At 54.4% G+C, this 56,529-nt stretch carries 57 protein-coding genes and 1 tRNA gene (1 of these 58 only partly in view); 27 read left to right on the top strand and 31 right to left on the bottom strand.

Features of this window, described 5'->3' with window-relative positions; genetic code table 11:
* From FEE96_RS03975 to FEE96_RS03895, 17 genes are all read right to left on the bottom strand, one after another.
* Positions 1-78 carry the start of a DUF2199 domain-containing protein gene (locus FEE96_RS03975; RefSeq protein WP_138162134.1) on the bottom strand. The gene continues 465 nt to the left of window position 1, outside the view, so the window shows 78 of its 543 coding nt (coding positions 1-78); it begins with the start codon at positions 76-78; its stop codon lies beyond the left edge, outside the window.
* 198 nt (positions 79-276) lie between these two features.
* Complete coding sequence (gene purF / locus FEE96_RS03970) at positions 277-1,803, bottom strand: amidophosphoribosyltransferase (protein WP_138161727.1); 1,527 nt, start codon at positions 1,801-1,803, stop codon at positions 277-279.
* A 474-nt stretch (positions 1,804-2,277) separates the two neighbouring features.
* On the bottom strand, positions 2,278-2,952 hold the full coding sequence (locus FEE96_RS03965; protein ID WP_138161726.1) for a Hint domain-containing protein: 675 nt from the start codon (positions 2,950-2,952) through the stop codon (positions 2,278-2,280).
* 371 nt (positions 2,953-3,323) lie between these two features.
* The gene (locus FEE96_RS03960) at positions 3,324-3,878 is read right to left on the bottom strand and encodes a CvpA family protein (RefSeq protein ID WP_138161725.1); all 555 of its coding nucleotides are present in this window, start codon (positions 3,876-3,878) and stop codon (positions 3,324-3,326) included.
* Between the two features lie 41 nt (positions 3,879-3,919).
* A complete protein-coding gene (gene radA, locus FEE96_RS03955; RefSeq protein WP_138161724.1) occupies positions 3,920-5,284 on the bottom strand; it encodes a DNA repair protein RadA in 1,365 nt (454 codons plus the stop codon).
* A 225-nt stretch (positions 5,285-5,509) separates the two neighbouring features.
* Positions 5,510-5,959 (bottom strand): paraquat-inducible protein A, encoded by a 450-nt coding sequence (locus tag FEE96_RS03950; protein WP_138161723.1) that lies wholly within the window; start codon positions 5,957-5,959, stop codon positions 5,510-5,512.
* Between the two features lie 89 nt (positions 5,960-6,048).
* Positions 6,049-6,432, bottom strand: coding sequence for a hypothetical protein (locus tag FEE96_RS03945; protein WP_138161722.1), 384 nt, complete (start codon positions 6,430-6,432; stop codon positions 6,049-6,051).
* Between the two features lie 167 nt (positions 6,433-6,599).
* A complete protein-coding gene (locus FEE96_RS03940; protein WP_138161721.1) occupies positions 6,600-7,565 on the bottom strand; it encodes a DUF2971 domain-containing protein in 966 nt (321 codons plus the stop codon).
* Positions 7,566-7,580: 15 nt separating this feature from the next.
* Positions 7,581-8,327, bottom strand: a complete 747-nt coding sequence (locus FEE96_RS03935) for an ABC transporter ATP-binding protein (protein ID WP_138161720.1) — start codon at positions 8,325-8,327, stop codon at positions 7,581-7,583.
* On the bottom strand, positions 8,324-9,106 hold the full coding sequence (locus tag FEE96_RS03930; RefSeq protein ID WP_138161719.1) for an MlaE family ABC transporter permease: 783 nt from the start codon (positions 9,104-9,106) through the stop codon (positions 8,324-8,326). The genes FEE96_RS03935 and FEE96_RS03930 overlap by 4 nt, the downstream gene beginning before the upstream one ends.
* Entirely contained in the window at positions 9,103-10,137 is a 1,035-nt protein-coding gene (alr, locus tag FEE96_RS03925) for an alanine racemase (RefSeq protein WP_138161718.1), read from the bottom strand. The genes FEE96_RS03930 and alr overlap by 4 nt, the downstream gene beginning before the upstream one ends.
* A gap of 111 nt (positions 10,138-10,248) precedes the next feature.
* Positions 10,249-10,683, bottom strand: a complete 435-nt coding sequence (locus tag FEE96_RS03920; protein ID WP_138161717.1) for a nuclear transport factor 2 family protein — start codon at positions 10,681-10,683, stop codon at positions 10,249-10,251.
* Positions 10,684-10,798: 115 nt separating this feature from the next.
* Positions 10,799-12,325, bottom strand: a complete 1,527-nt coding sequence (locus tag FEE96_RS03915) for a replicative DNA helicase (protein WP_171021604.1) — start codon at positions 12,323-12,325, stop codon at positions 10,799-10,801.
* A 255-nt stretch (positions 12,326-12,580) separates the two neighbouring features.
* Entirely contained in the window at positions 12,581-13,261 is a 681-nt protein-coding gene (locus FEE96_RS03910) for an orotate phosphoribosyltransferase (protein WP_138161716.1), read from the bottom strand.
* Between the two features lie 68 nt (positions 13,262-13,329).
* Positions 13,330-14,373, bottom strand: a complete 1,044-nt coding sequence (pyrC, locus tag FEE96_RS03905; RefSeq protein WP_138161715.1) for a dihydroorotase — start codon at positions 14,371-14,373, stop codon at positions 13,330-13,332.
* A gap of 52 nt (positions 14,374-14,425) precedes the next feature.
* Entirely contained in the window at positions 14,426-15,382 is a 957-nt protein-coding gene (locus tag FEE96_RS03900) for a phosphoadenosine phosphosulfate reductase (RefSeq protein WP_138161714.1), read from the bottom strand.
* Positions 15,383-15,486: 104 nt separating this feature from the next.
* Positions 15,487-16,548, bottom strand: a complete 1,062-nt coding sequence (locus tag FEE96_RS03895) for a glycosyltransferase family 2 protein (protein ID WP_138161713.1) — start codon at positions 16,546-16,548, stop codon at positions 15,487-15,489.
* A gap of 199 nt (positions 16,549-16,747) precedes the next feature.
* On the opposite strand from FEE96_RS03895, the gene FEE96_RS03890 reads away from it, so the two are divergent.
* From FEE96_RS03890 to FEE96_RS03860, 7 genes are all read left to right on the top strand, one after another.
* Entirely contained in the window at positions 16,748-17,656 is a 909-nt protein-coding gene (locus tag FEE96_RS03890; RefSeq protein WP_138161712.1) for an AAA family ATPase, read from the top strand.
* Positions 17,657-17,713: 57 nt separating this feature from the next.
* Complete coding sequence (locus tag FEE96_RS03885) at positions 17,714-18,961, top strand: vWA domain-containing protein (RefSeq protein ID WP_138161711.1); 1,248 nt, start codon at positions 17,714-17,716, stop codon at positions 18,959-18,961.
* Between the two features lie 191 nt (positions 18,962-19,152).
* The gene (locus FEE96_RS03880) at positions 19,153-20,136 is read left to right on the top strand and encodes an XdhC family protein (protein ID WP_138161710.1); all 984 of its coding nucleotides are present in this window, start codon (positions 19,153-19,155) and stop codon (positions 20,134-20,136) included.
* Entirely contained in the window at positions 20,133-21,131 is a 999-nt protein-coding gene (locus FEE96_RS03875) for a molybdopterin-binding protein (RefSeq protein ID WP_138161709.1), read from the top strand. Before FEE96_RS03880 ends, FEE96_RS03875 begins: the two co-directional genes overlap by 4 nt.
* A 197-nt stretch (positions 21,132-21,328) precedes the next feature.
* A complete protein-coding gene (locus FEE96_RS03870) occupies positions 21,329-21,814 on the top strand; it encodes a (2Fe-2S)-binding protein (RefSeq protein WP_138161708.1) in 486 nt (161 codons plus the stop codon).
* Between the two features lie 146 nt (positions 21,815-21,960).
* Positions 21,961-24,327 (top strand): xanthine dehydrogenase family protein molybdopterin-binding subunit, encoded by a 2,367-nt coding sequence (locus FEE96_RS03865; RefSeq protein WP_138161707.1) that lies wholly within the window; start codon positions 21,961-21,963, stop codon positions 24,325-24,327.
* 109 nt (positions 24,328-24,436) lie between these two features.
* A complete protein-coding gene (locus FEE96_RS03860; protein ID WP_138161706.1) occupies positions 24,437-25,222 on the top strand; it encodes an FAD binding domain-containing protein in 786 nt (261 codons plus the stop codon).
* A 69-nt stretch (positions 25,223-25,291) separates the two neighbouring features.
* Here the strand turns inward: FEE96_RS03860 and FEE96_RS03855 are convergent, their stop codons facing one another.
* A complete protein-coding gene (locus FEE96_RS03855; protein WP_138161705.1) occupies positions 25,292-25,825 on the bottom strand; it encodes a hypothetical protein in 534 nt (177 codons plus the stop codon).
* 191 nt (positions 25,826-26,016) lie between these two features.
* On the bottom strand, positions 26,017-26,619 hold the full coding sequence (infC, locus tag FEE96_RS03850; protein ID WP_138161704.1) for a translation initiation factor IF-3: 603 nt from the start codon (positions 26,617-26,619) through the stop codon (positions 26,017-26,019).
* A gap of 262 nt (positions 26,620-26,881) precedes the next feature.
* Here infC and FEE96_RS03845 point away from each other — a divergent pair, with 262 nt between their 5' ends.
* Positions 26,882-27,637: a translation initiation factor 3 gene (locus tag FEE96_RS03845; RefSeq protein WP_138161703.1), complete on the top strand. Its 756-nt coding sequence runs from the start codon at positions 26,882-26,884 to the stop codon at positions 27,635-27,637.
* A gap of 74 nt (positions 27,638-27,711) precedes the next feature.
* On the opposite strand, the gene FEE96_RS03840 is transcribed toward FEE96_RS03845, so the two are convergent.
* From FEE96_RS03840 to cobA, 6 genes are all read right to left on the bottom strand, one after another.
* Positions 27,712-28,575, bottom strand: coding sequence for a ferredoxin--NADP reductase (locus FEE96_RS03840; RefSeq protein ID WP_138161702.1), 864 nt, complete (start codon positions 28,573-28,575; stop codon positions 27,712-27,714).
* Positions 28,576-28,714: 139 nt separating this feature from the next.
* A complete protein-coding gene (locus tag FEE96_RS03835) occupies positions 28,715-29,122 on the bottom strand; it encodes a DUF934 domain-containing protein (protein WP_138161701.1) in 408 nt (135 codons plus the stop codon).
* Positions 29,119-29,910: a phosphoadenylyl-sulfate reductase gene (locus FEE96_RS03830; protein ID WP_138161700.1), complete on the bottom strand. Its 792-nt coding sequence runs from the start codon at positions 29,908-29,910 to the stop codon at positions 29,119-29,121. The genes FEE96_RS03835 and FEE96_RS03830 overlap by 4 nt, the downstream gene beginning before the upstream one ends.
* 4 nt (positions 29,911-29,914) lie before the next feature.
* On the bottom strand, positions 29,915-31,582 hold the full coding sequence (locus FEE96_RS03825) for a nitrite/sulfite reductase (RefSeq protein WP_138161699.1): 1,668 nt from the start codon (positions 31,580-31,582) through the stop codon (positions 29,915-29,917).
* Positions 31,575-31,883 (bottom strand): DUF2849 domain-containing protein, encoded by a 309-nt coding sequence (locus FEE96_RS03820; RefSeq protein ID WP_138161698.1) that lies wholly within the window; start codon positions 31,881-31,883, stop codon positions 31,575-31,577. The genes FEE96_RS03825 and FEE96_RS03820 overlap by 8 nt, the downstream gene beginning before the upstream one ends.
* Complete coding sequence (gene cobA / locus FEE96_RS03815) at positions 31,883-32,689, bottom strand: uroporphyrinogen-III C-methyltransferase (RefSeq protein WP_246079290.1); 807 nt, start codon at positions 32,687-32,689, stop codon at positions 31,883-31,885. The genes FEE96_RS03820 and cobA overlap by 1 nt, the downstream gene beginning before the upstream one ends.
* A gap of 145 nt (positions 32,690-32,834) precedes the next feature.
* On the opposite strand from cobA, the gene FEE96_RS03810 reads away from it, so the two are divergent.
* Positions 32,835-33,302 carry an Lrp/AsnC family transcriptional regulator gene (locus FEE96_RS03810; protein ID WP_138161697.1) on the top strand — a complete coding sequence of 156 codons (468 nt, stop codon included), beginning with the start codon at positions 32,835-32,837 and terminating at the stop codon, positions 33,300-33,302.
* Between the two features lie 243 nt (positions 33,303-33,545).
* Here FEE96_RS03810 and FEE96_RS03805 read toward each other — a convergent pair whose 3' ends face one another.
* Positions 33,546-34,727, bottom strand: a complete 1,182-nt coding sequence (locus FEE96_RS03805) for a cytochrome P450 (RefSeq protein WP_138161696.1) — start codon at positions 34,725-34,727, stop codon at positions 33,546-33,548.
* A gap of 59 nt (positions 34,728-34,786) precedes the next feature.
* Here FEE96_RS03805 and FEE96_RS03800 point away from each other — a divergent pair, with 59 nt between their 5' ends.
* The 8 genes from FEE96_RS03800 to FEE96_RS03765 all read left to right on the top strand — a co-directional run bounded on the left by FEE96_RS03800 (position 34,787) and on the right by FEE96_RS03765 (position 43,163).
* Positions 34,787-36,550, top strand: a complete 1,764-nt coding sequence (locus FEE96_RS03800; protein WP_246079288.1) for a sensor histidine kinase — start codon at positions 34,787-34,789, stop codon at positions 36,548-36,550.
* Entirely contained in the window at positions 36,547-37,800 is a 1,254-nt protein-coding gene (locus tag FEE96_RS03795) for a sigma-54-dependent transcriptional regulator (protein ID WP_138161694.1), read from the top strand. Before FEE96_RS03800 ends, FEE96_RS03795 begins: the two co-directional genes overlap by 4 nt.
* Before the next feature lie 11 nt (positions 37,801-37,811).
* Complete coding sequence (locus FEE96_RS03790) at positions 37,812-38,348, top strand: GNAT family N-acetyltransferase (protein WP_171021603.1); 537 nt, start codon at positions 37,812-37,814, stop codon at positions 38,346-38,348.
* Positions 38,349-38,626: 278 nt separating this feature from the next.
* A complete protein-coding gene (locus FEE96_RS03785; RefSeq protein ID WP_138161692.1) occupies positions 38,627-39,628 on the top strand; it encodes a DctP family TRAP transporter solute-binding subunit in 1,002 nt (333 codons plus the stop codon).
* Between the two features lie 98 nt (positions 39,629-39,726).
* On the top strand, positions 39,727-40,407 hold the full coding sequence (locus tag FEE96_RS03780; RefSeq protein ID WP_138161691.1) for a TRAP transporter small permease: 681 nt from the start codon (positions 39,727-39,729) through the stop codon (positions 40,405-40,407).
* Positions 40,407-41,783, top strand: coding sequence for a TRAP transporter large permease (locus FEE96_RS03775; protein WP_138161690.1), 1,377 nt, complete (start codon positions 40,407-40,409; stop codon positions 41,781-41,783). The genes FEE96_RS03780 and FEE96_RS03775 overlap by 1 nt, the downstream gene beginning before the upstream one ends.
* 190 nt (positions 41,784-41,973) lie before the next feature.
* Complete coding sequence (locus FEE96_RS03770; protein WP_138161689.1) at positions 41,974-42,714, top strand: helix-turn-helix domain-containing protein; 741 nt, start codon at positions 41,974-41,976, stop codon at positions 42,712-42,714.
* 68 nt (positions 42,715-42,782) lie between these two features.
* The gene (locus tag FEE96_RS03765) at positions 42,783-43,163 is read left to right on the top strand and encodes a VOC family protein (RefSeq protein ID WP_138161688.1); all 381 of its coding nucleotides are present in this window, start codon (positions 42,783-42,785) and stop codon (positions 43,161-43,163) included.
* Positions 43,164-43,402: 239 nt separating this feature from the next.
* On the opposite strand, the gene FEE96_RS03760 is transcribed toward FEE96_RS03765, so the two are convergent.
* Both FEE96_RS03760 and FEE96_RS03755 read right to left on the bottom strand, forming a co-directional pair.
* On the bottom strand, positions 43,403-43,648 hold the full coding sequence (locus tag FEE96_RS03760; RefSeq protein WP_138161687.1) for a pentapeptide repeat-containing protein: 246 nt from the start codon (positions 43,646-43,648) through the stop codon (positions 43,403-43,405).
* Between the two features lie 244 nt (positions 43,649-43,892).
* Positions 43,893-44,660 carry a hypothetical protein gene (locus tag FEE96_RS03755; protein ID WP_138161686.1) on the bottom strand — a complete coding sequence of 256 codons (768 nt, stop codon included), beginning with the start codon at positions 44,658-44,660 and terminating at the stop codon, positions 43,893-43,895.
* Positions 44,661-45,019: 359 nt separating this feature from the next.
* On the opposite strand from FEE96_RS03755, the gene FEE96_RS03750 reads away from it, so the two are divergent.
* From FEE96_RS03750 to tpiA, 3 genes are all read left to right on the top strand, one after another.
* A complete protein-coding gene (locus FEE96_RS03750; RefSeq protein ID WP_138161685.1) occupies positions 45,020-45,382 on the top strand; it encodes an SUF system Fe-S cluster assembly protein in 363 nt (120 codons plus the stop codon).
* Between the two features lie 158 nt (positions 45,383-45,540).
* Positions 45,541-45,900, top strand: coding sequence for a HesB/IscA family protein (locus FEE96_RS03745; protein WP_138161684.1), 360 nt, complete (start codon positions 45,541-45,543; stop codon positions 45,898-45,900).
* 148 nt (positions 45,901-46,048) lie between these two features.
* Positions 46,049-46,798 carry a triose-phosphate isomerase gene (gene tpiA, locus FEE96_RS03740; protein WP_138161683.1) on the top strand — a complete coding sequence of 250 codons (750 nt, stop codon included), beginning with the start codon at positions 46,049-46,051 and terminating at the stop codon, positions 46,796-46,798.
* 76 nt (positions 46,799-46,874) lie between these two features.
* On the opposite strand, the gene FEE96_RS03735 is transcribed toward tpiA, so the two are convergent.
* Both FEE96_RS03735 and FEE96_RS03730 read right to left on the bottom strand, forming a co-directional pair.
* Positions 46,875-47,153, bottom strand: coding sequence for an NfeD family protein (locus FEE96_RS03735; RefSeq protein ID WP_138161682.1), 279 nt, complete (start codon positions 47,151-47,153; stop codon positions 46,875-46,877).
* The gene (locus FEE96_RS03730) at positions 47,153-48,043 is read right to left on the bottom strand and encodes an SPFH domain-containing protein (RefSeq protein WP_138161681.1); all 891 of its coding nucleotides are present in this window, start codon (positions 48,041-48,043) and stop codon (positions 47,153-47,155) included. Before FEE96_RS03730 ends, FEE96_RS03735 begins: the two co-directional genes overlap by 1 nt.
* Before the next feature lie 177 nt (positions 48,044-48,220).
* On the opposite strand from FEE96_RS03730, the gene tgt reads away from it, so the two are divergent.
* Both tgt and lon read left to right on the top strand, forming a co-directional pair.
* On the top strand, positions 48,221-49,351 hold the full coding sequence (gene tgt / locus FEE96_RS03725; protein WP_138161680.1) for a tRNA guanosine(34) transglycosylase Tgt: 1,131 nt from the start codon (positions 48,221-48,223) through the stop codon (positions 49,349-49,351).
* 395 nt (positions 49,352-49,746) lie between these two features.
* On the top strand, positions 49,747-52,161 hold the full coding sequence (lon, locus tag FEE96_RS03720) for an endopeptidase La (protein WP_138161679.1): 2,415 nt from the start codon (positions 49,747-49,749) through the stop codon (positions 52,159-52,161).
* Positions 52,162-52,218: 57 nt separating this feature from the next.
* On the opposite strand, the gene FEE96_RS03715 is transcribed toward lon, so the two are convergent.
* Positions 52,219-53,268 (bottom strand): Glu/Leu/Phe/Val family dehydrogenase, encoded by a 1,050-nt coding sequence (locus FEE96_RS03715; RefSeq protein ID WP_138161678.1) that lies wholly within the window; start codon positions 53,266-53,268, stop codon positions 52,219-52,221.
* Between the two features lie 125 nt (positions 53,269-53,393).
* Between FEE96_RS03715 and FEE96_RS03710 the strand changes: the two genes are divergently transcribed.
* The 5 genes from FEE96_RS03710 (at position 53,394) to FEE96_RS03690 (ending at position 56,318) form a co-directional block, all read left to right on the top strand.
* Positions 53,394-53,849, top strand: coding sequence for an Lrp/AsnC family transcriptional regulator (locus FEE96_RS03710; RefSeq protein ID WP_138161677.1), 456 nt, complete (start codon positions 53,394-53,396; stop codon positions 53,847-53,849).
* A gap of 147 nt (positions 53,850-53,996) precedes the next feature.
* Positions 53,997-54,521: an HU family DNA-binding protein gene (locus FEE96_RS23740; protein ID WP_246079286.1), complete on the top strand. Its 525-nt coding sequence runs from the start codon at positions 53,997-53,999 to the stop codon at positions 54,519-54,521.
* A 475-nt stretch (positions 54,522-54,996) separates the two neighbouring features.
* On the top strand, positions 54,997-55,203 hold the full coding sequence (locus tag FEE96_RS03700) for a cold-shock protein (RefSeq protein WP_138161676.1): 207 nt from the start codon (positions 54,997-54,999) through the stop codon (positions 55,201-55,203).
* Between the two features lie 392 nt (positions 55,204-55,595).
* Positions 55,596-56,168, top strand: a complete 573-nt coding sequence (locus tag FEE96_RS03695) for a histidine phosphatase family protein (RefSeq protein WP_138161675.1) — start codon at positions 55,596-55,598, stop codon at positions 56,166-56,168.
* A gap of 74 nt (positions 56,169-56,242) precedes the next feature.
* Positions 56,243-56,318: transfer RNA gene (locus tag FEE96_RS03690), tRNA-Val, on the top strand.
* Positions 56,319-56,529: the final 211 nt, after the last annotated feature.

Here is a 56,529-nt window from a genome sequence, read left to right as displayed (position 1 = left end):
CGGACGATCGCAGGCCAGGCTGAGCAATTGTGCAAAGGTGGCGCCACAGCAGCGACACTGGCGTGACGAAGTCAACATACGGGCGAGGTGCGCGTCCAAAGGGCGGGCCTTTCACATGGGCAAAGTAAAAGGCGCTGACCAAACGGACAGCGCCTCCAATACTGGATGATTCGAGCCTATACTCCGCTGAGGCTCAAATATCAATTTTTGCCGACCTCAGATCCTCAATGTAAGCAGTTAGCCGCTTGCGTTTGAGAAATCTTAGCGATGACCGCACTACCCGTTTGTGGCTAGTTTGGCGCCGTTCCAGGACTCTCCAGCGATCGGTGCGGCACTCATCTTTTCACTGACGCGATTGCTGTTTTCCAGTGATTCCAAATAGCTGTCGCTCACACTGCCGGTTAGATAGTCGCCGTCAAAACAGGAACAATCGAACTGTTGGATATCCTTGTTGCCCTCTTTCGCTGCCCAAATCAGATCTTCTAGTTTCTGATAGATGAGAGCGTCAGTGCCAAGTTCCTGTTGGATCTCTTCAATTGAGCGATTGTCTGCGACCAGTTCGCGCTTGGTCGGCATGTCGATTCCATAGACATTGGGAAACTTCACGGGTGGCGATGCACTGGCCACATAGACTTTTTTGGCTCCGGCGTCGCGGCACATCTGAACGATCTTTTTGATCGTGTTGCCTCGTACGATGGAATCGTCGATCAACAGAATGTTGAGCCCCTTCATTTCCAGCGGGATAGCATTCAGCTTGCGACGGACGGATTTCTGGCGTTCGGCCTGGCCGGGCATGATGAACGTACGTCCAATATAGCGGTTTTTGACCAGACCTTCGCGGTAGCGGATGCCGGTGGCGTTGGCCACTTCCAGTGCGACGGGACGGGCGGAATCCGGGACCGGGATAATGCTGTCGATCTCAAGATTTGCGTCTTGAATTTGCTTGGCCAGGGTCTGCCCCATCCGCAGCTGGGTTTTATAAACGGAAATCCCATCCAACATGGAATCGGGGCGTGCCAGATAGACATATTCGAAAATACAGGGGGTCAGTTTCCCCTCAACTGCCTGAAAACTGTGCATATTGCCGTCGAGATCAATCAAGATGGCTTCGCCCGGTGCCACATCACGCAGCTTTTCAAATTCATTGATGCCAAAGGCCACGTCTTCAGAAGCGAAGGCATAGTCATGTTCGCCATTTTCATTAGTCCGCTGAGCAACCGAGAGTGGGCGGATGCCATGTGGGTCACGAAAGGCCAGCATACCAACGCCAGCGATCAGGGTGATTACCGAATAAGCACCCTGTATGCGTTCCATTGTCATTTTGACCCCGGCAAACAGGTTGCGCTTGGGATCCGCGGTGCCGTTGACCTTGATGCTATCGGAAATTTTGTCTGCCAGGACATTCAGCAGAATTTCGGAATCCGAAGTGGTGCGCAGATGACGGCTATATTTGGCAATGATCTTTTCACGCTGTTCCGTGGTATTTGTGATGTTGCCGTTGTGGACAAGATAGATACCGTAGGGCGCGTTAACAAAGAAGGGCTGTGCCTCGGAGGCATTTAGCGAGCCAGCTGTAGGATACCGGACGTGACCAATACCAACTTTGCCGGTCAGGACTTTGGCATCGTCTGCATCGAAGACATCCTTGACCAGACCAGTGGCCTTTTGTTCGCGAAAGTTTTCGCCGGTATAGGTCACGATACCAGAGGCATCCTGACCACGATGCTGCAACATCAGCAAACCGTCATAAATTTCTGCAAAGACCTCATCGGTCCGGCTTGCTATCCCCAAAATCCCACACATTCAGTGGCTCCACTTTCACATTGCGTGTTTCGTCAGCTGAGCATGCTCAGTCGTGTTGTCATTGATCGTGTCTGGTGACAGTGCGACGATCATCGTGACCCTTTCGGTGATCGGTAGCCTCGGTCTCCCCAAAAGCCAAACGCGACACGATTGGTACTATCAATCGCTCCAGACAAGACAAAGCCGTCGCAATTGTGGTGCGATTTCTTTTTCGTATCGGAGGGAACTGGTGTCATCTTCGGCATCGGCAAGGCGGGTGGCTTCGAATCCGTTTGGGACGTTGGCCCCGACATAGAGGCTTAGACCTCGGTTGTCATCAAAGGATCACATGTATTGGATGTATCATTTGCCGCAGGTCCTGGAATGAGGCTGCGCGAAGGGTGTTGGGGGATGGGTTTCTGCGATCTGGAACACATGAGACGACAAAGAAAAGGCCCGCACTAAGCGGGCCGTGAGTCGGGGAGAATAAGGGAGTTAAGCGGCGAGGGGCGCCAGAACTTTGTCCAGGGGGCTTGGTTCAGGTGCGGACACCGGATCCATACCTGTCAGGGCCAGAGCACGACCATCTTCACTGGCCAGAATTTGGCGCGTTTCGGCGAATGACAATTTGCGGAACGCTGAGTCGAGAGTGCTGCCGGGGGCCTGCAACAGCATGCCGCTTTCAGCCCAGATCAGCTCTTCTTCTGCAAAGCTCAGGTGGATACGGGCAAGACGCTCTGGCATGGCAGGTGTGATTCCTTTGTAGCCAACCAGCGAGATCAGCTTGGTCATCACCAGGGCGACATCAAACAGACGCTCGGCAGCATCCAGTTCCAAGGCTACCATCTGGTCGGAGGGCAGCATCAGATCGACGTCATTGCCAAGAGCACCAGCAGGAACGTGTACCAGGGTAGTCATGCGTGGAACAGAATGATTGATCGATTTCACTTCCTGACAGCCGCCATCAAAAGTGTAGATGCTATCGCCGGGCTTCACGTCCCGCATCTGAACAAAACCGCGATCGGTTTCAACCAGAGTGTCAGGCAGAAAGCCGCCAGCCTGGGGCCGGGGGCGGCGAACAGCGGGTGCAACAGGCTTGGATACCGGGAATTCCATCAGCAGGTTCACCGACTGAAAGTCTGCGAAAGAGTTGAAATGGTCCAGTAGCATGTTGTCGTTCCTTCTGGTCGATAGTGCCTGACGTTCTGTCTGACCCTACATGGCCAGCGAAATTGGCCCTAAATGAGGCACAGATGGGGCCGATTGCTGTTTTGGTTTCTTTTTTGGGGAAAAAGAGCCCTTTTTGCCCCGGATTGTTAACTATTCGAGCAACCAGAGAGAGAATCTGTTAACCTTTGGCGATTTCGTCAATCTGGGTGTCGGGGGATCAAGAGAAATGATTCTCGTTCGTTAACAATTAGTTAATGCGATAAGTTTGCGTTAACCGCAGGTGGATTATACGGCAGAAAATAAGGGCGGAATTATGAAGGGCGCACAAAAAAGGGCGCCCACTGGGCGCCCTGTCACCGCGAGGGTGTGATTTACTGTTGGCAGTTGCCGATCAGTTGTTCGTACTGTTGGGTAACCCAACCCAGTGCCTGCTCGGGGTCACGGTTCTCAATTTTGGTGATCATACGTTCAAACACCACCGCTGAACGGCTGTTGTCAACCATTGCAAAACTCTGCCCGGTCATCACGACATTGTAGAGAAAGAAGCCGATGGCAACCAAGAGAATGCCCCGCAGCACTCCGAAGAAGAAACCAATGCCCTGATCCAATCCGCCGAGCGCCGAGCGCTGTACCATAGAAGAGAACAGGGGGGTGAAGAACGAAACAACAATCAGAGCCAGCGCAAAGACCGCTGCAAAGGCGGCAATGATTGAGAGTTCGCAACTGTCTGAGATGAATTCTCCGACCACAGGGATTTCCCCCATCAGGGGCTCGACCTGCGGCGCAAAGATAAAGGCCAACACTGCGGCGGCAATCCAGCCAGCGATGGCCATTGCCTCGCGGGCAAAGCCGCGTGCATAGGCCAGCAATGCCGATACTACGATAATTAGGGCCACGACCCCGTCGATAATGGTGAAACCGTCCATGTCCCTCGCCCGTTACTCTGCGCTTTTAAATTTGTGCGACCTTAGCCGGCCCCAAAGAAATCGCCAACAAATCCCGTCAAGTCGGTTACCCGGCGTAAACCGATACCTTTGATCGAGACGGATTTACCACCGCTTGGAGCTATAGCGGCGGTAAAACCAAGTTTCTGCGCCTCTTTCAACCGGTTTTCTGTCTGTGGGGCGGGTCTGAGGGCACCAGACAGAGAGATTTCACCAAATATTGCAGTATCTGCGGGCAAAGCAGTGTCTTCACGTGCACTGAGCAAGGCTGCAGCAACAGCCAGGTCGGCGGCGGGTTCGGAAATTTTCATTCCCCCAGCCACGTTCAAATAAACGTCAAGTCCAGCAAAGGGAATCCCGCAGCGTGCTTCTAGCACCGCAAGAATCATTGCCAGACGTCCGCCATCCCAACCGACAACTGTGCGGCGGGGTTGCGAGTGGGGCGAAGGGGCGACCAGCGCCTGCATTTCAACCAGCACCGGTCGGGTGCCTTCAATGCCGGCAAAAACCACTGAACCGGGACTAGGTTCGCCGCGTTCAGACAGAAACAGGGCAGAGGGGTTGGTGACTTCGGCCAGGCCACGACCTGTCATTTCGAAGACGCCGATTTCATCTGCAGGACCAAAACGGTTTTTCACGGCGCGTAAGATCCGGAACTGATGGCCGCGTTCACCTTCGAAATACAGCACAGTGTCAACCATATGCTCCACCACGCGCGGGCCTGCAATCTGGCCGTCCTTGGTAACATGTCCAACCATGACGATTGAGACGTTGTTGCGTTTGGCAAAACTGGTCAACTCATGTGCGGCGGAGCGGACCTGACTGACTGAGCCGGGGGCGGAATCAACCGTGTCGACCCACATGGTCTGGATGGAATCGATGATCACCAGCTGCGGCTTTTCAGCTTCGAGCGTGGTGAGGATGTCGCGCAGGTTGGTTTCTGCGGCCAGTTTTACCGGAGCCTGTGCCAGGCCAAGTCGCTGGGCGCGCATGCGGACCTGTGCAGTAGCTTCTTCGCCACTGACGTAGATGGTTTTTACACCGGAATGGGCAAACTGGGCCGCAGCCTGTAGCAAAAGTGTGGATTTACCAATGCCGGGATCACCGCCAACCAATATGGCAGATCCCGCGACCAACCCGCCACCAAGAACCCGGTCCAGCTCGCCCACACCACAGAGGGTGCGGGGCGGTGGGGTTTCTTTGGTTGCCAGATCGCTGAGTTCTATTGCGGTGCCGCGAGTGTTGCCCAGTGATTTTTTACCCGGACCTGTCGACAGAGCCGCGGTTTGCGAGATGGAATTCCATTCGCCACAGCCCTCGCAGCGACCCGACCATTTCGAGAAGCTGGCATTACAGGCGGAACATGAGAAAGATTTTGATTTAGCCATGGCGGCTTTGTGCCTGATGTTCAGGGTTTGTTCAAGCTGTTCTCGTGGTACTCCCGCGCCCTTGCAGGCTTGGGCGTGGCGCCGCTGCGCGGCGTGAAGGGTTTTGCTGGGGAAGCGGTTCAGGGGCAGGTTTGCCCTGAACGCGCCAGTGCAAGTGCAAGTGTGAAGCAGGTCTGCGCCGCCTCAATGATCTGCGACCTTGCTAAGCAAGGCGGCCTGCGGCCGTCATTGACCCGGCGCAGACCTGCGTTTTTTTTCGGTGATCAGGCCGAGGGTGATGGAGGCGAGGATGCAGGCGGTGAACATATAGAGGCCCCAGGCGACTTCGATCGTGACGTAGCCAATGCCTTTGGCCAGAGTGATGTAAAGCGCGATCAGGAAGACATCAGCCATGGCGAGTTTTCCGAGGATGTGCAGCACAGGTTGGGCGCGGGGATCAAGCAGGTTCCATTGGACCAGAGCCAGGCCGATGGTTTTCAGATAGGGCGCGAAAATGGCGAAAGTGGTGACGACAAGGGCAAGAATGACATCGCTGCGCCAGAGGCTTTGTAATCCGGTGATGACGCTGATCTCGCTGAGGCCGAAGAGAGGCAGCAGGCCAGCATGCATCAAAGGGGCGAACCAAGCGACAGGGTAGAGGATCAAAAGCGAGAGGGTGAGCAGACGGATGAGCATGCGTGGCAAATTCCTAGATTCTTCATTCTGAAAGACTTGGGGGTTCTGGTACGGAATGGAAGAGGGGAAAGTTTTGTTGGGTTTCCCGGTTAGTGCATGAAGGCGCCAGGGCTGATCAGGACATGTGGGGCAGGTGACAGAACCCAGAACGTAATGGCGAGGACCAGGAGGATGCCACGGCCGTGGTCCCGATTCCAGCGCAGGCGGGCGAGGAGAGAGAGCGTTGCGGTGGCTAAATAGAGCGCCATGAAATAGGCTTGAAAATCGGCGCTGAGCTGGTCGTAGGTGAACATGTGCGAGATTATGTCGATGTCAAATCGCAGCTCCCACAGGATGGAGAGGGCAGAGAGTAGGCTGGTGATCAGGAGGAGGCTGCCGAGAGGGCGGTTTTGTTTCAGGACAGGGAAGCTGGCGAGGAAAGAGAAGAAGATTGCCAGCGGCAGGCAGAGGAACATCAGGAGAATGAGGATCATTTTGGGTGAGTCCTTGTTGGGTAATTGGTGGTCTTTTGGGGTGGGTCACTTGTGGCCCGCCCCGCGCCTGACCTTCCCCCGGGAAGGCGCATTCGCACCTCCCTAAGGTCAGGCGCGGGCCTAGTGTAGGGTGGCTCCGGCGGGAGTACTTGGGAGAATGTATTTAGTTATCGGCGCAATGGAATGTCGGAAATTCGGATTTTTGCGTAAGCATCGTCAACCCCAGCTTTTTGAAGTTCAAATGCCAATGCGTCGTAAATCGGGTATGGGTCTTGCGTTGGACCGATTATGATTTCTTTTATGAGCTCCGGCAATGTCGCTCCTACAAATCCCTCGTCTGGATAATCTTCAAGCTTGAGTTTGAAGATTTTCTGAGGAACTCCACTGATGCATTGTATGTGCGATTGAAGCCTATCAGATGGCCAAAGAGTTGGGCAGTGCAATACCCTCCACTCCCGTTCTTCCGAAAAGCCAGGGTGCTTTGCAGATAATATGCTAAAATGAAAGGCGCTGAACAAGGTTTGGCTAACCAGTTCAGGGCCTAGTTCAGTGAGTAAATCAAAGTTGTTTTCCAAGCCCTCAACGACTTCTCGAAAATAATCTAAGAAACCCTCTGGACTGGTATACAGAACAGGCGATGTGAACGCATTCAAGGCATTGGAATCTGAAATGAAGGGCGCATTGTTAAATACGAAAGCGACGTTTGTGTTTCCACCGTAGGCCCGCCACATGGATAATCGACCGAACTTGTTTTCTAGTCCTTCACTGTCACCGTGTTCAGAAATTGAAATAATATAGCTTTGAGTGAACTGTTCATCTAACCGTTCATTCATCGTCTTTTCAAAAACAGCAGATAGGCCTTCTTGGCAGCGATCTAGGACTGCTCTTATTCGGCCTCCAAGTTCGGATTGGTTCCAAGCAGCAGTAAGGCAATTTTGACCGTGTTGCACTTCAGAGAAGTCGTTCATCACAACGGCGCTGCGCATCCAAACTTCTTGCTTTTGAATGATGCTAAGTGATGCTTCAGCACTTGTATAATGAACGAAGTCGGTGCTTTCGTCCGTTATTTTATCTAATTGGCGCGCTAAAAAAGGGAAGAAAACTTCGCGGATTTTGATTTCTTGATCATTCACAAAATTCAACCTTTTCTACCGCACCGCCTCAATCGGCCCCTCAGCTCTACCATGAATAAACTGATCCAGATAGGGATCGCCCGAGGCGTCCATATCCGCCACCGGGCCGGTCCACTGGATCACGCCGTCGTGCAGCATGGCGACGTTGTCGGCGATGGCGCGTACGGAGGACATGTCGTGGGTGATGGTCATGGCGGTGGCGCCCATCTCGACCACGATCTCGCGGATCAGGTCGTTGATGACGCCGGACATGATCGGGTCCAGTCCGGTGGTGGGCTCGTCAAAGAAGATGATTTCAGGCTCGGCGGCGATGGCGCGGGCGAGGCCGACGCGTTTTTGCATGCCGCCAGACAGCTCGGCGGGTAGGCGGTCGGCGACATCCGCTTTCAGGCCAACGCGGCGCAGTTTTTCGATGGCGATCTCGCGGGCCTCGGCCTCGGGGCGTTTCAGCGAGCCGCGCAGCAGGCGAAAGCCGACGTTTTGCCAGACGGGGAGCGAGTCAAACAGCGCGCCGCCTTGAAACAACATTCCAAAGCGGGCCAGGAAGGCATCGCGGTCGCCGCTGTCAGAGGGTTTGCCATCGACCAAAATGGTGCCCGAATCTGGTTTGATCAGGCCAAGGACGGATTTCAGGGCGACCGATTTACCGGTGCCGGAGCCGCCGATGATGACCATCGAGGTGCCCTTGGGGATGTGCAGGTCCATGCCGCGCAGAACGCGGTTGTCGCCAAAGGCCTTGTGGACGTTTTGCATGCGGATCATAGCGAGAAAAACACCCCAGTCAGGACAAAGTTGGCGGCGAGGATCAGGATTGCGGCGGCCTCGACCGAAGACTTGGTAGCGGCACCCACGCCTTGGGCGCCACGGCCCGATTGCATACCGTAGTAGCAGCCCATGGTGGCGGCGATACCACCAAAGGCGCAGCCTTTAACCAGGCTGGAAATCACATCTTTAAGCTCGAGGAAGTCGACGGTGTTTTTGATATAGGCAGCCGGGTTGAAGCCGAGGTTCTGGGTGGCGACCACATAGCCGCCCGCGATGCCGATGATGTCGCCAACAGCAACCAGCAGCGGCACGGTGATCAGGGCGGCGGCAACGCGGGGGGCCACCAAGTACTTCATCGGATGTGTCGACAGGGTAACAAGCGCGTCAATCTGCTCGGTCACCTTCATGGTGGCGATTTCAGCGGCGATGGAGGAGGTGACGCGGGCGGCTATCATCAGGCCAACCAGTACCGGGCCCAACTCGCGCACGATACCGATGGCGACGATCTGCGGCACCACGGCCTCGGCATTAAAACGGGCACCGCCGGAGTAGATTTGCAGCGCAAGCGCACCGCCAGTGAAGACGGCGGTGAGGCCGACAACAGGGAGCGAGAGCCAGCCAACATTCAGCAAGGCGGAGAAAAACTCGCGCGGGTAGAAGGGCGGGCGCAGCATATGGGTGAGGGTGCTGACGGCAAACAAGGACAGGCGGCCGAGGGCGGCAAGCGCGGTCAGGACGACGCGGCCGAGGTGGGCCAGAAGGCTGAGTGGGTTCATCCGGAATAGCTCCGGGTATAGCGATGGCCAAGAGAGGTAAGGATTTCGTAGCCGATGGTGCCAGCTGCATCGGCAACTTTGTCTACGGTTTGGTGGGCATTGATCAGGCTCAGGTTTTCGGGGTCGGCAGGCAGATCGGTGACATCAAGGGTGATCAGGTCCATGGATATGCGGCCAACAACTGGGCAAGCCATGTCATTCGCATAGGCGCTGATACCTGCGCCCATCGCGCGGATCAGCCCGTCGGCATATCCGGCAGCAACGGTTGCAATACGAGACGGACGCCGTGCAATCCAGGCATTGCCGTAGCCGACGCTTTCACCGGGCAGTACATCACGGATCTGGATGACTGGCAGATCCAAAGAGATTACCGGTAGTGCATCCCTAAAAGGTAGCCCGCCATACAGGCCAATACCCGGACGGCAGAGGTCAAAATGATATTCCGGCCCCAAGAGAATACCGCCAGTCGCAGCGAGGGAACGAGGGACATCCACGCCTTCGGTCATCTCGCGAAAAGTCTTGAGCTGCAGCGCATTCATCGCATGGTCTGGCTCGTCAGCACAGGCGAGGTGGGACATAATCAGTACCGGTTTTTGCCCCAGGGAAATGTCTCGCAAAGCGGCCCACTCTGCGGGCTCCATGCCAAGCCGGTTCATGCCACTGTCGAGTTGGACGCCAAATTTGTGCCCCGGCAGGCTTTCAAAATGGCGCAGCATCTGGTCGACTGAATTGAGCATGGGGGTCAGGTCGAAATCCTGCAGCAACTTGGTGTCACCGGCCATATGGCCAGAGAATACTGAAATACCCAGATCCGGGCCAAGGGCGCGGCGCAGGGCGACACCTTCTTCTGCAATTGCTACAAAGAAATTGCGTGCTCCGGCTCGGGCCAGGGCCTGCCCAACGCGTGCAACGTCCAACCCATAGCCGTTGGCCTTGACCACGGCCGCAGTTTCACCTGCGCTGAGGGTGTCAAGGTTGCGCCAGTTGGAGGCCAGGGCGTCCAGATCGATCGATAGTTTTGCTGTGCTCATAGGGTGTTCATGACATGCGCGGGGCAGGGGTCAAGAGGGGAATAGCTGCAGGGATTAGTTTGCTGTGCTCAGTTGCGCTGACGCGGTACTCTGAGCCTATTCGCCTGGTGACTATTGGGCCGTGGGTTGCGGCATTGAATGCCACCAAATGCGGACTGTCGTCGCCAATCCCTGATCGTCGAGTTCTGCCAGCAGGGTTCCGTCCAGTTCCATTCTGGGTAACGGGTCGCCCGGGTGACGGTCAGGCAGGCCTGTTCCTGTTGACGATGCCCAGATTTGAAACAGCTCTTCGCTGGTGACCTGATAAGTTACGTTCCAATGCGCAACGCCGCCATTTTCGGTAGCGCCCAGTACTTTGTAAGAGAGTGATATGTCATCCTGCAGTAGGATCCGCTCCCAATAAGCAGCGAGTTCCTGTGGGCCGGATTGCACCTGAAAGGGCGTATTGTGATACAGGCCGTCTGGAGTGAACAAGGCTGCAAATCCAGCAGGATTTTTTGCTTCCCAGACCCGCTTGTATGCGGCCATAAAAATATGAATGCTCATTTTCAAATCCCCAACAAAAAACACAGTTGTGCAGGGGAGAGTGCGAAGGTCAAGCTGGGCCAGCCCCCTGAGCCAATTTCTTCACCGGGTCAGGGAACTGTTTTAACGACCGGAGTTAGTACTCGTCTTCGCGGGGGCCGTTTTGCCAGGCCTTGGCAAGGTTGCCAAAGCGGGTGAATTGCGCCTCGAAGCTCAGTTCAACAATACCAATGGGACCGTGGCGCTGTTTGCCGACAACAACTTCTGCCCTTGCATGCAGCCGTTCCATGGCTGCTTTCCACTCTTCCATTTTCTGGATGTCGTCTTCGCCGGGTTTTTCACGCTCTTTGTAGTATTCTTCTCGATAAACAAACATCACCACGTCGGCATCCTGCTCGATTGAGCCGGATTCACGAAGGTCGGACAGCTGTGGCCGTTTGTCCTCACGCTGCTCGACCTGACGTGACAACTGGGACAGGGCGACAACAGGAATCTGCAGTTCCTTGGCGATGGCCTTCATCCCCATCGAAATTTCGCCAATTTCGTTGACCCGGTTTTCGGCAGTACCACGGCAAAGCTGCAAGTAGTCAATGACCAGCAGGTCCAGTCCGTGGGTTCGTTTCAGTCGGCGCGCGCGGGCAGCCAGCTGCGAGATCGGCAGGGCAGGTGTGTCGTCGATGAACAGCGGGCAGCTTTCCAGCGTCTTGGCGGCCTCAACAAACTTGCGGAACTCGGCCTCGGTCATGTCACCCTGACGGATTTTGTGCGAGGAGATCTCTGACGCTTCGGCGAGAATACGCCCCGCCAGCTGTTCGGCGCTCATTTCCAGGCTGAAGAACCCAACGACGCCGCCATCAACGGCCCCTTCGGTGCCGTCGTTCTTGATGCCACGTTTATAGGCCTTGGCGACGTTGTAGGCGATGTTGGTGGCCAGTGAGGTTTTCCCCATCGAGGGACGACCGGCGAGGATCAGCAAATCCGACGGGTGCAAGCCACCCAACTGTTTGTCGAGATCAACCAGACCGGTAGAAATCCCGGCCATGCCGCCACCACGCTGGTAGGCTTCGTTGGTGACGTTGACCGCCTCGGTCACCGCTTTCAGGAAAGATTTGAAACCGCTTTCCGTCTGGCCTTGCTCGGCCAGTTTATACAGCGATTGTTCTGCTTCGACGATTTGTTCCTTGGGTTCGGACGCCACATCAACGCGACGGGCTTTGTCAGCAATGTCCTGCCCCAATCCGATCAGCTCACGCCGGATTGCCAGATCATAAATCATCTGGGCATAGTCACGCACCGCAAAGGCCGAGATCGAGGCACCGGCCAGTTTTGCCAGATAGGCAGGGCCGCCCAGTTCCTTGAGCCCTTCGTCCTCTTCCATAAACGCCTTGAGCGTCACTGGCGAGGCCAGCGCGTTCTTGGAAATACGCGCAGCGGCTATTTCGTAGATACGGGTGTGGACCGGGTCATAGAAATGTTCGGCGCTGATAATCGATGCAATGCGATCATAGACGTCATTGTTGGTCAGAATCGCCCCAAGCAGCTGCTGCTCGGCCTCGACCGAATGCGGCATCACGGTTTCCGGCGTGGTCTCGGGCGTGGCAGGCAATTGGTCAGGCATCGGCATAGGTGGCTGAGGGCCGTCAAAGGGGGTCAGTTCGTTCATTTCTGCTCTCATCGTCTGAGCGTCTATCATAGCGCCCAAGGCCAACGGGTGGCCAGATGTATGTTTCTGTGGGCAGTGTTGTGGACAACTGCTCAGGCCCACCAAACGCCAGGTGTTGGCGGCATTCGGTGTTGGTACGAAAGTCTACATGAAGTAGGGGAAAACTCAACAACCGCGATATGTTTGGTTGTCTTTGTGCTTAGCTTACGATTCGGAGGGGGTTATCCACAGATGCCCGCTCCGGTCGCGGACTTTTTAGGCGGATTTATGCGCGTCCTGCCAAGCGCGAGGGTCGTTGAGGAACTTTTCGACCTCGTCCAGAGTTTCAGATGTGAAGGATTCCTGGGCGCGGGCTTCGGCCAGAACATCCCACCAGGTGCACAGGTAATGCAGTTCAACCCCGTGGTCGCCCAGTTTTTTGATGGTTTCCGGGAAGATGTCATAATAGAAAATCAGCGCGGTGTGGCCACAGGTGGCGCCGGTTTCACGGATCGCGTCAACAAAGCTGAGTTTGGAGCCGCCATCGGTGGTCATGTCCTCGACCAGCAACACGCGTTCACCTTCTTTCATCACACCTTCGATGCGGGCGTTGCGGCCGTAACCCTTTGGCTTTTTGCGCACATAGGTCATCGGCAAGGCCATACGTTCAGCAACCAATGCGCCAAAAGGAATGCCCGCTGTTTCGCCGCCAGCGATGTTGTCAAAGGCTTCGAAACCGGCATTACGCATGACGGTGATGGTCAGGAAATCCATCAGGGTTGAGCGGATACGCGGGAAAGAAATCAGCTTGCGACAATCCACATATGAAGGAGAGGGAAGGCCTGACGCCAGTGTGAATGGATTTTCGGAGTTGAAATCAACCGCGCCAATTTCCAACAGCATACGGGCTGACAGACGGGCGATTTCTTCGGGTGAAGGGTAAGCGCTGGGGATCATGGGGTGTCCTATCTATCTGGCCCCGGAACCTTAAATTCCGGGGTCTGTTTTCGTCGCGACAAACGGGGTTAGGTGTCAACGGTCCAGTACACATCAAAACCTGGATCAAACACGGTCACTGGCCCGTCTTCGGTTTCAATTTTTGCTGGAAAGCTGGCCGGTGCATTCTGTTTGGTCAATGTCATGCTGCCAGCGTTGACTGGAAGGCGATAAAACGCCGGGCCATTGCGCGAGACAAAGTTTTCCAACGTGCTTAGCGCTCCGTCTTCCTCAAACACATGCGCCAGCAATGGCATGGTGTTGGTGGCTGTAAAGCAACCCGCACATCCACAGGCACTTTCCTTGTTGGGGTCGGTGTGTGGAGCAGAGTCAGTGCCCAAGAAAAACCGAGCATCCCCGGAGGTGGCTGCTGCACGCAGAGCCAGACGATGGCTTTCACGTTTGGCCACTGGCAGGCAGTAGTAGTGTGGCTTAATGCCACCAACCAAAAGATGGTTCCGGTTGATGATTAGGTGATGAGTGGTGATAGTGGCCCCCAGATCCGCCGCCTGGGATTTTACATAGTCCACCCCATTTGAGGTGGTGATATGCTCCATGACCACGCGCAATCCCGGTGTGGCACGCCGGATCGGATCGAGCACCCGGTCGATAAACACCGCCTCACGGTCAAATATATCGATGTCCTGGTCTGTAACTTCACCATGAACACAGAGCGGTAGGCCGATCTCAGCCATTTTCTCCAGTACAGCGCGCACCTTGTCGAAATCACCAACGCCGCTGGCGGAATTGGTCGTGGCCCCCGCAGGGTATAGCTTTACCGCCTTGATCAATCCGCTGGTATGAGCCGCTGCAACATCCGCTGGATCTGTGTCTTCGGTCAGATAGAGGGTCATCAATGGCTCAAACGCCATTTCCTCGGGCAGCGCAGACAGAATGCGATCTCTGTAGGCTGCGGCCTGTGCGCCGGTTACCACCGGTGGCACCAGATTGGGCATGATGATGGCGCGGTCAAAATGACGGGCGGTTTCAGGCAGGACAGCCTTCAACATTGCGCTGTCGCGCAGGTGCAGGTGCCAGTCGTCGGGGCGGGCAATTGTGAGGCTCTGAGTCATGGCGCCGCCCTAGCACAGGAACCAATCTAGGGGAAGTGCAACCCGGCGACTGTTAATGCTCGGGAGGCATCGCAAATTCACCTGCTGCAGCCCGCTTTTCCAATTTTTGATAGCGACGCCGGAACCGCGGTGCCCGCATGCGTTCTGCAACGTTTCGGCATAGCAATGCCATTAGATATGGGCGGTCCTGATCATCAAGCTTCGCAACCATCCGGCGTAGGTACGCCATGTTTGTGCGCCGCGCCCTGTAAAGCTGCCAGAACCGTTGACCGGTCAGTTTTCCAGCCCCTGCAAGAGACAGAATAGGGTAGAGGGCTTCCATCTCGATGAGCCGTGTTTGTAGAGTATCGCCCATATCTGGCAGTCTCAAACGGGTCACGTTTGATCGGGCAAACAGGGTTGCATGCATGGCATCCAGTTGCTCGCGTGGGTCGTATAGAACAAAGGCGTGGTCTGCTGCATCCAGCATTTCAGGCGCATATCCATAGCGGTCAGTGAACGAAGTGTTGCGCATTTCAACAAATCGATCGTCCCATTCTGACATCTGCGGGTCTAGTGTGGCTTGTGGTTGAATCGCCACAACTGTGGCGCCTGGGGCGGCAACTGAAAAAGCTGCTGCAGAATATCCACATGGGCCCGCACCATAGAACACCACTTTTTCGAACTCTTCAAAAAAGCCATCGTCGATCAATTGGTCAAAAAAGCCATAAACCCGATCCTCGCGGAACCAAGTGTCACCGTCAGAAACCAGACACAGATGAGACCAGCCCAAATTGCGGACCAAGTCAAACCCTAAGGGTTGGGCCTGATCAGACAGGTTTTGGATACCTTGGATGGTTTCAAATGTGACGAGAAGGGTGTTATCCTGGTCGATAAAAGTGGCAAAATGCCGATCTCCTAAAGACTGATACATGCCATGCTGTTCGGCCAGCGCGGCCATGCGTTGGCGCCACTGCTCTGGCGGTAACCCAGCCAGGCTCTCTTCCAGATTTTCCAGTCCATCCTGCATAAAAGCAATCCTCACAGCCCAGCCACGATGTGGGCCGGTTAATCAGATTCATCTCTAAGCGCAAATTGCGGCTAAATTGGGAAAAACTCGTGCAAGTTTTCCGGCTAAGCCGACTTGTTTCTATTGTCGGCCTTGCGGCCCTGCATAGCAAAATCAGTCAAAATGCGCGCTGTGGCGGGCGAAACGGGCCGTGACGGTGGGGTCATTATCAGCCGGGAGAACAGGGCGCGAAAATACTCGTCCTGCATCAATGCACGAAACCGGCTATGTCGCCAGTTTACAGCCTGTTCGTGGATTTCGGACAGCTTTGCGTCTCTCTTTAACTCATCCAGAGTAACCGCAGATAGTGGGCTATAGCGTGAAATACTGGTGTCAGTGTCGGTGTTAAAGTTTCGCTCAACCCAGTAATCCATGCCCAATGGCAGGTCCGAGCGATTGACCCGACCCCGGTCGGCCTTCACCACATAGCTCTCCATCGCGCCAAGGGCATAGTGGTTCAACTGTGCCAGTTTGAAGTTTGGGCGCCCATAATCGGAGAACAACCGCTTTGTTTTAAAGTCTGGCCCAAGTTCCCGCCCTTCGCAGTCAAACCAACGGTAGTCCCGGAGACGGGTATGGTCCGGGCTGCGCGGCCGGTGCACACCAACTTTGCTGTAGGTGCCATTGTTGCGGTACAGGGTTTTGAACATGGCGGCGCGCCAGGGCCAGTGAATGATCTCGGGTGCGCTGCGGGTGAACTGGGACGTAACAGACCTGTCCGAATAGCGAACCTGATCATTATTGCCAAACAACCGCCAGGTCAGGGTAATGGCGTCGGCTTCGGGGAGAGCATCAAGCAGGCATTGCAGGGTGCCATCACCGGTGTGAACGTTGACAAATTCATCGATATCCAGCGCAAGGATCCAATCCGCTTGCTGGACTAGTGGATGTTTACTGGCTGTTTTGAAGGCGGTGAACTGGATGCCGCGTTGGTCATACGGGCCGTCATTGCGCACATGAGTTAGTTGCCCCATGTCTTGCAGGCGGTCCAACATGGTGTCGGTGCCGTCCTGGCAATTGTTAGAAAACACAAGAAAATCCGTAAACCCGACAGCGCGGTGATGGGCCAGCCACTCGAGCAGAAAAGCGGCTTCGTTGCGGAGGGTCAAAATGGCAAGATATCGCATGGATCACTCATCTGGGCGGGCTTGCCGGGCTGGAAAACTTGCAAAGACATCGCATTGCAAAGCTGAGGCGTCAATTGTCGTGCGGATCTACGGTCAATCACCGGCACCAGTGTTGCGTATAAGACCAAAGTGCCGGCACGCGATGCTTGACCGCCGTGCAGACACGTGGCCTGTTCATCCTGGAACAGGAGAGACAGCAATGATGCAGGTACAATCGATAGATCAGGTCCAAGCAATGCTGACTGAACAGGGCTATGTCTGCGGGCGTGCACTGGCGACGGTGGTGTTTCTGTCGCTGCGGCTGGGGCGTCCTCTGTTTCTTGAGGGAGAGGCCGGTGTTGGGAAAACTGAAATTGCCAAGGCGCTGGCGGCTGGACTGAACCGCCGCCTGATCCGGTTACAATGTTACGAAGGCCTGGATGCGTCTTCGGCGGTCTATGAATGGAATTTTCCAGCCCAGATGGTGGCGATCCGCACCGCCGAAGCCGCAGGCGGAGCCAACCGGGGTGACTTGCAGGCTGAACTGTTCTCGGATGAGTTCTTGATCGAGCGCCCGCTGTTGCAAGCTATGCGCCCGGACGAGAACGGCTCTCCGGTGTTGCTGATCGATGAGCTGGATCGCACCGATGAACCGTTTGAGGCGTTTCTGTTGGAAGCTCTGTCTGACTTTCAGGTGACGATACCCGAGTTGGGCACCATAAAGGCCCCTGAACCGCCAATTGTTATCCTGACGTCGAACCGGACGCGCGAAGTGCACGATGCCTTGAAGCGCCGCTGCCTGTACCATTGGGTGGACTATCCTGATTTTGGGCGGGAGGTCGCAATCCTGCAGTCCCGTGCACCAGAGGCCAGCGCGCAACTGAGCCGTGAGGTGGTGGCTTTTGTGCAGGCCCTGCGCACCGAGGACCTGTTCAAAAAACCCGGCGTTGCAGAAACTATTGACTGGGCCAATTGCCTGCTGGCGCTGGATGTGATTGACCTGTCGCCAGAGGTGATTTCCGACACTTTAGGCGCAATTCTCAAATATCAGGACGATATAACCAAACTGCAGGGAACCGAGGCGAAACGGATCCTTGATCAGACTAGAGCCAGCCTGGAGGTGGTCTGATCCTTCATCTAGCTGAAAATATCCCGGGGGTACGGGGGCTGGCCCCCGTGGGTGAAGATGCCTGAACTCCCCCCACTCAACCTGCCCGACGAGCCAAGACTAGCGCAAAACATCACCCACTTTGCCCGTGCGCTGCGCAAGGCAGGGTTACCGATCGGGCCGGGGCGGGTGATTGATGCCGTGCAGGCTGTGGCGGCGACAGGGTTTACTTCACGCCATGATTTTTATTGGGCTTTGCACGCATGTTTTGTCACCAAACCCGAACATCGGGAGGTGTTTGGCCAGGTCTTCCGCCTTTACTGGCGCGATCCGAGGTTTCTGGAACATATGATGGCAATGTTGCTGCCTTCTGTGCGTGGGACACAGGAAGAAAAGCCCGCCAAACCGGGTGAAAAACGCGCAGCTGAGGCTTTGTTGGAGGGCACTCAACCAGATCCCGAAAACATCGCAAACGAAGAGGGCACCGAAGTTGAATTTGACGCCACGCTCACCATGTCAGCCGAGGAACGGTTGCGCACCTTGGATTTTGAACAGATGGGCACGGATGAAGTTGCCCGTGCCAAACGCATTTTGTCACAACTCAGACTGCCGGTGCAGCCCATACACTCACGCCGTTTGATGGCGGCACCGCGTGGCCCCAAACCAGATTGGCGGCGCACCCTACGAGACGCTGCCCGCCACGGCGGGGAAATCCAGACGATGGCGCGGGCCAAGCGGCGGGTACGGTGGCCCAATCTGGTGGTGATCTGCGATATCTCCGGCTCGATGAGCCAATACAGCCGTATTGTTCTGCATTTCCTGCATGCGGTGTCGAACGCCAAGGGGGCTGGCTGGGCCAGAGTTCACGGCTTCACGTTTGGCACCCGGTTGACCAATATCACCCGCCATCTGGCGCAACGGGATGTGGATGCTGCGCTGGCGGCTGCCGGGGCAGAGACGCAGGATTGGGAAGGCGGCACCCGGATTGGCGAATGTTTGCACGAATTCAACCGCGATTGGTCGCGCCGGGTTATGGGGCAGGGCGCTGTGGTTCTGCTTATCACTGATGGGCTGGACCGAGATGATCCTGATGCTCTGGCGGATGAAATGCAGCGGTTGCAATTGTCCGCCCGCCGCCTGATTTGGCTTAATCCGCTGCTGCGCTGGGAAGGGTTTGCCCCAAAGGCGCAGGGAATTCGGGCTATGTTGCCTTATGTGGACAGCTTTCGAGCTGGCCATTCGATTGCTTCGCTAGAAGATCTGGCCAAGGTGATTTCAGACCCCGGAGACAAAGGAGAAAAGGCGCGTTTGATGTCTCTTTTGTAAGGTGGATAAGGACGTAAATCTTCGAGATGTAAATTGCTCTTGAAGGCAGGCAAATAGACCAGAGGTTCTGAACGTCGTGAAAAGCCTTGCTAAATATGAATTTAGAAGATTTGACTGGCCACTTCTATATGCGACTTTGCGGGGGCAGTGGCCTGAGGCTGAAGTGAGCATAGTCGCGACCGGAGGATAGTATGACACAAGCAGAAAACCGCTTTGAGAACGCACCGGAAACCGCGCTTGATTGGTATCGCGCTGGGCAGGGGGCAGTGTTGGCGACAGTTGTGCAAACCTGGGGGTCTGCGCCGCGGCGCACCGGTTCAATGTTGGTGATCCGCAGGGATGGACACTTTGAAGGATCCGTTTCGGGGGGGTGTGTCGAAGGCGCGGTGGTTCTTGAAGCTCAAGATGCGCTAAAGAACAAAGAGCACCGAGTGCTGGAATATGGAATCAGTGATGAGGATGCCTTTGCTGTTGGTCTGGCCTGTGGCGGCACCATAAAGGTGCTGTTAGAGCCGGTGGGATCGGCCTTGCCGCTGGATTTACTGGAACAAATGGTTGCAGCGCGGACTGGGCGTCAGGCGCTGGCCTATGAGGTGAACCTTGAAAGTGGTGTGCGCCGATTGCTGCACAGTGGTTATCCTGACCGGATGCGGATGGATCGCTCGGGGATGGAAGAGGATGATGAAACCTTTGTGGCAGTGCATAATCCGCCCCTGCGACTGATCTGTGTGGGAGCGGTTCATATCGCGCAGGCATTGGTGCCGATGGCGCGGATTGCGGGCTATGATCCGGTGCTGATTGACCCGCGCGAGGCCTTTGCTGCGGGCGACAGGTTTCCCGGCGAGACTATACTGGACGACTGGCCAGACGAGGCTGTGGAAAAGCTTGGGTTGGATGCCCGTACTGCGCTGGTCCTGCTCACCCATGATCCTAAGCTGGATGATCCGGCGCTGCAGGCAGCCTTGGCGGCAGAATGTTTCTATATTGGTGCGCTGGGCTCCAAGCGCACTCATTCCCAGCGGGTTGAGCGGATGTTGGCGGCTGGGTTCAGTGACCAACAAATTGGCAGAATTCACGGCCCGATTGGTTTGGATATCGGCGCTGCCGGGCCTGCTGAAATCGCAGTTTCGATACTGGCGGAAATGACGGCGGTTTTGCGGGGTAAGGCAGAATGAAATTTGGTTCGGTGCCTTTGGCACAGGCTGAAGGCGCAATCTTGGCTCATTCGTTACGTGTGCAGAATCACAAAATCGCCAAAGGGACAACGCTGACTGCTGCTGATTTGGCCCGTTTGGACTTGGCCGGGTTTGAAGAGGTTACAGTGGCGCGCTTAGAGCCCGGCGATATTCATGAAAATGACGCTGCGCTGACATTGGCAAAAATTCTGGTGCCCGATCCTCAGGCGCAACGGATACGGTTATCAGGCGCGGGGGCTGGGCGGGTCAATCTTATCGCCGAAACCAGTGGAATTGTGCAGCTGGACCCAAAACGGCTGCAAGTGGTGAATGATGTTGATCCGATGATTTCAATCGCCACAGTTCCCGAATGGCACCGGGTGGATGCTGATGGGATGATCGCGACGATCAAGATCATTTCCTACGCTGTGCCGAATACAGCTTTGGAAAAGGCTGGCGCCGGGGCTGGAGGGGCGCTGTCAGTGCGTGCACCAGTATATAGCAGCGCAACTTTGATCGAAACGCGGGTGATTGCTGACATACCATCGGATAAGGGCCGGGCAGCAATAGCAGGGCGATTGCACCGAATGGGATTGGATTTGACGCCACGGGTGGTGGTGCCGCACAAAGAGGCGGACTTGAACCAGGCAATATCCGCGGCGACGGGTGATCTTGTTCTGATACTTACCGGTTCGGCCACATCGGACCCAATGGATGTTGCGCCGCAGGCGCTGCGTCAAGCAGGCGGCGAGCTGATCCGTTTCGGCATGCCGGTAGATCCTGGCAATTTGTTGTTTTTAGGCGCTTTGGGGGACAGGCCTGTGATTGGCCTTCCTGGATGTGCGCGCTCACCCGCACTGAATGGTGCGGATTGGATCTTGGAGCGGGTGATTTGCGGAATAGAGGTGACCAGCCGCGACATAGCTGCGCTTGGAGTTGGTGGCCTGCTCAAGGAAATACCGACGCGTCCAATGCTGCGTCGCAGCGGTACCTGATGATTGGACAGGCGGAGTTGCTCCTACTTTAGTCTAGGTCTGATAAATAGTTATTTCAATATTATCAGTATCTTATGACCCTTGCGTGGCGTTGTTCTGCTTTGGGGTGACCTTGGGGGCTCTCAAATCGCTTCGCAGATGACCCATCCCGTGCTTAACTCGTCCTCAGCCAACAATAATAGCTAAGGGAGGGGTTCATGGCGAAGGTCTCAATGACCGTGAACGGTAAAGCTGCGAGTGCAGAGGTCGAGGGGCGTACGCTTCTTGTCTCGTTTTTGCGTGAGGAGCTAGGTCTGACGGGGTCGCATGTCGGATGTGATACCAGTCAATGCGGTGCCTGCGTGGTACATGTGGATGGCAAGGCGGTGAAAAGCTGCACCATGCTGGCGCTTGAAGCCGAAGGGGCTGAGGTAGCAACCATCGAAGGTCAGGCCGCTGAGGATGGTACGCTTAACACGATACAGGCGGCATTTCAGGAACATCACGGCTTGCAGTGCGGTTTTTGCACTCCGGGTATGGTGATGTCGGCGGCGGCGCTGTTGAAAGACAATCCTAAGCCATCGGAGCAGGAAATCCGCACATATCTGGAAGGCAATCTGTGCCGCTGCACCGGTTACCACAACATCGTAAAATCGATCATGGCAGCCAGTGGGCAGGATGTATCCGCTCTGGCAGCTGAGTGACGACGCAGCGAACAATGGCACAAGGTGCGTGATGAACACGCACCCTACACAGGGCGCTTGGCACATTATGGCTTGGCCCAAATCCAGCAGAGCTGTGAGATGTAGGGTGAGTGCTTGCACGCACCACTCAGGGAGGAGATTAAAACATGCCCAAAGATAGTGGCATCGGCGCCAGCCCAAAGCGGCGCGAAGACGTGCGGTTTCTGACAGGAAACGGCAATTACACAGATGACATCAACGCACATGGCCAAGCCTATGTGCATTTTCTGCGCTCAGATATCGCGCATGGGACGCTGAACAGTGTTGATACAACTGCCGCTGCAGCAATGCCCGGCGTTGTGCGGATTTTCACCGCGGCTGATTTTGAAGGTGTTGGCGGGGTTCCTTGTGGTTGGGAAATTACTGACCGTCACGGCAACGCAATGCAGGAACCCAAGCATCCGGTTTTAGCCGAAGGTAAAGTCCGCCATGTTGGTGAGCCAATTGCTGCGGTGATAGCTGAGAGTCTGGAACAGGCTCGGGATGCGGCCGAGGCAATTGACCTGGATATCGAAGAGCTTCCGGCTGTTGTTGATATGAAGGCCGCTGTGGCTGAAGGTTCGGTCAAGGTTCATGACGATCTGACCTCGAACCTGTGCTATGACTGGGGGTTTGTCGAAGAAAACCGTGAGGCTGTAAATCAGGCGTTCCAGGATGCAGCACATGTTACGTCGCTGGAGCTGGTTAACAACCGTCTGGTGGCCAACCCGATGGAACCTCGGGTCGCGATCGGCGAATACAACCGATCAACCGATGACAGCAAGCTGTACACTACAAGCCAAAACCCACATGTGATCCGGCTGCTGATGGGGGCCTTTGTTCTGGGCATTCCTGAGCATAAGCTGCAAGTTGTTTCCCCGGACGTTGGCGGTGGTTTTGGCACCAAGATTTTCCACTATGCAGAAGAGGCATTTTGTACGTTTGCTGCCAAGGCCTGTAATCGGCCGGTAAAGTGGACATCGTCACGCTCCGAAGCCTTTATGTCGGATGCACATGGGCGTGATCACGTTACCAAGATCGAACTGGCATTGGACGCGGACAACAACTTTACCGCCCTGCGCACGGATACCTATGCAAATATGGGTGCCTACCTGTCGACATTTGCGCCCTCTGTCCCGACTTGGCTGCACGGCACTTTAATGGCGGGCAACTATAAGACACCGCTGATTTATGTGAATGTCAAAGCGGTGTTCACCAACACAGTGCCAGTGGATGCCTATCGTGGCGCTGGGCGCCCCGAGGCGACGTTCCAGCTAGAGCGGGTGGTAGACAAAGCTGCGCGTGAGTTGGGGGTTGACCCAATCGCGTTGCGGCGGCAAAATTTTATCACCGAATTCCCTTATGCCACGCCAGTAGCGGTGGAATACGACACCGGTGATTACCATGCCACCATGGACAAGCTAACCGAGATTGCTGATCTTTCGGGGTTCGATGCACGCCGAAAGGCGAGTGTCGCCAACGGAAAACTGCGTGGACTTGGGGTCAACTGCTACATCGAGGCCTGCGGCATTGCGCCCAGCAACCTTGTTGGGCAGCTTGGTGCCCGGGCTGGACTGTATGAAAGTGCAACCGTGCGGGTGAATGCCACGGGTGGTCTAGTGGTGATGACTGGGTCTCACAGTCACGGGCAGGGACACGAGACATCCTTCCCTCAGGTGATTGCTGACATGATTGGCATCGACGAGGGCATGATCGAGATTGTTCATGGGGATACCTCCAAAGTGCCGATGGGCATGGGCACCTATGGCTCGCGTTCGCTGGCCGTTGGGGGCTCTGCAATGGTCAGGGCAACCGAGAAAATCATTGCTAAGGCCAAGAAGATCGCCGCGCATTTGATGGAGGCCGCTGATGCAGATATCGAGCTGAAGGACGGAGAGTTCTCGGTTGCGGGCACCGATAAGTCTGTTGCCTGGGGTGATGTCACGCTGGCAGCCTATGTGCCGCATAACTACCCTCTGGAAGACATTGAACCGGGCTTGGAGGAGACCGCGTTTTATGATCCGGCTAACTTTACCTATCCGTCGGGGGCGTACGCCTGCGAGGTGGAGGTGGACCCCGATACCGGCAAGGTCAGCATCGAGCGTTTCTCGGCTGCGGATGACTTTGGCAATATCGTCAACCCGATGATTGTTGATGGTCAGGTTCATGGCGGCATTGGTCAGGGCATTGGCCAGGCGCTACTAGAGGGCTGTGTCTATGATGAGGATGGTCAGTTGTTGAGCGCGTCCTTTATGGATTATGCAATGCCGCGGGCCGATGATGTACCGTTCTATTCGGTAGATCATTCCTGTCAAACGCCCTGCACCCATAACCCACTAGGGGTTAAAGGCTGTGGCGAGGCGGGGGCCATTGGATCACCGCCTTCGGTAGTCAATGCGGTGGTGGATGCGTTGCAATCCGCTGGCAAAACGGACGTGACTCATATCGACATGCCGCTGAGCCCAGGGCGGATATGGGCCGCCTTGAACAGCTGAACTGAAACAACCGAGAGCGCCGGGGGCCAGCCCCCGGACCCCCGGGATATTTTTAGCCAGATGAAGCTGGGGTAGGTAGAGACCCAGGTTGTCTGAGGAAGGAAGCGAAATGTATAATTTCGAGTTTGAGAAGCCTTCGACGGTTGCTGACGCGGTTGCGGCGCTGGCAGGTGATGAAGCGCAGGCGCTGGGAGGAGGTCAAACACTGATCCCAACCATGAAACAGCGTCTGGCCAGCCCGTCAAAGTTGGTGAGTCTGAGTGGCATTGCAGAGATGCAGGGGGTGCAACGAGAGGGTGCCTCATTGACCGTTGGCGGCGCCGTCAGCCATGCCGATGTCGCTGCGCAGGCTACCGATTATCCGGCACTGGCAGAGATGGCTGGTCATATTGGTGATCCGGCGGTGCGCAATCGGGGAACAATTGGCGGGTCACTCGCGAACAATGATCCGTCGGCGGATTATCCTGCTGCGGCACTGGCCTCGGCTGCGACGGTTGTTACCAATGCGCGCGAAATTGCCGCCGATGACTATTTTCAGGGCATGTTCGACACGGCACTGGAAGATGGTGAAATCATCACGGGAGTTAAGTTTTCTGTTCCGCAAGCCGCGAATTATCAGAAATTTGTGCAGCCAGCCTCGCGCTTTGCGTTGGTTGGGGTGTTTGTTGCGAAACACGCCGATGGAGTGCGGGTGGCGGTGACCGGCGCATCTGAAGAGGGCGTGTTCCGTTGGAGCGAGGCCGAGGCTGCGCTGGATGCCGACTTCTCGGCGGATGCGATTGCCGGGCTTACGCTGGACCCGTCTGATATGATCGGAGATTTGCACGGCACCAAAGAGTATCGCGCGCATCTGGTTGGTGTCATGACCAAGCGGGCGGTCGCTGCGGCGGCTTGATGCTTGGGCCTTTTTAGCGAAGTGCGGCCTCAGGTGTTCCTGAGGCCGTTTTCATTTGTGGTGGTTCGTTTACGAAGAAGGCAAGTTGCGTGGGTCAAAGGCGCACCATTCGCTAGCTCTTTGCAGGCTTTCGGCAAATCCGGACGGAGAGAATTTGCCGTAGAGCCAGACCTCACCCTTAGCTGAGCGGTCAAACATCACCTCGATCGAGGTTTTTGAATTCAGGATCGACGTGATCATGTCTGGCACCATGCCATCGGTCATGTGGGCACCATAACCGCCCGCTCCCTCGTGGGTGAACATCTCGTCTCCCAGCCAACTCTCTTGGCCATCAAAGGCCAGTACCGCAAAATCATCCTCATCCCAGGGGGCAGTGGTTTCGCCCGGCCAGGGGTGGTAGTCATAGCCAAAACCAGAACTGTATCCTTGATTGTGGAACGTGAAAACCAAGGCACCGGATGTGTCGCGCGCAGCACGTTGGGTAAAGACATGACAGGCATGGCCAACCTTGGCCGCGGCCCAATCACCGCTTTCGAAAATGGCAGCTGAGGCATTGGAGGCGAGAAGAAGGCTTGTAGAGCAAAGAAGAGCCGAGAGTTTCATAAACGATGTCCTGTTTAAAATTCGAACGGATCATAGCGGCGTAGCAAAAACGCGCCAGTTGAGTACATTTGCTAGAGATCAACAATTAATATTGGGTTGTACTGGGCGGGTTTGGGAGACTGCTCAAAATGAAAACGCCCCCGCGCCGGATGGCAGCGAGGGCATTTAAAATTCTAACAGTAGTTAGCTGCTTACTTAGGCAGAGGACCAATCAGCATAATCATCTGACGGCCTTCCATTTTCGGCATGTTTTCGACCTTACCGTGATCTTTGATATCAACGGCTACACGCTCTAGCAGTTCACGTCCCAGGTTCTGGTGCGCCATTTCGCGGCCACGAAAGCGCAGAGTGATTTTCACTTTGTCGCCGTTTTCCAGAAACTTGTAAACGTTGCGCATTTTGACGCCGTAATCATGGATATCAGTATTGGGTCGAAACTTGACCTCTTTGATCTCGATGATTTTTTGCTTCTTGCGCGCTTCGCTTTCCCGCTTTTGCTGTTCATACTTGAACTTGCCGAAGTCCATGATTTTACACACAGGCGGATTGGCGTTGGGCGAGATTTCAACCAGATCCAGGCCGGCCTCTTGCGCCATAAGCATGGCTTTGGCTGGTGTCACCACACCGACGTTGTCGCCATCGGCGCCAATCAGGCGAAGGTCACTACCACGAATTTTTTCGTTGACGCGCGGGCCGGTGTCGCGTTGCGGCGGCGCATTGTGGGGTCTGCGGGCTATGACGGGAATCCTTCTGTCATTGCGTGAATTTACCTGAAAAGTAACGCTCTCGCGCATGTGATTCAAGCTGTTTGCTTCGTATGACCGGGGAGAATGAGGTTTTCAAGGCATCATTCCGACAATGTGGAGGAGAAGTTCGCCAGAATAGGCAGTTTTGTTGGTTTTTACGGTCGAAAACGCATCGGCCAAGATTAGCCGCTGAGGTGTCGGGGCGTTTTTTCCCCCTTGAGGTGTTCAGTGCACAGGACCATTTCGCAGCTCATACATGTTGAGTGAATTTTTTGCGCTCAAGCAACGATACTATCAAGGAGATTGAGATATGAAACCTGCAGTGATTGCGCTGGGTATTGGGGCTGCCGCTATTGGTGGCTACGTTTATTACACTAACATGGACCTGCCGACAGAGGTTGTTGAACAGGCGGATACGGCCCCGGCCGCAGAGGCCGTTGAGCAGGACACTACTACTGCTGAACCAGGCGTTTTGGACCAAGTAACTGAAGCCGCTGAAGACGCCGCTGCAAGTGCCACCGAGGCCGCAAACGACGCAGTGGAAGCAGCAACAGACGCTGCGGAACAAGCGACTGAGGCCGCCACTGACGCAGTTGAAGCAACCGCAGAGGCGGTTGAAAGCGCAGCCGATGCAGCGCAAGAGGCGGCGGAGGACGCTGTTGAAGCCGCAACTGAAGTAGGTGCCGAAGCCGCTGCTGTAGCTGAAGAGGCCGCAGGTGCTGCGAGCGATACAGCCACCGCAGTAACCGAGACTGCAACTGAAGCAGCAAGCGACGCTGCTGAGCAAGCCGGTGAGGCCGCATCAAGCGCAGTCGAAACGGCGACTGAAACTGCAACTGCCGCAACCGAAGCAGCCAGTGAGGCTGCGACTTCCGCCATGGACGCAGCCGCAGGCCTGTTGACCGCTGAGGGGTTTGACTTTGATAAGGTTGTCGAGCTGATTTCTGGCTCATCGCTGGACGAGGCCAATAAATTGATGCTGACCACAGCCGTAACACAGGCCAAGGACAATCCAGAGCTACTGGGTGTTGCGTTGGATCAGGTTAAATCTGCCTTGGGCCTGTAAACCCCTTACCCAAATACAAAAGGGCACCCTCTGATACAGAGAGTGCCCTTTTTTGCATTCGCTCAGATTTGGTCTTAATCTAGGAAGGCTTTTTCAACCACATATTGTGCAGGCTTGGAGTTTGCACCTTCTTCTAAACCGTAGCCTTCGAGCATGTCCTTGATTTCAAGGTTAAAGGCCAGGTTGCCGCAGACCATGGCACGGTCGCTGTCGGGGTTGATCGGATCAACACCGAGATCGGTAAAGGCCTCGCCTGAGCGCATCAGGTCAGTGATGCGGCCCATCTTGGGGCTCTCTTCACGGGTGGTTGTCGGATAGTAGCGGATCTTGTTCAGGTTCTCTTCGCCCAGCAGTTCGATCATCATCTCGTCCTGCTTGAGGTTTTCAATCAGCTCGGCGCCATAGGTCAGCTCGCCCGCGGTGCGGCAGGTGTGAGTGATGATGACCTCGTCATAATCTTCGTAGGTTTGTGGGTCGCGCAGCAGCGAGGCAAAAGGCGCAAAGCCGGTGCCAGTCGCAAAGAACCAGATCCGTTTGCCGGGGATTAGGGCGTCATGCACCAGGGTGCCGACGGGTTTTGGGCGCAGGATGATTTCATCGCCGACTTGGATGTGCTGCAGGCGTGAGGTTAGCGGACCATCCTGAACCTTGATCGAGTAAAACTCCAATTCGTCATCCCAGCTGGGCGAAGCAATGGAATAGGCGCGCAGCAGTGGTTTTTGCTTGCCGGTTTTTGGGTTCACATCGCCCATCAGGCCAATCATCACAAACTCGCCCGAGCGAAAGCGCATCGAGGCTGGGCGGGTGACCCGGAAGGAGAATAACTTGTCCGTCCAGTGCTTGACCGCAGTGACGGTCTGGGCGTCGGGAAGGGTCGGAACGGCTTTTACGGGTTCGGCATTTGTGGCGGCATCGGTCACAGGGGTTATCTCGTTCATCGGTTACACTGCCGACTGCATAGTCGACACCTCTGATTAATCATTGATATGGGTCAGGAAAAGGATTTGTTTTGCAAGTTTCCGGCCCCGCAGTGGTTTCGGGGCCGGAACTGCAAATGTCCTGACAGTAAAAGCTGGTTTAAGCAGCGGCGGGAGAGCCCCCACGCATACGGGCCTGATAGTCGTTTTGTTGCCAGTTGGCACGGGCCAGCCATTGGTTTTCAGGCTGGCGCGCGGCCAGTTCATCGCTGATCTCAACGTCATCAAACCCGGAACGGCGCGCCATGGCGTATTGGTCGGCGATCAGATGGCCGGTGGCACGCAGGTGCCCCTTGTAACCTGACAAACGGAGGTGGCGCGCAATGGTGAATCCACGACCGTCCGCAAAACTTGGGAAGGCAATGCGGATCATCTGCACCTGCGCAGCAAGGCGTTCGGAAAGCTGCACCGGATCAGTGTCTGAAGGAAGGTCGAGCGCGGTGTCACCTTCGTAGCCCAAAGTCCAGGTGTCAGGGCCAAAGCCCGTGTCGGTTATGATCACAGTCATGAATTTGCTCCTGTGCGAATAAATTGCCCATCCACGACGTGGATGCCGCACTCTTCTTTGCTTTGGTTCCGCCAGCGGCCAGCGCGAGGATCTTCGCCTTCTTGTACCGGGGAGGTGCAGGGAGCACAGCCGATGGAAGGATATCCCTTGGCCACCAATGGATGGCGGGGCAGGCGGTTTTCGTCCATGTAGACACGCACGTCTTCGGGTGCCCAATGCGCGAGTGGGTTGATCTTGATACGACCCGTTGGCCCGTTCTCAGTGTCTTCGATCTCAAAAAAGTCCAGCGCAGCCCGGCTGCCAGCCTGAAAGCGTTTGCGACCGGTGATCCAGCCGTCATAACCTTCAAGTGCATTTTGGAGCGGTGCGGTTTTCCGCAGCGCACAGCAGGCATCCGTGTCACTAAAACGCAGAGCGCCATAGGGATCTTTTTCTGCGATATCCTTGGCTCGAATGATGTGCAGGTTACGAAGCCCCAAGCGTTCTGACACTTCCTGTTGATAGACCAAGGTTTCTGTGAAGAGCAGTTCGGTGTCCACGAACAACACAGGTGTTGCTGGATCTATCACTGCAGCCATGTGAAGCAAAACTACGGATTCAGCTCCGAAACTAGAAACAAGTGCGATATTGCCTGTTTCCTGCAGGGCACCTTGCATCACTGCGGTGGCCGAGTGGTGGCGGTAGCGCGCATTCAGATCGGCTACTCGCTTTTCCAGCGTTTGCTGCTCGGCGGGTTGGTCGGGGGCCAGCCCCCGAGCCCCCGGGATATTTTTAGCTAGATGAAGCATGGGATCAGGCCACCTTTTTAATAGCTTCGGGATAGAGCGCAGCTTTGAAGGGGGACATGCCGACCCGGCGGTAGGTTTCCAAAAAGGTCTCTTCTGCTGTGTCGCGCACTGAGAGATAGGCGTCGACGATGCGCTCAACAGCTGGGACGATTTCGTCATAGGCAAAGCCGGGACCAGCGCGTTCACCGACGGCGGCCGACCAGGTGGCGTCACCGCCCAGAGTGATCTGGTAGTTTTCCACGCCAGCGCGATCGAGACCCAGGATGCCGATATGGCCCACATGGTGGTGGCCGCAGGCATTGATGCAGCCTGAGATTTTGATCTGCAGGTGGCCAATATCATGCTCTAACTTCAGGTCATCAAAGCGCGTAGCGATTTGTTCGGCAACCGGGATAGAGCGGGCTGTTGCCAGTGCGCAGTAATCCATGCCTGGGCAGGCGATGATGTCGGAGATCAACCCGATATTGGCAGTGCCAAGACCGTGTTGTTTCAGTTTTGCATGAATCGCTGGCAAGTCCGATTTATGGACATGCGGCAGGATTACATTTTGCTCGTGACTGATGCGCAGTTCATCGTAGCCATAATCTGCAGCCAGAGTTGCCATCACCCGCATTTGTTCAGCGCTGGCGTCACCGGGAGTGGCGCCGTGCTTTTTGATCGAGATGGTAACAATAGCATGATCGCTAACGCGATGATCGGCCAAGTTGGTATCAGCCCATGCCCGAAATACCGGATCGGTTTTGTAGGCGGTGTCATAAGGCGTGGTAGAGCCGGTCCGGAATTTTGGCGGAGAAAAATGTACCTTGATTTCGGAGAATAGCTCTTGGTCAGCCCCTAAGAACGTCGGGCGGATCAGGGCAAATCGGGCGTCCACGCGGGCGCGGATGTGGTCAATCCCATGCTCGTGCACTGTGATTTTGATGCGGGCCTTGTACTTGTTGTCGCGGCGGCCGATTTGGTTCCAGACTGAGACCACGGCTTCGATATAGGGCAAGAGGTCGGCGCGTGGGACAAAGTCATTGATGACTTTGCCGATCATCGGCGTACGGCCCAGGCCACCGCCAATCAAGATCTGATAGCCAGTTTCGCCCGCGTCATTTTGGACGACACGAACGGCAAGGTCATGGGCTTTCAGAACCGCGCGGTCCTTGGCTGCGCCGCCAACGGCGATCTTAAATTTGCGACCCATGAACTGGAATTCCGGGTGGTCGGTGGACCACTGCCGGATCAGTTCGGCAATGGGGCGTGGGTCTTCGATTTCATCCGCAGCGGCACCGGCGAAGTGATCGGCGGTTACGTTGCGGATGGTGTTGCCCGAAGTCTGGATGGCATGCATGCCAACTTCGGCCAGGGCGTCCAGCATGTCCGGCACGTCGCTCAGCTTAGGCCAGTTGTACTGGATGTTCTGACGGGTGGTGAAGTGGCCATAGCCCTTGTCCCACTTTTCGGCCAGCAGGGCCAATGTGTTCATCTGGGCGGAGTTCAGCGAACCATAAGGAATGGCGACGCGTAGCATGTAGGCGTGCAGCTGCAGGTACAACCCATTCATCAGGCGCAGGGGTTTGAACTCGTCCTCGGTGAGAGAGCCGTCAATACGGCGCTCGACCTGGGCACGGAACTGCGCGTTGCGCTCGGCCAGAAAGGCGGTATCGAAGTCATTGTACTTATACATTGGCCAGGACCTCCTGCTTGCCGTGGGCATAGTTCGAAGGCCCGGTGCGGCGGAACTCTTCGCGGAAATGGGTGGGTTCAGGCCCGTTGGCGCCCGACGTCGCGTCAGCCAGATAGGCGCCAACAACGGTAGCGGGCTGACTTTGGGCATCCAGCAGACGCAGTTGGGCGTGAGCCTCGTCTGTGATCAACTCGGCCTCAGCCAGATCACGGCTCCAGGTGTCTGCGGCGGTGAGATAGATCACGTCGCCTTCGATCAGGTGGTTGGCGGTGATCACTTTAGGGGTAAAGGCGCGGGCCATTATGCATGCTCCAGCTTGAGATCGGTAAGGGCGGCAAGGCTGGCGCGGGGCGCCAGACCAAAGAGGGTGAGGGCAGGGCCGTTAAATCCGGCATTGGTCAGATCGTCGGGCAGTGTGTCGAGGGTTGTTTCCAACACGCGTTGGTCTACGCGTGAGGCGTTTTCAACGATGGTCACGGGTGTGTTGCGGTCGGCACCATGCATGATCAGGCGGCCCTGAATAAAACGGGCGGATTTCTTGCCCATGTAGATTGCGGCAACTTCACCAGCGCGGGCCAATGCGGCCCAGTCGTGATCGGCAAAGCCTTTCATGTCGTGCCCGGTCAGGAAACGCACCGAGGCGTTACGGCCGCGCTGGGTCAGGCTTTGACCGATGTCCGCCACTGCTGCCGAGGCCGCAGTAATGCCAGGGATGACGCGGTAGGTGATGCCAGCCAGATCACAGGCAGTCAGTTCTTCGTCGAGACGGGCAAAGATGGCCGGGTCGCCGGACTTGAGGCGCAACACGCGCAGGCCGGATTTGGCCAGAGCAATCATACGGTCGCAGATTTCTTGCTGAGTGACCTGTGGGCCAAAGCCCTCTTTGCCAACATCCAGAAGTGAAGCAGAAGGACCTGCCAGTTGCAGGATCTCATCGCTAACCAGGCGGTCGTGCAGGATCACATCGGCCTGTTGCAGCGCCTTGAATGCCTTGATGGTCAGCAGATCAGGGTCGCCGGGTCCGGAGCCCGCAAAAGTCACTTGGCCCGGCTGCATGCAGTCAGTGCCGCCCTGGGCAGCGGGTGTTCTGGGCATTTTATGCAGCATGGCGGCCTCGTGGGTTGCGATTGAATTGATCTTAGATATAGGAAATAATCCCATATCTTTGCTATATGCTGGCGCGAATAAGAACGCGCATTCCAATTTGAGAGACGAAGTGGTAGAAAAGTTGCCAAACACAAGGGAAGTGAAAATGTCGGTACGAATTGATGCCACGGATCGGAAAATTCTGGCGGAGCTGCAGCGCGATGCCAGTCAATCTTTGGATGAAATCGCCAAGAATGTGGGGAGTTCCAAGACGCCCGTGTGGAATCGCATCCGTAAATTGCGTGAAGCAGGGGTGATTGGGCGGCAGACAGTTGTACTAGATGCTGAGGCGCTGGGATTTGAGGCGTGTTTCTTTGTCCTGATCCGGACGTCCGAGCATGAGGCGGATTGGCAGGCCAAGTTTCTGCAGGCGCTGCGGGATCGTCCTGAGGTTCAGGAGGCGCATCGGCTGGCGGGAGATATTGATTACATCCTAAAGGTACGGGTGCAGAACGCGCGGGCCTATGACACCTTTTATCAGGCGCTGATTTCAGAGGTGCGGGTGCACAACGTGACGGCGCTGCTGTCGATGGAAGAGATCAAGTCGACCACCATGTTGCCGCTGGAGAGCTGAGACGTAGTCAAATTGAGCGCTTCCGTGCACTCTTATTCAGCAAGGGGTGAGGTGATGTGCCCCCTAACCTTTGTTTTTGCCGAGAAGTCGATTTTTCTGCTGAGAAGCGATTAAGGGCAAATCTGCCCTTTAATGCGCTATGTCGAGTATCTGTTGAGTCACGCCCGCCTCAAGGACAGGCCGCGCCAGGGCGCGGTGGCGTTTGGCCATCCTTGCCCCCGGCAAGACTCAACAAGGCAAGACTCAAGTAGTGACCATCAGGCGGGTCAGACCGTGGAAATGGTAGGTGTTGCTATACCGCGGTGGTTCGGCCAGTGCGAGATTAGGGCAGCGTTCAAACAGGATTGGTAAGGCAAACTTCATTTCCAGGCGGGCCAAAGGGGCACCGACGCAGAAATGCAACCCGCCGCCAAAAGCGGTGTTGGTTTTTATCTCTCTCGTTGGGTTAAACGTTTCGGCACCGGCAAAACCTTGGGGGTCGCGGTTGGCGGCACCAAGCAATAAGGCTACTTGATCGCCGCGCTGGAAGGTATGGCCGAACACCTCGATTTCTTCGTAGGCATAGCGGGTGAACATGTGCAGTGGTGGATCGTAGCGCAAGATTTCTTCAACCGTGCGGTCGATGCCCTCGGGTTTCAGCCACTCGGGGTTCAGACCATGTTCCAGTAGGCATTTCACACCGTTGCCGATGCTATGTACGGTGGCCTCATGCCCTGCGTTGAGCAGCAGGATGCAAGTGGCGATGAGCTCGTCCGTGCTGAGGCTTTCACCTTCTTCTTCGGCAGTGATCAGCCGGGTGATCAGGTCCTCGCGCGGGTCATTTCGGCGTTGGTCGATATAACCACGCAGGAAATCAATGAATTCGGCCGAGGCAGCGGCGGCTCGATGCTCGGTCTCTAGGGTGCGGCTGGCCTGGTACATTGCCACGATGTCATGGGACCATTTCAGCAGTTGCGAAGCCATGTCCTCGGGTACGCCCAGAAGGCGGCAGATGATGATCACGGGTAGCTGAGTGCAATAGGTGTCGAGCAGATCGAAAGGCGTATCTGGGAAGGTATCGATGAGCTGATGGCAAAGGGCTTCGATATCGTCACTTAACGCGGTAATGGCGCGTGATGTGAAGGCCCGCAATACCAGTCTGCGTAATCGGGTATGGCGTGGCGGTTCAGCGTCCAGCAGCGAATGCGCCTCTGTCATCAAGAATGGGGCGAGGTGTGCGGGGCCTGAGGTGGCCATCTCAGCCGGGATCTCGCGGCCAAAGCGGCGGTCTTTGAGTAAAGCCTGAACTGCCTCGTAACTAAAGGCGGCTGGCATGTCGTACTCGGTCCAGAATTGCAACGGGCTGCTGGTGCGAGCCGATGTGTAGAATGGGTACGGATTTTGTACAAAATCGGAATCGGTCGGGGATTGGATCACGGTTATCATCCGGGCACATTCGCTAACCCGGCTGGTCAATGCAAGGGCAGCTTTGCTACTGTGTTGAAATGAGAAAACTTCTGGGACAACGTGGATGGATTGTACTGGGCTTTGGCCTGGCGCTGGCGGCTTTGACAAGTGCTGTATGGTCTTATGGTTATCGACAGGCCTTGGATACCCTGGCACGGCAAGGGGAGGCCGATTTGGAACTGGCTTCGGACCGTGTCAGTACTCAGTTGCAAGTGTATCAAGAGCTGGCGGTACTGATGTCGAGCCATCCCGTACTTGAACAGTTGGATGGAGATGATCATCGTCGCTCTGCAACTAAGCTGTTACGGGATGTAGCAGATCATACGGCAGCGCTGGATGTGTTTTATGCAGACGCATCGGGGCATGTGCTGGCGGCTGCCAGGGGAATAACCGGGCCTGATGTCGCAGGTGCGGACTATTTTATTCGGGCCAAGTATGGGGCTTTGGGCAAAGGACATGAGGTTCTGCAGCCGTTGAACAGAAGAGCCTTCTTCTTTGCGGCGCCAGATTTTGGCACAGATGGAACCGTACGGGGCGCGTTGGTTGTTGTGGTTGATGTCGAGGACGTTGAACAAACTTGGCGTGGGACGCTTCCAGCGGTGTTTTTTACCGGAAGTGACGGTGAGGTTTTCATTTCAAACCGATCTGAGTTGTTGTTCTGGCAACGCCAGAAAGACAGGGCAGGGCTGAGGCCCAAAAATGGTGAGCCAGTTTCGTTTTCTGCCTATCAAGTGGGGGGGCACGACATATGGCAGTTGGGGTGGGGGCGCTATCTGCCCAAGCAAGCTCTGCATCAGACAGTGGAATTGCCAGTATTGGGAATGGTTGGGGAAATCCTGCTCGACACCACTCCTGCGCGTCGAATTGCGACACTACAGGCCGCAACTTTGGCGGCAATATTTCTTGCCTTTGGAGCCTTGTTGTTTCTGGCGATGGAAAGGCGTCGTACATTGTCACTGGCCAATGCGGTGTTGGAAAACCGGGTCGCAAAACGGACACGGGCGCTGTCGGCAACCAACGTCCAGCTGCGACGCGAGATCAGCGAGAGACAAGAAGCTGAGGCTGCTTTGAAGCAAGCCCAGCAGGAGCTGGTCCAGGCTGGCAAACTATCAGCGCTGGGCCAGATGTCGGCTGGTATCAGTCATGAACTGAACCAACCGCTGATGGCGATCCAGCAATATGCTGATAACGGCAGTGCTTTTCTGCAAAAGAGCAGGGCGGACCGAGCAGGTGAAAACTTGGAGAGGATATCCGCTCTATCAACGCGTATGGCCCGGATTATCAAGAACTTACGCGCCTTTGCGCGCAATGAAAGTGAACCGGTCGGCCGGGTTGATTTGGTGCAGGTTGTAAATACAGCCGTTGAGTTGACCAACGCCCGGTTAAAAGCGGATCAGGTTCAAATAGACTGGGATCCGAAAACTCATGATGCACCTGTTTACGCTTGGGGGGGCGAGGTTCGGTTAGTGCAGGTCTTTGTCAATTTGATCAACAACGCTGCGGATGCGATGTTGGATCAAAAAGAACGGCTTGTCCGTATAAGGATCAATCCTGATAGCCGTTTGGCTGTAACCGTCCAGGATGTTGGGCCGGGGATCAAAGAACCGGAAAAAGTTTTTGAACCATTTTATTCTACCAAAACGGTTGGTAGTTCAGAGGGAATGGGGTTGGGCTTGTCCATTTCATATGGGTTGGTGCAAAGCTTTGGCGGCAATATTCGAGGGGCCAATGTTGGGCAAGGTGCAGAGTTCACAGTTGAGCTTGATCATTGGACGGCGGAAGCAGAGGAAGATGTTACATGACCAGTAGGGTGCTTCTTGTTGACGATGATGTGGCGGTGCGTGAAGCGTTAGCTCAGACGCTAGAACTGAATGATCTGGAGGCGGTGACTGCAGCGTCTTTTGTGGTCGCCAAGGATCATATCACGCCACAATTTGACGGGGTGATCGTATCTGATATCCGGATGCCCGGGCGTGATGGGTTTCACCTACTCGACTATGCGCATGAAATAGACGGTGAATTGCCGGTTATCCTGCTGACCGGAGAGGGAGATATCCCGATGGCAGTCAAGGCCATGGGGCGAGGGGCGTTTGATTTCCTGGAAAAACCCTGTGCGGCGGCGGATCTGTTGGCCGTTTTGGAACGCGCTTTGAAAACTCGGGCGTTAGTTTTGGAAAACCGGCGGCTGAAGGTTCAACTGGAAAGTGGTGATCCGGCAGCGCGCATGCTGTTTGGGTCCTCACCACAATCCCTTGAATTACGCGCAAAGGTGCGCAGTGTGGCGCCCACCGGGGCCGAAGTGTTGGTGACTGGGGCTCCGGGCAGTGGAATCTCCAAGGTGGCCGAGGTGGTTCATTTGATGTCTGAGGTCGGACAGGGCGCATTTGTGAAACGTCCGGGCGCTGGGCTGACGGCCACAGAGTTCGATGCTCTGTGCAATGCCGGAGCAGGTGGGTCAGTGTTTATCGACGAAGTATCAGCCCTGCCCGAGGCAACCCAATATGCAGTGTTGGACCGGTTGGAGCGCGGCGCGGGCACACGGATGATTGCGGGATCGACTGCGGATCTGGCCAAGTTGGTCGACGCGGGGACTTTTAACGCCGGGTTGTTCTATCGTCTGGATGTGATGCGGGTGCGGATCCCAACGTTGAGCGAGCGACGAGAGGATATTCCTGAATTATATCAACACTATGTGGCGCAAGCGGCGGAGCAGGCCGGTATTGAGGCACCCGAGCTTAGCTCTGATCATTTGGCCGCGCTCATGGCTCAAGATTGGCCGGGAAATGCCCGCTCGCTGATGTCAGCGGCTATGCGGTTTGTGCTTGGAATGCCGGAAGAAGCCACTGAATCTGCAGGCTTGGGACTGGCCGAACAATTGGCACAGGTGGAACGGTCCTTGTTGATCGCGGCCCTGGGGCGACAGAACGGGCGCGCGGCGGCGGCGGCACAGGCGCTGAAATTGCCGCGCAAAACATTCTATGACAAGCTCACGCGCTACGGGATCCGGCCCGAAGATTATCGCAGGCCGGGCCGTGCAACCGATGAGGTTTGAGGATTTCTATTTTGAGTACCCATATTGAGATAAGCGACGAGTTGCCAGAGAACAGCGGTGACATTGAACAGTTGTACCGTGACGCATTTCCTGATGAGGATTTAGTGCCGCTGGTCAAAAAACTGTTGGCAAGCGGCGATGAAGTACTGTCACTGACCGCAACAAAAGGCGGAAACCTTGTGGGGCATGCGGTTTTCACGACATGTGGGATTGCAATAGAAAATGAAGCTTCAGACCAAGGCGTTGCGCTCTTGGGTCCCGTTGCCGTTTTGGCTGCTCTGCAAAAACAAGGGATCGGTGGAAGTCTGATCCAGAAAGGGTTGGAGCGCCTGACTGCATCTGGGATTGCGCAAGTCTTTGTGTTGGGCGACCCGAACTACTATAGCCGGTTTGGATTTCAAGAAGACGGTCTCATCGCCCCTCCATACCCGCTCCTTGAGCAATGGCGTCCTGCTTGGCAGTCTAAGAGCCTGCAAAATGATATGCGGGTCCAGTCTGGTATCCTGACAGTGCCTGTCTCGTGGCAGGATGTATCGCTGTGGTCCTGATAGACCAGGCAAGGTGAATCACAATTCTGAGAAGTGTTAAAGTTTGTGCGAAATTCCGCACAAACTCGGTGATAGCCTGTGTGGAAATCCACACAACACTGACCTGTGTATTTAGGGAACTTGCTGGAATGAACGTGTAACCAGTTGATATTGGTGAAAAACGAGTAAATTTCAATGATTTTCGAAACAATTCTTGAGCCACAGTTACTCAGGCGTGATGCTGTCAATCGGAGCTCTCTGTTGGGGAGAGACTGAGATTGATTACCTGGGAGGGTACTATGAAATTTTTGACAACTGCCGCCACAGCTATGGCTTTGACTGTGACCGCTGGCGCTGCAATTGCGGCCTGTGACACCGGTGAGATCGTGGTGAAATTTGCCCACGTGACCAACACGGATAAGCACCCCAAAGGTATTGCAGCCTCACTGCTGGAGCAGCGCGTTAACGACGAAATGAACGGCACCATGTGCATGGAGGTCTATCCGAACTCCACTTTGTACAATGACAACAAAGTTTTGGAAGCAATGCTGCAGGGCGACGTTCAGCTGGCTGCACCGTCGCTGTCTAAGTTTGAGAAATTCACCAAGCAGTTCCGCCTGTTTGATCTGCCATTCATGTTCAAAAACATCGAAGCTGTTGATGCGTTCCAGGGCTCTGACGATGGTCAGGCTTTGCTGGACAGCATGCAGCGTCGTGGTCTGCAGGGTCTGGCGTTCTGGCACAATGGCATGAAGCAGATGTCTGCGAATAAGCCACTGGTTGCACCTACAGACGCCAACGGCCTGAAGTTCCGCGTTCAGTCGAGCGATGTTCTGGTTGCCCAGATGGAAGCCATCGGTGGTTCTCCACAGAAAATGGCATTTTCCGAAGTCTATGGCGCGCTGCAGCAGGGCGTTGTTGACGGTCAGGAAAACACCTGGTCGAACATCTATGGCAAGAAGTTCTTTGAAGTTCAGGACGGCGTAACCGAAACCAACCACGGCATCATCGACTATCTGGTGGTGACCAATGTGGATTGGCTGGAAAGCCTGGACGCGCCAGTCCGTGAGCAGTTCTTGACCATCCTTGGCGAAGTCACCCAAACGCGCAACAGTGAAGCTTTTGCAGTGAATGAAGCTGCCAAGGCATCAATTGTTGAAGCAGGTGGCACTATCCGTCAGCTGGACGCAACGCAGCGCCAAGAATGGGTCGACACCATGATGCCGGTTTGGTCGCAGTTTGCCGGTGATGTGGGGCAGGACAAGATTGATGCCGCTCAGGCGATCAACGCCAACCACTAACATACTCCCGTGGGGTGCGTGCGAGCACGCACCCTACACCTTCAGCACCTAGATTGCGGTGCTGCACCGAACGACTTCCAATAAACGGGGATAGCGATATGTCGGGGGCAAGGTCCGGTCCGGCCGGGTTTATCAATTCAATCGAGGAAAACGTGATTGCCGGGCTGCTTGGCCTGATGACATTGATCACATTTGCCAATGTGGTGGCACGTTTTGTTTTTAACTCAAACATCCTGTGGGCGCTGGAACTGACGGTGTTCCTGTTTGCCTGGTTGGTGCTGTTAGGGGCATCATATGCGGTGAAGACCCATGCCCACTTGGGTGTGGATGCCATATTGAACATGCTGGCCCCGGCGCCACGACGCATTCTGGCGCTGGTTTCTGTTGGCTGCTGCCTGTTGTTCGCCTTGCTACTGCTGAAAGGTGCCTATGACTACTGGGCCGTTTTTGCCGATTTGCCGCCAACATCAGGGCGCTGGTTTCCTACAGGTTTTGATCTGAAGGCGCGCAGCCAAAGTTTCTATGAGGTGCAAGACGTGCCGATGGTGAGCTGGCTGACATGGCTGGAAGGGCTGATCAACTACGGCGAGACCTATGAAAAGCTGCCAAAAGTGGTGCCCTATATCGTGCTGCCGCTATCGATGTTGCTGCTGGTGCTGCGGTTCGGACAGGCTGCACGTCAAATCTGGGCTGGAGAGTTGGACCGGCTGGTGGCCAGTCATGAAGTAGAAGACGAGCTGGAAGCCATGCGCGCTCAGCAGAACGAGGAGCGCGACTGATGGACGTCGTCCTATTATTCTCATTGGTGATTGGCATGATGCTGATCGGGGTGCCGATTGCGGTCTCCCTTGGCCTAAGCTCAACCCTGTTCCTGCTGGTTTATTCCGACAGCTCGCTGGCTTCCGTTGCCGGAACGCTGTTTGAGGCCTTTGAGGGGCACTTTACCCTGCTGGCGATCCCGTTCTTTATCCTGGCGTCGTCCTTTATGACCACTGGCGGCGTTGCCCGCCGGATCATCCGCTTCTCGATCGCCTGTGTGGGACACCTACCCGGTGGTCTGGCAATTGCGGGTGTGTTTGCCTGTATGATGTTTGCAGCCTTATCCGGGTCTTCGCCTGCAACCGTGGTGGCGATTGGGTCCATTGTTATCGCTGGCATGCGTCAGGTCGGGTACACAAAAGAATTTGCTGCTGGTGTGATTTGTAATGCTGGTACCCTTGGTATCCTGATCCCACCGTCGATTGTTATGGTGGTTTATGCCGCTGCAGTTGAGGTCTCCGTAGGACGGATGTTCTTGGCCGGCGTTATCCCCGGGTTGCTGGCTGGCGTCATGTTGATGGTCACAATCTTTGTGATGGCTAAGGTTAAAAACCTGCCCAAGGGCGAATGGCTGGGTTGGGGCGAGATTTTTGCATCGGGCCGGGAAGCGGGTTGGGGATTGTTCCTGATCGTGATCATTCTGGGTGGCATCTATGGTGGTATCTTTACCCCAACCGAAGCCGCAGCCGTAGCAGCGATCTATTCGTTCCTGATTGCCTGCTTTATCTACAAGGACATGGGGCCGCTGTTTAATGGTGAAGGGCAGGCTAAAACCAGCCTGTTCAAAAAGCCCCATGCTGTGATCACTGCCTTCTTCCACCACGACACCAAGCAGACGTTGTTTGAGGCAGGCAAGCTGACGGTAACACTGCTGTTTGTGATCGCCAATGCGTTGATCCTGAAACATGTACTAACGGATGAACAGATCCCGCAAAGCATCGCTAACGCGATGTTGTCAGCTGGCTTTGGCCCGGTTGTGTTTCTGATCGTGGTCAATGTGATCCTGTTGATCGGCGGTCAGTTCATGGAGCCTTCTGGGCTGCTGGTGATTGTGGCGCCATTGGTGTTTCCAATTGCGATCGAACTGGGCATTGATCCGATCCATCTGGGCATCATCATGGTGGTGAATATGGAAATTGGTATGATCACTCCACCCGTTGGTCTGAACCTGTTCGTGACCTCGGGCGTGGCTGGCATGCCGATGATGGCGGTGGTGCGGGCGGCTCTGCCGTTCCTGGCGGTGCTCTTCGTGTTCCTGATCATGATCACCTACATTCCGTGGTTGTCGACGGTATTACCAAACGCGGTGATGGGCCCCGAGATCATCACCAAGTAGGGTACCTTGAATTGAGTAAGAAAGGCGTCTTTGCATTGCAGGGCGCCTTTTTTAGTTTGAGAGCATTCTGTCTGTTCCCGCTTCCTCATACTCATAAGGATCAAAACTGCTGGACGTTTGGCCCTTACACACCTGACTGAGAAAATGTGATATAGTCCCACTGCAATTGGATACGAAAAGAACACTGGTCATGTACGATCCAAAGGGAAACGGAAAAGAAAAGTCGGTTCAGGCGGTGCAGTTTGTTGAGGTCGAACCTCCAAATCATTTACGTGGAATAGTTCATCGCTTTCTTGAGCTTAAGACCGAAGAACCACTCACTGCTGACTACCGCTTTCACGCGCTGCCGGATGCCTGCACCTACATCGTCTTAAATCAGTTAGATCGGATGATCACTGGCGTTGCCAAGCTTAGGGCAACCTCTGAAGAATTCAATTTGGGTAAGAGGTTCCATTTTGTAAACATCAGGTTTCTACCGGGCGTATGGCAGGGAGACCCTGAACAGATCGTGCATGGGGCTGTGGAAGTGCCTTATGCGGGAGATCTGCCGCTGACCGATCTAAACGAAGAGCTTTCAAAGCAAAGTTTTGCAAATTGCCAACTGATCTTGGCAGGGTTTGTAGAAATGCTGATTGAAAAAAGGCTGGTTGCACCAAACCCAGTAGTCGAAAAAATACTTCGAAATCTAGACGACATACACTCAGTCTCGGATATGGCGGAGTTTTCGGGTATTTCTCCGCGTCAGTTGCAACGTACGCTAAGACGAACAACGGGATTTGCCCCGCATGATTTTCTAAAGGTGCTGAGGCTGCAACAGGCACTGAATGGCGAAAACACCTGGTCATATGCTGACCAGTCCCACTTCATCCACTCATTTCGCAAGGCTACAGGCTATACACCGGGCAGATATTCTCGAAAGTTTGATGTCTGAAATATACAATACGCGGATGCAGCGGCTTGTTAGGTGATCGTCATACTCACAACCAAATGGAAATGACGATGACCAAGATGAATGCAGTTGGCTGGTTTGATATCTACGTAGACGACCTGAACCGGGCGGTGGAATTTTACGAAGCTGTGATGGGAAACAAGCTTGAACTGATGGGCGATCCAACTGGAGAAACACAGATGATGAGTTTCCCTGCAGATATGGGTGTGTACGGTGCAGCTGGTGCTCTCACTAAGTCCCCACATGCTCGCCCGGGTGTCGGCGGAACAATTGTGTATTTTTCTGTTGAAGACTGCGCTGTTCAGCAAGCGCGCGTTGCAACCGCAGGAGGGGTCGTGATCAGACCCAAATTTTCAATCGGCGAATTTGGATGGGTAACGTTGTGCCAAGACACTGAAGGAAACATGTTTGGTTTCAACTCTTTGAAATAAGTAGGCTTTGGGTTCCAAGTTGCAAGCGTCAATAAACGTGGCTCATGTGGCGCAATAGGCTAACTAATTGGCATCGTGCGGCCCCTGACCTAGTTGGGTTCGTCTATTCAAAACGAACTTTGCTCCTATTCCAGCACGCTGGAATGGGAGCGCGGGATTTCTTGGGGCGGGTGGCGGGACGCACATTGTGTGCGTCTCATTTTTTGGTCGTGAACCAAAAACGGTTCAAGGCGGTTATGCTATTTCTGGACTTGTTTGTAAGCGTCGAACAGATCGGACACTGAAATGCCGTCAATGGTCATGCCACTAAGATTGGCGTCTGTAATTTGACAGTTACTCAGGTTTACATTGTTAATTTTCACACCACTCATATTGACGTCATCAAAAAGAACAGCTTGCAAATTTACATCGGTGAACTTGCTTTCAGAAAGATCAACATCATCGAATGTTGAGTTAGGAATAGATTTTTTAACTTGGATTATCATGTATTTCTCCTACCGCCGGCGTCAAATCTCACCACGTGCATGTGTAGTTCTAAGCTTGACCCTAAATTGGTTCTGTTTGCTACACCTTTTGAGGCCGAAGAGGGGGCGAGACGTAAGCATTTGAAACGGCTGCTTATCATACGTCGGTAACTGCAATTTCAGGGTTTTGCATGGAAGAAGCGCATTTCGTGAAACGCGGTGAAATTCACCAATAGTTTCCAACGAGAGTGCACGCGGGAAGGCCTTAAAACCGAAAGCCGACCCCAGCCAGCAATCCTTGTGTCACTGTATCGTATTCAAAGAAGCTTGGTGTGCCCGGAGTACCTGATTTGTAATCCACGCCCAAGGCCCGATAGGTCATGAACAAAGAAGTGTTTTGCCAGCGGTCGTAGGCAAACCCACCCATCAGATTCCAGGTGAAATCAGACCCGACGCCAAACCCTCCGAGATCCCCCTGCATTAAGACGCGCCATTTTGGATTCAAACGCCGTTGCCACCGCAAACCAACTATGGGGTCGGTCCAGTTGTCGCCGCGTTGCAAATTGCCAGCCGCAGGGCCTGTGAGAATGTCCAGGTTAACATCGATATCCCAGTGCCGCACTCCGGCATAGGCGTCGAAAGTATCGCTGTCATTGCCAAATCGATAGGTCGCCACAGCCTCAAAAATCGACTGCTTATAGTCCGCTCGAATATCACCAATTGGGCTGGTTGCCCCATTGCCAAGATTCATAAAGGCGTAATCCAGTGCAAAACCATACCCGGTTTGGTGGCGGCCTTCAAAGCGCAGCATTCCTCCGGCTTCCATGTTTCTAAAGACATCTCCGGGATCAACCGAGATATCGCCCCCAAGCCGACCAAGGGTGCTGGTGCCGCTTATGGAGGGGGCTAACAAATATGGGGCAATCACAAAGTCCCAACTGTCTTGAGCCGCAAGCGAATCTACGGAAAGGAAGGAGGTAGCAGCAGCAATCAAGATAGGCCCAGTCAGAAGGTTTGTGGTTTTTTGAGGCACATTCATCTCCTATCTGCGATAGCCAGAATAAGTAGGCGGATCCGTCGTAATCCAAGATCGAACGGAAAACCCAAGGCCATCTTGCTTTTGTGTGCATTTGATTTCACTGAACATAAGGTAGCACGGATACGCATTTCGCCTGCCAAAACATTTCCTTTTTTACGGTGAAGTCATACTAAATGTCAGGAGGGATGGACGAAACCGGTGATGGTGCACAGTTTTTGGACGCTATCTGGGGTGATCTCTGTGACGGTTTAACCAAAGTCGCGCAAATCCGATCTTTGCGCGCGCTGCCTCTGGACGCCCCAATCTGAAATCCCTATATAATTGCTCAGGTAAACACTCGAGGCCCTGTCCTGATGACCAATGCGTCCCAACCGTTAGAAGGTGCACCACTTATCGCACCCTCCACTGTCAGCCACTCACTGTATGAACCGGTGGTTGAAGCCATCCGTACAGTTTATGATCCGGAAATTCCGGTCAATATCTACGAACTGGGTTTGATCTACACGATCGACATCAGCGAAGAAAACGATGTCAAAATCATTATGACACTGACCGCACCAGGCTGCCCAGTTGCGGGTGAAATGCCGGGCTGGATCGTCGACGCTGTTGAACCCGTTGCAGGCATCAAAAGTGTCGATATTGACCTGACGTTTGAGCCACCATGGGGCATGGAAATGATGTCTGATGAGGCGCGGCTGGAACTTGGCTTTATGTAGTATCAAGTTAGTGATCGGCGCTGAAGCTGTCGCCACTAGTTGGGTTCGAACAGGTCGGTCAAAGATACACTTGAAATCTACGTTTTTCCCGACGCAATCGGGCGTCGGGGTTGAGCCGCGCAAGCGACATCCTTAAGTAGGGGTAGAAGGAGACACCAATGTTTGGCATTCCCGGCAAGCAAGCCGTCACAATCACCCCTAAGGCTGCAGCGCAGATATCCAAACTGATGGTGCAGGCTGGTCATGCCGGATTGCGGATCGGTGTCAAAAAAGGCGGCTGCGCAGGCATGGAATATACCATGGAATACGTCAATCAGCCTGATCCTAACGACGAGGTCGTTGAGCAAAGCGGCGCCAAGGTGATGATTGCGCCAATGGCGCAGATGTTCCTGTTTGGCACCGAGATCGACTATGAAGTTTCACTGTTGGAGGCTGGGTTTAAGTTTAACAACCCTAATGTTTCGGATGCTTGCGGGTGTGGTGAATCGATCAGCTTTAAAGATATGCCCAGCCTTTGATCGGGTAGATTGGGCGGTATGGAATTGGGCGGGATTTTCCCGCCTTTTTGCTGTTTTGGTGATTGAAAGTGTTGCGACCGAAGCTGTGGCAATTGTTTCGCGGCCCGGGCGATGTTACCAAGCTCAAAATGCATTTAGGAGGTAGCAGATGCGGCGGAAATTGGCGGCGGGAAATTGGAAAATGAACGGCACCAGCGCGGCGCTGTCAGAGTTGCAGGCACTGGTTGATGTGCATACTACAGCTGGTGTGGACGTGTTGATTTGCCCTCCGGTTCCGCTTCTGCATCGTGCGGCAGAAATCGTGAAAAAGAGCGCAGTCACGGTAGGTGGACAGGATTGCCATGCCGCGGCCGCCGGGGCTCATACCGGAGATTCAAGTGGCGAGATGTTGAAGGATGCCGGTGCAACATCGGTGATCTTGGGCCATTCCGAGCGCCGCACAGATCACAATGAAACGGATGCTGCGGTTCGCTCGAAAGCTGAGGCTGCAATAGCGGCAGGGCTGAATGCCATTGTGTGCTTGGGGGAAAGCCTGCAGCAGCGCGAAACGGGTGTGACATTGGAAGTCATTGGAACACAGCTTGCTGAGTCTGTTCCCACTGACGCGACGGGTGACACTCTGGTGATTGCATATGAACCAATTTGGGCCATTGGCACCGGAAAAGTGCCTACGTTGGAGCAAATTGGTGAGGTGCATACATTCTTGCGCACCCAACTTGTGGCCCGATTTGGGGGTGAGACCGGCAGTGCAATTCGGCTCTTGTATGGTGGATCTGTGAAGCCGGGTAACGCTGCCGAAATTTTTGCTGTGGAAAATGTCGACGGCGCTCTGGTTGGAGGGGCTAGCCTTAAAGCGGCGGACTTTTCTCCAATCATTGCTGCTCTGGATTCAGCTTGAATTGAAAATGGGTCAGAGCAAGTAGCCCTGACCCGACCTCGCAGATAAAGGTACTGCGAGGTTATTGGTATTGTGGTTAATCGTTGATGTCGTGGTCAAACGTTTTCACCTGACCCTGAGGCCGGGCAAAAATACGCCGGAGAATGAGCCAGGCAACGAGCGACAATGCTGCGAAAATCAGCAGTAACATCGGCAGGCCAACTGACATGCCAGTGTTAAGCAGGATCAGGGATACAGCTGCAGCGCCTATGGCAAAGCCCAGGAATACAAATCCGGGAGCCAGGACTTCGACGATAGCCAGCAATAGCGCCGTAGCAGCCCAGACCCACCAAGTTGACCAGATTGGGTCGCCCATTACTTGCCTCCACTCAGCATCTTAAATGCGTTACCAAAGGCCTGAACAGCATCGGCTGGGACAATAATGGTCTGCTTTCCATCTCCGTTACCGAGGATAGACAGGGCTTCGACCTGCTTTAAAGCAACCTGATACTGTGCGGCTTCGATTCCATTTTCTTTGATGGCCTTGGCGACTACTTCAGTTGCATAGGCCTCGGCATCGGCCTGAATACGACGGGCCTTGGCAATCTGCTCTGCGGCGTAGAGCTCCGCATCAGCAGCTAATTCGACTGAACGGCGGGCACCTTCGGCTTCTGTCACTTGCGCACGCCGAGCCCGTTCAGCGTTCAACTGTTGTAACATTGCGTCGCGGGTAGCTTGGTCCAGATTTACGTCCAGAATTTCCGTACGGGTCACTTCGATGCCCCAATCATCGACCGAATCTTCCACGGCTTTTTTAATGGTTGTGATCAACTGGTCACGGTTGGACTGAACTTCATCGAGGTCCATCTTACCAATCTCTGCACGTACGATCCCCGCCACAGTTGTTGAAATGGCGGCATCAACGTCGCGGATGCGGTAAACAGTTTTTTCTGGTTCAATAATCCGGTAAAAAACCGAGGTTTCCACCTGTACTAGAACATTGTCTTTTGTGATCGCGTCCTGACTGGCAGAGGGCAGTTGCCTCTCAAGGATCGAAATCTTGTGCGCAACGGAATCTAGGAATGGAATAACAAAGTTAATGCCTGGTCCAAGGACAGAGTGCAGGCGGCCAAAACGTTCCACGACATACTTCTCTGATTGGGGAACGATACGAATGCCCTTCAGGATGACGACGATCAGGAAGATCGCACCTAACAAGTAGATGCCGTTCTGGGATATCAATCTAATAATTTGGTCTTCGGACATGTTGGGCCTCAATGATTGTGTACTATGGTATACATGTGGGGGCAAATCCCCTTATTTCAACCTACATATGGTCTTCGAACTGGTCTGTGGCAAGCATTCACAAGACTTGTCAATTCCAACCGGATAGGGCAAACGCGGCGAGTTACGCAATGTAGAGCGTAGGATGAGGATATACCAATGTCGCCGAAAGTCACATTTGATCTGCAAGCCTGTGATGGCAAAGCTCGCACCGGGGTGATTTCGACACCGCGTGGCGAGATCCGTACGCCGGCATTTATGCCAGTGGGCACAGCGGCGACGGTTAAGGCTATGATGCCAGAAAGTGTGCGCTCTACAGGCGCAGACATTTTGTTGGGCAACACGTATCACCTGATGTTGCGCCCAACGGCCGAAAGGATCGAGCGTCTGGGCGGGCTGCACAAGTTTATGAACTGGCAGCGTCCGATTCTGACAGACAGTGGCGGGTTTCAGGTGATGTCATTGGCCAGCTTGCGTAAACTGACTGAGCAGGGCGTTACCTTCAAAAGTCACGTTGATGGCTCCAAGCATGAAATCACGCCTGAGCGGTCGATGGAAATCCAACGGATGTTGGGCAGCGATATTGTTATGTGTTTCGACGAATGCCCAGCATTGCCTGCCACTGACAAAGCCGTCGCAGAAAGTATGCGGATGTCGATGAGATGGGCTGCACGGTCGCGCGATGCCTTTGGGGATCGGCCCGGCCATGCCTTGTTTGGCATTCAGCAGGGGGGCGTAACGCAAGAATTGCGCGCAGAAAGCGCCGAAAAGCTGCGCGACATTGAGTTTGATGGCTATGCAGTCGGCGGGTTGGCCGTTGGTGAAGGTCAAGAAGCAATGTTTGGAGTATTGGATTATGCACCAGACATGCTGCCTCAGAATAAGCCGCGCTATTTGATGGGTGTAGGCAAACCTGATGACATCGTTGGCGCTGTAGCGCGTGGCATTGATATGATGGACTGTGTTCTGCCATCGCGTTCAGGCCGGACAGGGCAAGCCTATACCCGCCATGGTGTGGTCAATATCAAGAACGCCCGTCATATTGATGATCCGCGTCCACTGGACGAAAATTGCTCCTGTCCGGCATGCCGCAACTATTCACGGGCCTATCTTAGTCACGTGTTCCGCAGCAACGAAATGATCAGTGGAATGTTGTTAACTTGGCATAACTTGCAGTACTTTCAGGATATTATGGCAGGCATGCGTGAAGCGATTTCAGCAGGTACGTTCGACGCATGGCAAGCGGAGTTCCACGCTGGTCGTGCCGAAGGTGATATTGAGCCGATTTAATCGATCTGTAATTAGGCTCCACTGGCTGGGTACCCCAATTTAACAAAATTGCCCTTATGGCCAAAGACCCTGTGCGATTTTTTGCACAGGGTTTGATATGACGATTGGCATTTTATAATTCTCAACTTCCACAAACATTTTAGCGCCGCGCTGGGTGGCGCTCCATGGTTGACAGATGGCTTTGGATGCCAGGGGGGTGAATTAGCGATTTGGTCACCCTGACCGTAAATCGCACCTTGTGGTCGCGGGCTGCTGCGGGCAAACTAACTGTCAACTTAACGGCCAGCTGGTTGTAATGAGCTGCCCGCCGTACCAGATTAACAGATCCATGAGGAGACGACCCAAGGTTGCCGAATTTCGGGACCGGATCGTCTTGCCAAAAGTAAGGACCGAGTATGCAAGAGCCTCTCAATTCTTCCTATCCTGTATTGCCGTTGCGTGACATCGTGGTGTTTCCCCACATGATCGTGCCGCTGTTTGTAGGCCGGGAAAAGTCGGTACGCGCCTTGGAAGAGGTGATGGCTGATGACAAGCAAATCCTTCTGAGCAGCCAGATTGATCCCGCAGAAGATGACCCCGAAATCGAGGGCATCTATCAAGTCGGAGTGCTGGCAAATGTGTTGCAACTTCTGAAGTTGCCCGATGGCACTGTCAAAGTCCTTGTCGAGGGCCACGCCCGTGTCAAAATTGCTGAATACCTGGAGAACGACAACTTCTTCGAAGCCAAGGCTGAATACCTGACTGAAATTCCTGGTGATGTAACCACAACTGAGGCGCTGTTGCGTACTGTTGGGGATGAGTTTGAGCGCTATGCAAAAGTGCGTAAGAACATTCCAGAAGAGGCTTTGTCGGCAATTGGTGAATCCGCTGAACCGGCTAAATTGGGCGACCTGGTTGCAGGGCACCTTGGCATTGAGGTCGAGCAAAAGCAGGATCTGCTTGAAACTCTGTCTGTGTCGGAACGTCTGGAGAAGGTCTACGGCCTGATGCAGGGCGAAATGTCCGTGCTGCAGGTCGAGAAGAAGATCAAAACACGGGTCAAATCTCAGATGGAGAAGACCCAGCGCGAATATTATCTGAATGAGCAAATGAAGGCCATTCAGAAGGAATTGGGCGATGGTGAAGAAGGCGAAGGCGAACTGGCCGAGCTGGAAAACAAGATTGCCGAGACCAAGCTGAGCAAAGAAGCCCGTGAAAAGGTGGACGGCGAGCTGAAGAAGCTGAAGAATATGTCGCCAATGTCCGCCGAGGCGACTGTTGTACGCAATTACCTCGACTGGATGCTGTCCATTCCTTGGGGCACCAAGTCCCGGGTGAAAAAGGATTTGGCTAAAGCGCAGGAAATCCTCGACGACGATCACTATGGTCTGGTGAAGGTCAAGGAACGCATTGTTGAATACCTTGCGGTGCAACAGCGTTCGACCAAGCTGAAGGGACCAATCCTGTGTCTTGTTGGTCCTCCGGGCGTGGGCAAAACCAGCCTTGGTAAATCGGTAGCACGTGCCACCGGGCGTGAGTTTATCCGTATTTCCCTGGGTGGTGTACGTGACGAAAGCGAAATCCGTGGTCACCGCCGGACCTATATCGGGTCAATGCCGGGCAAGATCATTCAGGCGTTGAAAAAGGCTAAGACCACCAACCCACTGATCCTGCTCGATGAGATCGACAAGATGGGGCAGGACTTCCGTGGTGATCCGGCGTCGGCGATGCTGGAAGTGCTGGATCCGGAACAGAACTCGACCTTTGTCGATCACTATATGGAGGTCGAGTACGACCTTTCGAACGTGATGTTCCTGACCACCTCGAACAGCTACAACATGCCTGGACCGTTGCTGGACCGGATGGAGATCATCCCACTGTCTGGCTACACCGAGGACGAAAAGCGCGAGATTGCCAAGCAGCACCTGGTATCCAAGCAGATCAAGAACCATGGTTTGAAAGCCAAGGAGTTTGAACTGAAGGACAGCGCTCTGACTGAGATCATTCGCACCTATACCCGTGAAGCGGGCGTGCGGAATCTGGAACGTGAGATCGCCAAGGTCGCACGGAAATCTTTGACCAAGATCATCAAGAAAGAGGCCGACAATGTAACTGTTTCGGCCGACAATCTAAGCGATTTTCTGGGGGTAGAGAAATTCCGCTATGGTCTGGCCGAAAAGGAAGATCAGGTCGGCGTTGTGACTGGGCTGGCCTATACATCGGTCGGTGGTGAGCTGTTGTCTATCGAAGCACTGCGACTGCCAGGCAGAGGCCGCATGAAAACCACCGGTAAACTGGGTGATGTGATGAAGGAGTCGATTGAGGCGGCCGCGTCATATGTACGCTCTATCTCGCCTCAGATCGGCGTTAAGCCTCCGCGTTTTGACCGGTGGGACATCCACGTCCATGTGCCGGAAGCTGCGACGCCGAAAGATGGTCCGAGTGCCGGTCTGGCTATGGTGACATCGATTGTGTCAGTGCTGACACAGATTCCGGTTCGCAAAGATATTGCGATGACGGGCGAGGTTACCCTGCGTGGGAATGCATTGGCGATTGGCGGTTTGAAGGAAAAACTGCTGGCTGCACTGCGTGGCGGAGTCAAAACGGTGTTGATCCCGAAAGAGAACGAAAAGGATCTGCCGGAAATCCCTGATAATGTGAAAGAGGGGCTGGAAATCATCCCGGTTTCACATGTGTCCGAAGTGCTGAAGCATGCTTTGGTCCGCGAGCCTGAGGCTATCGAATGGGATGAGGAAGCCGAAGAAGAAGCTGCCGCGGCCAAGGCTGCGCTAAAGCGATCTGAAGATGGGGCAGGGGCGGTCGCCCACTAAAACCCCATATCAATTATTGAAAGGGCGGCTTAAAAGCCGCCCTTTTTGTTTTTCCGCTTATGCCGCCGGACGCGCCATTTTTGCCTGCACTGTGGCAATGGCCACTGCGTCAGGGCTGGTGTTTTCGGCTTTGGCTTGACGCAAAATTGCTTGCAACGTCAAATCCAAGGCCGCCAACTTTTCATCGACAAAAGCCGTGCGGTCCGAAATTTCAAGAATTTCAGTGGCAACATTGATGATACCACCACCATTTGCGACAAAATCCGGAGCGTACAGAATTCCTCGGTCATGTAGGGCGGTCGCATCTTGTGGTGTTGCAAGCTGGTTGTTAGCGCCACCTGCAACAATTGCCACTTTAAGCAGCGGAATCGTCGTTGCATTCAAGATGCCCCCAATCGCGCAAGGGGCAAAGATATCGGCTTCAACGGTATAGATTTGATCTGGCTCCACGGCTTGGGCGCCAAATACCGTTACCGCCTTGGCAACTCTCTTTGCATCTGTATCGGTGATGATCAAACTGGCGCCTGCCATGTTTAACAAATCACACAGATGCCAGCCGACATTCCCCAAGCCCTGTACTGCTACCGTTATGCCTTCCAGCTCGGCGCTACCGCAGTGGTGTTTTTGGGTGGTACGGATTGCGTTAAATATACCACGAGCAGTAATCGGAGATGGGTCGCCGCTGGCATAATCGCCAGTGGGCAAACCTGCGACACAAGGGGTGACCTTCGCCAATTGCGCCATGTCGGTTGGGCTCATACCCATATCTTCCGCGGTATAATACCGACCCTTTAGGCTATTGATCCCTTCGCCAAAGGCCTGCAGCAATTCTGGCGTCTTGTCGTGACTTGGATCACCGATGATGACAGCCTTGCCGCCACCCAGTGGTAGCCCAGCTGCGGCATTTTTATAAGTCATGCCCTCACTCAGCCTTTTGACATCTGTCAATGCGTCCTCGGCATTGGCATATGGGCGCATCCGCAACCCACCGGCTGCAGGGCCCATCAATGTTGAGTGCACGGCGATGTACCCATGCAGACCGGTTGCTGTGTCCTCGACGCAGTATATCTCTTCGTGACTGCTAGATGGCACTGGTGTGATGTTCATTCTCTTATTCCTCCGTTGCCTTCTGATAATCTAGGTTGCACGCGAGTTTTCGCCAAATTACGCTAAGTGTTTTGCAAATTTTGGAGCTTTCACCTAATGACGCGGTTAGAAGTAGGAAAAATCTAATGGATGCCATCGATAGAAAGATAGTTTCGGAGTTGCAGCTGAATGCGCGCCAAAAAATGGCAGACCTGTCAGAACGCGTAGGATTGTCCCCAACACCTTGTGCGCGGCGAGTTGCCAATCTTGAGGAAGACGGCGTGATTACCGGGTATTCGGCGCGTGTAGACCAAGCCAAGCTTGGCTTGCCTGTGACTATATTCGTAACCGTTGAACTGGAGCGTCAGTCAAGTGACGCCTTAGGCAGGTTCGAGGCAGCGGTTCGCCAGTTCGACGAAGTTATGGAATGTTATCTGATGACGGGAAGCCGAGATATTTTACTGCGAGTGGTTGCCAGTGATCTCACTTGTTTTGATCGATTTCTTGAACATCAATTGATGCGCGTCCCGGGCATTCGTTCCACTCGTTCCAGCTTTACGCTGCGAACCATGATCTGCAGAAATACCCTGCCAGCAGATTGAGAAACACGAAGCGCAGGATATCGAATATTCTTTATGTGAAGAATAAACCTGAACTGAAGTAAAGAAGCGTCTATTTCCGCAACAATGGATTTCAAAATGGTGTTAACAGGCTGAAAGTCCCTCCATTTTCGACAAGAAACTGGAAACTTGGAAAAATTCCGCGTAGCCTTAAAAAAACACAAAATACGGGGCAAAACCATGGCAGCACGCACTAAAAAAAGTTCCGGTACTGCAAAGTCTGATCTGCCCAAAAAAACTGTAAAGTCTAAAACTGCTGCCAAAGCAGCGGGTGACCAAGGTGGCGAACTCACAGCTGAACCAATTGCGACCAAAACATCGCCTGAACCTACGGTTGTTATGCCTGGTCCAGTCGTTTCCGCGCCCGAAATGCGCAAAAAGGAACTCATCGATTTGGTTGTCGAGCGATCGGGTGTGAAGAAAAAGGATGCCAAGCCGGTCGTCGAAGCAATGCTTGCAGTTCTTGGTGAAACCATTGGCGAAGGTCGTGAGCTGAATATGCAACCGTTAGGAAAACTGCGTATCAACCGTAGCGAAATGCGTAACAATGGTCGGGTAATCATCTGCAAAATTCGACAGAGCATAGCTAGCACAACTAACCCCACTGAAGTTGACGAGCCTGCCTCTGCTCAAATTGCAGAAGGCGATAGTTGAGGTTCACGCGCCGTTAGAGGCTCTTAACTTGAAAGGTTTGCCGGTGTTCACTGCAAATGGGTGGCCTGCCTGGCCAAGACACTTTGCATACATATCTGCACGCCGCTGGTTCACATTCCATGCCTATGGTTTCGCGGTTTTTCAGGCCTGACGGTTTGGAGTATCGTTGTATGTAGCTTATTTATTGAATGGTAACAGGCGGATGTAACTCAAACGGTTTTTGTTTCCTTCTAGGGTTTCTTGGGGTTCTAAAGGCCCGATTTAGGTCAAGAAACTAGGTTGAAACTAAGCTGATCTACGCCTATCTCCAATTTGCCTCTTGAAAAAATCGGTGCCACCCTTCAAATGGGAACCGCTAACGTTTTTCTTTTTCGTCCTACTGTTTCCCGTTCTTCGGCCTTCAGTCTTTCGATCCAGACCTGACACGCCGGGCTGCCGCACCAACGCGGGCAGCAAATAATTGGAGACTACGGATATGGCCACTGGCACCGTAAAATGGTTCAACTCTACTAAAGGCTTCGGCTTCATCGCACCAGAAGGTGGCAGCAAGGATGTGTTCGTGCACATCTCAGCTGTTGAACGTTCAGGCCTGACCGGTCTGGCCGACAACCAGAAAGTGACTTTTGACATCGAGCCCGGCCGTGACGGTCGCGAGTCAGCTGTGAACCTCGCACTGGCATAAGCCTTTACGAAACGAGTTATTGAAACGCGACCCCTTTGTTGTGGGTCGCGTTTTGCATTTCTGGCACCGTATTCAGTCCGCATTCCGAATAACCTCAATCCGGCGTGGCGTTTTCAAAGCCAGGACCTAAAGCACTGGCAGCGATCAACAATTGGATGGTTCTTAGTTGAGGTTCTTGTCACGTAAGATGCACCTCAAAACCAACTTTGACCGAGCCTGCACTTGTCAGGTCGACAACGTTTTGATGCCATGCTGATTGATGACACAACCAGTTGGGCGTTGGCGCGTGGTGATATAGCTACGCGTTTTCGAGTTGATGCGCCTAGGGCTTTTGCTCTCTGGCCGAAGCGACTAGAAATTGCTTATTGGTTTCGAAATGCAAGGTACTCAGAATGCAGGATCTCCCCCCAATTTGGCTGCTTCGGCATGGGCAAACCGAATGGAACGCTGAACAGCGCGTTCAGGGTCAGATGGAATCTTGCCTCACCCAATTGGGGATACAGCAGGCACGGCGTCAGGCCGAATTGATGAAGCCCATTCTTAGTCAGCAGCCACTTTGTTTTGTATCGCCCTTGGGGCGGGCACAGCAAACGGCTGATATTGCCCTTGGCGGCGCGCCCTTTGAAACTGACGTGCGTCTTGCCGAAATTTGTGCCGGCGATTTTCAAGGGCATACCCGTGCAGAGGTGGCTCAATGCTATCCAGAACTTTTTGCCAAAAACTCTTCAACATTGGATTTATATAGTGCTGCACCAGGAGGCGAGGGGTTCGAGGTCTTCCAAAACCGCATATCAGATTTCCTGGCAACGTTGACAGGTCCGACAGTGGTTGTAGCACATGCGCTGCTAGGGCAGGTGATGCGGGGGATCGTCTGCAGTTTAAGACGATCTGAGATGGGAGATTTGTCCAAGGATCAGGGCTGCATATACCTGCTAAAGGACGGCAAAGAGCAGGTTCTGCGATAAGTTTTCAAATAAGGTGAAAAAAGTCATTTATGCCCTTGCGCCCGCAACGCGCATTGTCTAAATCCTGCCCCAACGGGTCGTTAGCTCAGTTGGTAGAGCGCTTCGTTTACACCGAAGATGTCGGGAGTTCGAGCCTCTCACGACCCACCATAGTAATCCTGCAATTTCATGCACTTGCACGCACAAAGCTCGCTGCGTGTTTTGCTCGTATAGTACGCCCGCTACGCCTCCGCTGCACTGTAGAAATGCCGTTACTCGCGGGACATTTCCTTTAACCTCCCAGATTTGGGAAGAAGGAGATGTTCATGAACAAGGATCAACGCGAGATTCAACGTAAGCTGCGGATACTGCGATACGCAGA

This window comes from Parasedimentitalea maritima (assembly GCF_005771405.1).
GTDB classification, from domain to species: domain Bacteria; phylum Pseudomonadota; class Alphaproteobacteria; order Rhodobacterales; family Rhodobacteraceae; genus Parasedimentitalea; species Parasedimentitalea maritima.
This window is presented reverse-complemented; position numbering and strand designations above follow the sequence as displayed.

Coding starts and splice junctions, on each gene's coding strand:
- FEE96_RS03835 (WP_138161701.1), bottom strand. CDS start 29,122: ATGACTGTGATCATAACCGACACGGGCTTTGGCCCTGACACCTGGACT.
- FEE96_RS03800 (WP_246079288.1), top strand. CDS start 34,787: ATGAGAAAACTTCTGGGACAACGTGGATGGATTGTACTGGGCTTTGGC.
- FEE96_RS03895 (WP_138161713.1), bottom strand. CDS start 16,548: ATGCGATATCTTGCCATTTTGACCCTCCGCAACGAAGCCGCTTTTCTG.
- FEE96_RS03820 (WP_138161698.1), bottom strand. CDS start 31,883: ATGGCCCGCGCCTTTACCCCTAAAGTGATCACCGCCAACCACCTGATC.
- FEE96_RS03735 (WP_138161682.1), bottom strand. CDS start 47,153: ATGGGCGACCCAATCTGGTCAACTTGGTGGGTCTGGGCTGCTACGGCG.
- FEE96_RS03855 (WP_138161705.1), bottom strand. CDS start 25,825: ATGAAACTCTCGGCTCTTCTTTGCTCTACAAGCCTTCTTCTCGCCTCC.
- alr (WP_138161718.1), bottom strand. CDS start 10,137: ATGAGCACAGCAAAACTATCGATCGATCTGGACGCCCTGGCCTCCAAC.
- FEE96_RS03965 (WP_138161726.1), bottom strand. CDS start 2,952: ATGCTACTGGACCATTTCAACTCTTTCGCAGACTTTCAGTCGGTGAAC.
- FEE96_RS03770 (WP_138161689.1), top strand. CDS start 41,974: ATGTACGATCCAAAGGGAAACGGAAAAGAAAAGTCGGTTCAGGCGGTG.
- FEE96_RS03795 (WP_138161694.1), top strand. CDS start 36,547: ATGACCAGTAGGGTGCTTCTTGTTGACGATGATGTGGCGGTGCGTGAA.
- FEE96_RS03760 (WP_138161687.1), bottom strand. CDS start 43,648: ATGATAATCCAAGTTAAAAAATCTATTCCTAACTCAACATTCGATGAT.
- purF (WP_138161727.1), bottom strand. CDS start 1,803: ATGTGTGGGATTTTGGGGATAGCAAGCCGGACCGATGAGGTCTTTGCA.
- tpiA (WP_138161683.1), top strand. CDS start 46,049: ATGCGGCGGAAATTGGCGGCGGGAAATTGGAAAATGAACGGCACCAGC.
- FEE96_RS03700 (WP_138161676.1), top strand. CDS start 54,997: ATGGCCACTGGCACCGTAAAATGGTTCAACTCTACTAAAGGCTTCGGC.
- FEE96_RS03810 (WP_138161697.1), top strand. CDS start 32,835: ATGTCGGTACGAATTGATGCCACGGATCGGAAAATTCTGGCGGAGCTG.
- FEE96_RS03870 (WP_138161708.1), top strand. CDS start 21,329: ATGGCGAAGGTCTCAATGACCGTGAACGGTAAAGCTGCGAGTGCAGAG.
- FEE96_RS03950 (WP_138161723.1), bottom strand. CDS start 5,959: ATGCTCATCCGTCTGCTCACCCTCTCGCTTTTGATCCTCTACCCTGTC.
- FEE96_RS03945 (WP_138161722.1), bottom strand. CDS start 6,432: ATGATCCTCATTCTCCTGATGTTCCTCTGCCTGCCGCTGGCAATCTTC.
- FEE96_RS03915 (WP_171021604.1), bottom strand. CDS start 12,325: ATGAACGAACTGACCCCCTTTGACGGCCCTCAGCCACCTATGCCGATG.
- FEE96_RS03885 (WP_138161711.1), top strand. CDS start 17,714: ATGCCTGAACTCCCCCCACTCAACCTGCCCGACGAGCCAAGACTAGCG.
- FEE96_RS03865 (WP_138161707.1), top strand. CDS start 21,961: ATGCCCAAAGATAGTGGCATCGGCGCCAGCCCAAAGCGGCGCGAAGAC.
- FEE96_RS03765 (WP_138161688.1), top strand. CDS start 42,783: ATGACCAAGATGAATGCAGTTGGCTGGTTTGATATCTACGTAGACGAC.
- tgt (WP_138161680.1), top strand. CDS start 48,221: ATGTCGCCGAAAGTCACATTTGATCTGCAAGCCTGTGATGGCAAAGCT.
- FEE96_RS03780 (WP_138161691.1), top strand. CDS start 39,727: ATGTCGGGGGCAAGGTCCGGTCCGGCCGGGTTTATCAATTCAATCGAG.
- FEE96_RS03875 (WP_138161709.1), top strand. CDS start 20,133: ATGAAATTTGGTTCGGTGCCTTTGGCACAGGCTGAAGGCGCAATCTTG.
- FEE96_RS03710 (WP_138161677.1), top strand. CDS start 53,394: ATGGATGCCATCGATAGAAAGATAGTTTCGGAGTTGCAGCTGAATGCG.
- FEE96_RS03785 (WP_138161692.1), top strand. CDS start 38,627: ATGAAATTTTTGACAACTGCCGCCACAGCTATGGCTTTGACTGTGACC.
- cobA (WP_246079290.1), bottom strand. CDS start 32,689: ATGCTGCATAAAATGCCCAGAACACCCGCTGCCCAGGGCGGCACTGAC.
- lon (WP_138161679.1), top strand. CDS start 49,747: ATGCAAGAGCCTCTCAATTCTTCCTATCCTGTATTGCCGTTGCGTGAC.
- FEE96_RS03890 (WP_138161712.1), top strand. CDS start 16,748: ATGATGCAGGTACAATCGATAGATCAGGTCCAAGCAATGCTGACTGAA.
- infC (WP_138161704.1), bottom strand. CDS start 26,619: ATGCGCGAGAGCGTTACTTTTCAGGTAAATTCACGCAATGACAGAAGG.
- FEE96_RS03775 (WP_138161690.1), top strand. CDS start 40,407: ATGGACGTCGTCCTATTATTCTCATTGGTGATTGGCATGATGCTGATC.
- FEE96_RS03840 (WP_138161702.1), bottom strand. CDS start 28,575: ATGAACGAGATAACCCCTGTGACCGATGCCGCCACAAATGCCGAACCC.
- FEE96_RS03845 (WP_138161703.1), top strand. CDS start 26,882: ATGAAACCTGCAGTGATTGCGCTGGGTATTGGGGCTGCCGCTATTGGT.
- FEE96_RS03695 (WP_138161675.1), top strand. CDS start 55,596: ATGCAGGATCTCCCCCCAATTTGGCTGCTTCGGCATGGGCAAACCGAA.
- FEE96_RS03805 (WP_138161696.1), bottom strand. CDS start 34,727: ATGATAACCGTGATCCAATCCCCGACCGATTCCGATTTTGTACAAAAT.
- FEE96_RS03910 (WP_138161716.1), bottom strand. CDS start 13,261: ATGATCCCCAGCGCTTACCCTTCACCCGAAGAAATCGCCCGTCTGTCA.
- pyrC (WP_138161715.1), bottom strand. CDS start 14,373: ATGACTCAGAGCCTCACAATTGCCCGCCCCGACGACTGGCACCTGCAC.
- FEE96_RS03750 (WP_138161685.1), top strand. CDS start 45,020: ATGACCAATGCGTCCCAACCGTTAGAAGGTGCACCACTTATCGCACCC.
- FEE96_RS03960 (WP_138161725.1), bottom strand. CDS start 3,878: ATGGACGGTTTCACCATTATCGACGGGGTCGTGGCCCTAATTATCGTA.
- FEE96_RS03715 (WP_138161678.1), bottom strand. CDS start 53,268: ATGAACATCACACCAGTGCCATCTAGCAGTCACGAAGAGATATACTGC.
- FEE96_RS03930 (WP_138161719.1), bottom strand. CDS start 9,106: ATGAACCCACTCAGCCTTCTGGCCCACCTCGGCCGCGTCGTCCTGACC.
- FEE96_RS03900 (WP_138161714.1), bottom strand. CDS start 15,382: ATGCAGGATGGACTGGAAAATCTGGAAGAGAGCCTGGCTGGGTTACCG.
- FEE96_RS03880 (WP_138161710.1), top strand. CDS start 19,153: ATGACACAAGCAGAAAACCGCTTTGAGAACGCACCGGAAACCGCGCTT.
- FEE96_RS03860 (WP_138161706.1), top strand. CDS start 24,437: ATGTATAATTTCGAGTTTGAGAAGCCTTCGACGGTTGCTGACGCGGTT.
- FEE96_RS03935 (WP_138161720.1), bottom strand. CDS start 8,327: ATGATCCGCATGCAAAACGTCCACAAGGCCTTTGGCGACAACCGCGTT.
- FEE96_RS03830 (WP_138161700.1), bottom strand. CDS start 29,910: ATGCTTCATCTAGCTAAAAATATCCCGGGGGCTCGGGGGCTGGCCCCC.
- FEE96_RS03825 (WP_138161699.1), bottom strand. CDS start 31,582: ATGTATAAGTACAATGACTTCGATACCGCCTTTCTGGCCGAGCGCAAC.
- FEE96_RS03920 (WP_138161717.1), bottom strand. CDS start 10,683: ATGAGCATTCATATTTTTATGGCCGCATACAAGCGGGTCTGGGAAGCA.
- FEE96_RS03730 (WP_138161681.1), bottom strand. CDS start 48,043: ATGTCCGAAGACCAAATTATTAGATTGATATCCCAGAACGGCATCTAC.
- radA (WP_138161724.1), bottom strand. CDS start 5,284: ATGGCTAAATCAAAATCTTTCTCATGTTCCGCCTGTAATGCCAGCTTC.
- FEE96_RS03745 (WP_138161684.1), top strand. CDS start 45,541: ATGTTTGGCATTCCCGGCAAGCAAGCCGTCACAATCACCCCTAAGGCT.